We start from the raw sequence: 57,671 nt of genomic DNA, 5'->3' as shown, positions 1-57,671 counted from the left end.
ACGATGCTGAGTGGGCTGCCCGACAACGATGTGCGCGGGCTGCAGGGCGACTACGTCACCCCGATGACAACCACGCTGCTGACCACGATCCCGGTCGACTCCGGCCAGACCGCCAGGGGCCTGAGCGTCACCTCCCGCGACGGCGTACTCACCGTGCAGGCACGCGACGTGCCGATGCTGTCGGCGCCACTCGCGGAGATCGCCACCTGCGACCGCATCTCGATCCGATCCACCATCGCGGCCACCACCGTCGAGTTCGAGGGCGTGACACGCAAGGACGGCACCCCGTTCCGCAACACCGTCACCGTCGACAAGCGCCCGCAGATCGTAGGTATCTATACCGACCTCGACTCGGACGCCATCGCAGGCGCCCGGCTGCACGTCGATATCGACTCTCGCTTCACCTCCACGCCGACCACGCTGAAACTGGTGGCGATGATCGGTGCCGGGGTCTTCACCCTGCTCGCGCTGATCGCCCTGCACCTACTCGACACCACCGACGGCCGCCGCGCCCGCCGTTTCCTGCCCCGGCACTGGTGGCGGATCACCCCGACCGACGTGGTGGTGGTCGTGACGCTGCTCGGCTGGCACGTGATCGGCGCCAACACCTCCGACGACGGCTACATCCTCAATATGGCGCGCGCGTCGGGCCCGTCGGGCTACATGGCGAACTACTACCGCTGGTTCGGGGTGCCGGAGGCGCCGTTCGGCTGGTCCTACGAGCTGCTCGCCTGGATGACGAAGATCTCCGACGCCAGCCCGTGGATGCGCCTGCCCGCGCTCGCCGCCGGACTGGTCTGCTGGGCGGTGATCAGCCGAGAAGTGCTGCCCCGCTTGGGGGCTCGCGTGCGTCGCGACAAGGTGGCGCTGTGGACGGCCGGCCTGGTGTTCCTCGCCTTCTGGCTCCCCTACGACAACGGCCTTCGCCCCGAACCGCTGATCGCGGCCGGCGCCCTGCTCACCTGGTGCCTCATCGAACGCGCCATCGCCACCGCGCGCCTGCTGCCCGCCGCCCTGGCGATCCTCGTCGCCGCATTCTCGCTGGCAGCGGGCCCGACCGGTCTGATCTGTATCGCCGCCCTGATCGCAGGCACCCGCCCGGTCATGCAGGTCATCATCAAACGAGCCCAGGGTCTGCGCCCACGTCGAATCGCGGCGGACAGCGAGTTCGACGCCGCAGCTGACAAGCCTTCGGCGGATCGACTGTCGCTGGGCGCCAAGATCTTCCGTTACGCCGCGCTACTGGCTCCCGGCGTCGCGGCGAGCACGCTGGTGCTAATCATCGTCTTCGCCGATCAGACGCTGGCCACCGTCATGGAGGCCACCCGGGTCCGCACGCTCGTCGGCCCGAACGTCGCCTGGTTCGACGAACGCACCCGCTGGGACTCGCTGTTCATGCTCTCTCCCGACGGCTCACTGGCCCGCCGTTTCGGCGTCCTGGTGATGCTGCTGTGCCTGCTCGTCTGCGTCCTGCAGGTCCTGCGCAAGGGCCGCATCCCCGGCACCTCACGCGGCCCCTCGGTACGCATCCTCGGCATCGTCTTCGCCGCGCTCCTGCTGATGATGTGGACGCCGACCAAGTGGACCCATCACTTCGGTGTCTACGCGGGTCTGGCGGGTTCGCTGGCGGCACTGGCCGCGGTAGCGGTGGGTACCAACGGAATCAGAGCACCACGCAATCGAGCCCTGTTCGCGGCGGCCGTCCTGTTCCTGCTCGCGATGACCTTCACCGGCTCGAACGGCTGGTGGTACGTCTCCAGCTTCGGTGTCCCGTTCTGGGACAAGGCGCCGATGGTGGCGGGGAAGGGTGTTTCGACGCTCTTCCTCGCACTCAGCATCCTCGCACTGCTCGTCGCACTGTATTTCCACCTGCGCGACCCGTACCGAACACCGAAGGACACCGGGCGTTTCGATCGATTCGCGACCATGCCGCTCACCATCGCGGCGGCTCTGCTCGTGCTGTTCGAGGTGGCGTCGATGGCCAAGGGCGCCATCACCCAGTACCCCGCCTACTCCATCGCGAAGTCGAATCTCAATTCGCTGCAGGGCGATACGTGCGGTATGGCCAATGACGTGCTGGTGGAATCGAATACGGCCGACTCCCTGCTCACGCCCTATACCGGCAATCCCGCCGACGGACTGAACGCCGAATCCACCGGCTTCACCCCGGACGGCGTGGCCGACGACCTCACCGCCGACGCCGACGAAACCGTGGTCGGCGGTGCCAACTCGGTCGACTCCGATTCCGCCAACAAGACCACCAAGACCACCGGCGCGGGCACCGGCGGTGGCACAAGCGCCGAACCCGGTATCAACGGCAGCACCGTGGCCCTCCCGTTCGGCCTCGACCCCGCCCGCACCCCGGTCCTCGGTTCCTTCCAGGACGGTGTGCAGCAGCAGGCGAAGCTGACCTCACAGTGGTATCGCGTCGACCTCGACGAGAGCGTGCGCGGCGATTCCAGCTATCAGGCCCTCGTGATCACCGCGGCGGGCCGGATCCGCTACGTCGACACCGACGGCGTCGTGCACTACGGCCAGGATCTGCGGGTGGAATACGGCACCCGGGCCGCCGACGGTTCCGTCGAGGTGACCGGCTCGGTCGCACCGCTGGATATCGGGCCGTCACCGTCGTGGCGAAATCTGCGCGTGCCGATCGATCAACTGCCCGTCGGCGTGAACGCGGTGCGCCTGGTGGCCGCCGACAACGACATCACCGGCAAGCAGTGGCTCGCGGTCACGCCGCCGCGGCTGCCGAAACTGGCCACCCTCGACTCGGTCGTCGGGCACGAGGACCCGGTCCTGCTGGATTGGCACGTCGGCCTCGCGTTCCCCTGCCAGCGCCCGTTCGAGCACCACGACGGCGTGGCGGAGGCCCCGAAGTGGCGGATTCTGCCCGACCGGGTCGGCTCCGACGCGTCCAACGCCTGGCAGGACGACATCGGCGGCGGACCGCTCGGGTGGACAAATCTGCTGTTGAAGGCCGAGACTGTGCCCACCTACCTCGACCACGATCTCGGCCGCGACTGGGGCTCGCTGGAGCGGTTCACGCCGTATCAGCCCGCGCCGCCCGCTGAGATCGGGGTGACTGTGATCGATCAGTCCGGTCGAGCGAAGGAACCGGCAATTCGGGCGCAGTGATGCGACTGGCAGACACTGGCAGCGTAAGGGCAGTGACCAGGCACTGGTGCATGTCTCTTACGAAACACTCAGCGCCCGTTAGGGTTTCGATTAGATGAAACAGCTGTAAATGACAGGGCGAAGGTCCTGTGCCTGCACGTTTGAGCACGTACGCTGGTGGGTATGACAGGAGCCTTCGATGACATGGATCTACGAGATCTCGTCGAGTTGCTCAGCAACGACGAGAAGCAAGAACTACGACCGGCCGTAATGCGGGTACTGGAAAGACTGCCTTCACAAGAGGTTTTACGCCGCGACCTGAACCGTCGCATGCTCAACGTCTGACTCCTGTCCCTCATACGACCGAAAAGGCGCGGACCACTTTTGTGATCCGCGCCTTTAACTGTCAGGGCCGAGGTCAGAACACCCGTAGTGGCCCCGGGCTCCACAGCCCGTTACGTGGGGCGGTGTCGGTCTCGAGCTTGGCCGGTGTCGCGTCCATGTACTGGTCGTAGCGTTCCAGCGAGCCCCAGTCGCGGGCCCAGTCGTCCTTCAGATAGGTCGGGATGGTGACCCGGGCCGCCAGCATCTGCGTCATGCCGAGCGGGCCGCCGAACTCCTGCGCCTGCCAGGTGTCGGTCGACGAGATCGCCAGCGGACGGTCCGGCAGGATGCGGTAGTTCGCCACCTCGGCCACGCCGTTCTTGTGCGCGAACGGACGCTGGCAGGGGAACTGCAGACCGACGGCCCAGTCGAGCAGCACCGGCTGATCACGGCCGATGAAGGTGTCGAGAGTCTGCAGCTTGGGCACGCGCGGCGGGGTGAACGCCAACCACTGGTCGCCGATCAGGATCGGGTCGTTGACCATCACGCGCACCGCGTCGACCTCGGCGGGAAGGTCGGCCAGCGGCACGCGCAGGTTGCGCCACGACGGCGCGGGGCCGATATCGCGCGGTTGGTAGGCGCCGAGCGTGGTGACGCTGCCGTCGGCGTTGCGGGTGCCGTATTCGACGAACAGCGCCTGGCCGTACTTGTCGGAGCCGGAGTCGTCCTTGGAGGCGATGCGACCGGCCGCGCTGATCACGACCAGCGGCGCGTCGTCCGAGCGGGCGGGCAGCCCGTACCAGGCCGATTCCAGGCGGGCGGGCTGCTGCATGCCCTCCTGGTAGGAGCCCAGAATCGGGGTCTGCGCGGGGTCGAGGCCGAACGGCAGCGCCACGGTCGAACCGTTGATGCCGCGCGCTCCCTCACCACCGCCGGTGCCGGCGCTCTCGCCTTCGGCGAAGGCCGCGCCGACCGACTGGTTGCTGGTGTTACCGGTGCCCGGCTTCACCTCGACCGCGTCGGCCGACAGGTCGCCCGGCACGCCGTTGGGGGTGAATCCGACCGATCCGGTGCCGGCCAGTGGATCGTTGGGATCGGTGAACGGACGGGCCGGGTCGACGATCGGGTCGAGCCTGCCGCCGTTCGGGTCGGATTCGACCAGCACGTCGTTGGCCAGGCCACACGAGTTGTTGCTCAGCGCGTCGATGTTGGAGCGGCCGATCGAGTAGCCCGGGTACTGCTGGGTCGCGCCCTTGACCAGCGAGAGCACTTCGAACAGCACCATCAGGCCGACCACGATGGTCAGCGGGATGGCGGCGAACTTGCGAATCCTTCTGCCGCGCTCGGTCTTCGCAGACGGCACCGGCCGCACGTAATCCTCGCGCAGCGCGGACCAGCCCACCAGCGCCAAAGCCACGCCGAACAGGATCAGCATCACGGTGTTGGAGTTGATGCCGCTCACCGAGATGGTCCTGTCGAACCACGGCACGCCGTAGCTGGACACGTACCAGTAGCCGTTGATGCCCGAGAACGACAGCGCCAGCACGAACAGCAAGCCGGCCAGGAAGATCGCCCGGTTCTTGCGTGAACGCAGCGCGCTCTGCGACACCGCCACCGCCGTCACCGCCGCGAGCCCACCCGCGATGCCCGCGTAGGCGCCGAAGTGGTGGGTCCACTTGGTGGGGTTGAACATCATGAAGAAGATCGTGCCGAAGACGATCCCCATCAAACGCCAGGTCGGACCCGACGCGATCCCCGGCACCTGACGGCGGCGCAGCAGCACCAGCAGCGTGGTGAACAGGCACAGCAGCATCACCAGGAACGCGAAGCGCCGCGCCAGCGAGCCGTCGACGGTCTCGACGAACATGTAGTAGTAGCGCAGGTAGTCCTCGTACCAGGCCAGGTTCGGGCCGGTGGCCTGACGCACCCGGTTGGCCTCCTGGATGCCCGCGAAGGTCTGGTCGCCATAGACCACCGTGAGCACGAGTACGCCCGCAGAAGCGATCGGAGCCAGCAGCGCGACCGTGCCGAACTGGCGATGACGGCGCACGATGATCCGCACCAGCGGCCGGATACCGGCCAGCAGCGCGGCCACACACATCAGCCCGGTGGGCGCGGCGGCCAGGGTGAACGCCGCGATCAGCACCGCGATACCCGCGGGCAGCAGGCGGCCGGTGGCGATGGCGCGTTCGATGGAGACCCAGGTGAGCAGCGCGCCGAGGGCCACGATCGGCTCCGAGCGCAGGCCGTTGTCGAACGGCAGCCAGAAAGCCAGGAACACCAGGCCGCCGGTCCACAGCGCCACCTGGCTGCGCTTCACCGCGTTGCCCAGGCGCGGCACGACCTCACGGCTGATCACCATCCAGCACAGGATCGCGCAGATCAGCGCGGGCACGCGCACCCACGGGCTGGCCGTGGAGATCTCGGCGAACACCTGGATGACGTAGTAGTACCAGCCGAACGGCGCCTCGGGGACGCCGTACCAGCGGAAGTAGTTGGCCATATAGCCCGCGTCGGGGGCCACCCGCACCATCGACAGGATGTAGCCGTCGTCGGAGGTGTTGGCGCCGACGAAATGCCAGACCAGCAGCGTGCCGATCACCGCGCCATCAGCCCAGGTGGGCTTCAGCCAGTTGCGCGGCAGGAAGCGGCGATGCCCGCGACCGTCACTGCCGTCGAGGCGGCCCAGCGCGGCCAGCGCCAGCAGGGTGCACAGCACGGCCGCGACGATCGCGACCAGCTTGATCAGCGACGGGCTCGACGAGAAGCGGGTGTCGATCGTCGAGGTCAACGAAAGACCCTGCGGCACCTCACCTTTCAGATCGGTGAACACACCCACGATCTGCGGGCGAAGGTCACCGGCGAGCTGGCCCTGTACGGGCACCTGCACGGTTTCCATCACACCCGGCTGACCGGCGACCGGCCGCTCGACCTGCTTGGTCAGACCGACGAACTCCGCACTCGTGCGGTTCTGATCGGACTTGATCACGATCGCCGAGCAGCCGTCCATCGCCGATCGCTCGGCCGACGCGACCACCGCGTTGCGATCCACCACATCGACCGCGGTGTCGGACACGCGCACGAACAGCGCCTCCAACGCCGCGCGATCACCCTGCGCGGGCGCGGTCGCCAACAGCATCCCGCCCTGCTCGGGCAGCGTCGACACCGCGCTACACGGAATCGACACATTCAGATCGATCGGCACCTGCGACATCAGCGGCGCCTGGATATTGCCCAGCGTCCCGTTCTGCGGCCAGTTCACCTGCGCGGTCGTCTGGGTGACCGGCAGGAACGGCGTGGCCACCGCGAACAGGGCACCGAGAATCCCGGCGACGATCGCGATCCATCGCGCGGTCCGGAAGTCTTTCGCGGATGCCACCGGTTCGGCAGGAGGCTTGGAGAGAACAGCTGTTGCGGCGTCTGGCACGGTTCGACATGCTATCCGCACCCCGGCACTTGCGAGGGGTCGCACGCCTGCGCCGTGCACTTCCCTAGACTCGACACCATGACCAAGGTGAATCTCGAAACCAATTACGGACCGATCGTGCTCGAGTTGGACGACCAGGCCGCGCCGAACACGGTCGCCAACTTCGTGAACTACGTGAACTCGGGCCATTACGCCGGCACCGTGTTCCATCGCGTCATCCCCAATTTCATGGTGCAGGGCGGCGGCTTCGAGCCCGGCCTGAAGCAGAAGCCGACCCAGGCGCCGATCCAGAACGAGGCCACCAACGGCCTGAAGAACGACAAGTACACCGTCGCGATGGCCCGCACCAACGACCCCCACTCGGCCACCGCCCAGTTCTTCATCAACATCTCCGACAACGCCTTCCTCAACCACTCCGCCCCCCAGGGCCAGGGTTGGGGCTACGCCGTCTTCGGCAAGGTCACCGACGGCTTCGAGGTAGTCGACAAGATCGCCGCCGTCTCCACCGGCAGCGCGGGCCCCCACCAGGACGTCCCCGTCGACGACGTCATCATCGAATCCGCTTCTGTCGCTTAATTTCTTCGGCACAGCGTGCCGGGCCGCCACCGTATTCAGCGGTGGCGGCCCCATTTCACAGCTCCCAGAGTGCGGCAATCGGCATTGCCCGAAACTTCGGGCCGAAGGGTAGCGTCTGCGTCCCGGTGTAGAGGACGACGCCTGCGAGCAGGTCGTCACCGAGTCGGTCGTGGAGATAGCGCAACCCACGGAAGTCGTCGCCCGAGACTGTGTCGGCAGCCTTCACCTCGATCGCGACAACCTGGCCGCGTCGGTTCTCGAGGACTATGTCGACCTCGACCTGATCTCGTGTTCGGAGATGGAACATTTCGACATCTTCCTCAGACCAGCTGAGCTGGCGGGCGATCTCCGAAACGACGAAATTCTCGAGCAAACCACCCGCGTGAGGACCAGGCTTGCTCAGCGTTTGGGTGGACATTCCGCACTGATGTGCTGCGATCCCCGAGTCCACCATCATGACTTTCGGCGTCGCGACGGCACGAGTCGTCAGATTGCGCGACCACGGCGGAATCCGCTTGACGACAAAGACTTCCTCGAGCAGCCCTACATACCGTTGAACGGTCTGATGTGACAACCCGAGTTCGGTGCCGATCGTCCGCAGCTGCAGCAGCTGACCTGAGCGTGCCGCAAGCAGCTTGACCAGCGCTCGCATCTCCGGCGCACGCTGTATTTCGGCGAGCTGCATGACATCGCGGTTGATCAAGTCGGCGATATAGGAAGAGAAGAACCGCGCTCGCCGCTTCCCGGTCCGAGCTACCGCTTCTGGAAACCCGCCACGCGACAACCGCTCCATATAGCCGGCACGCGGCTCAGCCGATTGATGGTAAACGCCAAGAAGACCTTCTTCAGCGAAGGCGAGATCAACGAAAGAATCTGTGCCACCGTCTATCTCGCCTTGCGACAACGGCCACAGCTCGATTGTTTCCATGCGGCCGGGAAGTGCGTCGGGGACCGAACGCAGTCCCATGACCCGCGCGGATCCAGTCAGGAGGAAGTGCCCTGGTCGCCCATCCTCGTCGACAGCAGCCTTGATGGACAACATCAGATCAGGGACGCGCTGCACCTCGTCGATGATCAGCGGTCGAGCCTGCCGGACAAAGCCCGACAGATCGAACTCGGCCGCCTTACGCGTCTGTGAATCGTCGAGACTGAGCCACCTGGCGCTGACTGAGCGACCGATGTCGGCAACCAGCGTGGACTTGCCGCTCTGCCGCGCGCCGATGACCAGAACGACACGTGTGTCCGACAGTGCCTCCTCGATTGCCTGCGCGGCTCGACGGGTAATGATGCGACCTAGGGGCGAGTGCGGCACGCGCGATGTCATCTGGACATAAACCCATCTCATAGGCGATGTTTACCTGAGAAACCCAACTGGAGAACAGAGCGCAATGTACCATCCTGCGCCGAGATCATGGACCATTTGCCGCCATGTTCGTAGACCATCTGCCGTCCATATGATGGACCATCTGCCGCAACGTCAGTGGACCATCTGCCGTCCGGCTCGATACGGTTCACTACAGCCGGGTGTGCCGGGGCTGTCAGTCCTCGCTCTTGGCGAGATTCGCAGTGAACTCAGGGTCGGCTGACACGGTCAGGTGGTGTGTGTCGTCTGTCAGCCATACATCCGCGAAGTAGCCGGACTTCGCCCATGCGAGCATCCCGGCGACCGTGGCGATGGGGAAGCTGCCGGGCACGGCCAAGAAGCCCAGGGGTATGTACAGCCACTCGATGTGTGCGAGTATCGCGACCGCGAGGACGACAAGCGACAAGGTCACGATCAGTAGCGCCGACAAAGCGATTCGGCGGTAGCGCCTGACCTCGTACACGCAGAATTCGCATGCTGGGCAGTCGAACCGAAGCCGGGATTTCGACACCAAGTCCACCGGCTCCCGCAATGGCATCGGCACGTACCGGAAGAACTCCCGGAGCGTCGGCATCTCGGATCCGGGACCGCGGGAATTCACTGTGAAGGAACGTCTTTCGACGGCGGGGAGACCGTGTTCGCTGCACACATCGGGCATGGGCTCCACCAGAACCAATTCCAGCGGAGCAGTCGTGAGAGTGGGAACCCAATCGGGGTCGACCATCGTCTCGAACAGCACTTCGAGGCGCCCAGTCACGTGAGCCAGCCGTTCTCTCTGCGACCACGGAAGTAGTCGTCGTCTTCATCCGGCTCGTCGGGGGTGACGATGCGATCGCGGTTGGGCTTGCGAGTTCCCGGGTGCACCGTGGCCGCCGGGGGCGCGGTGTTGTCCGGGGTCGCCGCTGTGGCTGGTTGCGTCGGCGGGTGCTGCTCGGCCGGCTGGTTGCGGAGTTGCGCCAGTTGGGCTTCTCCCTGCGCGGCGAGCCTTTGCCGCTCCTCTTCTGACATATCGGCGAATTGTTGCATTGCCGCCGGAACAGTCTGATCGAGAATCAGGTTGAAGGCATCGCTGTGCATCAACTCTCGCGCACTGCCCCGCCCCTCCAGAATTGATTGGATCTGATTCTTGAGGACCGGATCCGCGGTGCCGTTCATGATCGTTCGAAGTGCGATGGACAGCTGCCGCGATACTGCGACATCGCCACGGGCAAGGTCATGGAGAGGTTCGGGCGTACTCATTATCAGGCTCCCAGGTGGTCGTAGGAACTCTGCGGCAGCGTCGGAAGATCGCCTGTCTGGAGGTTGGCGATTCCGGCGTAGATTATCGCCGCGCTGCTTTCCAGGACGACATAGATGCCGGACAACGCCTGGACCAAAAGATTGAATTCGGCAATGACTGCCAGCGTGGTGAGCGTGGCAGCTGCCACCAATGCGGCGGTGGCGACGATTCCGACGCCGGTCGCCGCGGCAAGTTTTGCCGCTGCCCATTCGATCACCGCCATAGCTCCGAGATCCAGCACACTCTGCACACCGTCGCCGATCGACTTGGCGCCATAGTAGGCGGAATTCGCGAAGTTCTTGATTTCGTCCGCGATACCGTTCAAAAATTCTGTCTGGGATGCGATCGCGGTAGAAAGTCCCGAAAAGTATGTTTGAGCGCTGGCCGCCGCGTTTCCGTCCCAGCTAGGGTCCACCGAGGCAGCGGCGTTCCTCACCTCCTCGGCGAAGCTGGAACTGTAGGCGGAAAGATTCTCAACCGCCTTTCCCGCCTTTTGTAGCGCCTCCCAGTCGCCGGCGATCTTCTGCGAGAGCCATTCGACCGGGTCTTCGCCGAGCACATTTTTACACCACGTACATACCCAATACGTCGGGGATATTTCGTTGGATGTCACGATGAATTCGAATTTGTCATTCATCGGGTCATCGAGTGCTGGTTCAGCGAGTTTCGCTATCGGGGTGCCCGCCATTATTTTGCTCCCGGGTAGACTCGATCGAGCTCTTCGGCATTCGCTTTGTCGGTTGTTCTATAGACTTGGGCGACTTTGATCAGCTCCGTTGCCGCGTCCGCGGACAGCTTGCCGATCGCCTCGTAGTTCGGCTTGAGTTTCTCGTGGGCTGCACTGATCGCGGCGATGCCGATTCGGATCAGGCCGCCGTCGCCCCACACCGTGTTGTCTGCCACCAACCACTTGTCGATGTAGGCCGTAGCGCTCGCATTTCCGTCAGCCAACGCCTGCAAGCGCTTCGAAAAATTGTCCACTTCGTCTGGATTGACCTGAAATTTGTCCGTCACCGCATATCTCCCCGTTCACGACGCGACCGTCAGCGTTTGACCCGGCAGAGACTGGCACTACCGAGCCCGCCTGTGCAACCAGGCCCGGTAGTGTGATGGCCGAGAAGGGGTTCGGGGACTGCGGCGAACTCGATGGAACCGATCGGGGTTGGGGTGCGTCCAAGGTTGTAGGGGCACCTTGGTGCCGTCGAGAGCAGGGAGTGTTGTGCGAAGCGCTGATGTGATGCGGGCGGCCGTCGGTGCTGTCGTGGTTTCCGCTGTTCTCGGGGGATGCGGGGATGGTGGGGAGAAGGGGTCTGCGCAACCGACTACGCGGGATCCGGACTCGATCGTTGTGTTCAACGTTTGTAGTCAGTTGGGGGATGGGGCGCTGATCAGTGCAGGGCTCGACCCGGCGACAAAGCGGGTGTTGACTGATCCGCCGACCGGGCCGTCCACTTGGCGGTCGTGCAACTGGAAGTCGATCGACAACCGCTACGGTGTCGGCGGCCAACGCGTCGATGTGTTCTCCACCAGCCACACTCTCGCCGAAGCGCGCGCCAAGGAAGGTGTCATCGGCGTTCGGGATACCACAGTCGGAGCTCGGCCAGGGCTTACCTTCCAGGAAGGAAACGACCCGGAGAGTTGCTACGTGGCCTTCGAAGCCTCGCAGGGGATGTTCGAGGTGGCTGCGGGAGCGTTGAGCGACCAGATCCCTAGCGTCGACAAGTTGTGCGAATTGGCGAAACTGTATGCGGCAAACCTTGAGCCGCATCTACCGAAATAGGGGGCGCGGACGTGGCGGATCAAGCGACGTACTGGCGAAACCTGAAGCAGCAGGCCGTTGCTGGGAACTTTCGTATGGAGGAAGGGCTCGGCGAGTCTCTGCGCGCTGCCTGCGAGCAGTACATGACCGAACTGAAGGATCTACAGCGGGATACGAAGAAGCTTGAGCACCTCTCCGGCTGGGGCGGACTCGACACCGCCGTCCTGCTGAAGCAGAAGTTCGAGGCCAAAGCTGTCGCAGGTAGCGCCGACGACCCGAACGACTCGGCCGACAAACGTCTCGCCTCACACATCGAGATCGCCCAGCTCATGCGCGACACCTTCGCTGCCGCGATCGGCAAGTTCCAGACCGTCGACCAGCAGAACGCCGCTGGTATCGCGGGCGCGGAAGGGGGAATCTGATGGTACTACCACTGATAGCTGCTGTCGCCGCCATCGGAGCGGTTGCCGAGGTGGGCCGCCAGGTCCATGACAGTTACAGCGAGTCCTACGACGCGGCGAAAGCTCGTGGTGAACTCGGTGTCGCCGCGAATGACGCGTGGGCAGGTGACCGTTCGACCATCCTGTCCGAACGCGGTCGGCTCGAGTCGGGATTCGACGGTAGCTGGGCCAAGCCCGTGCTGACCGACAAATTGGACGGGTTTTCCAGTCTCTCGCATCAGCAGATCTGGGATGCGTTGAACGGGAGTGGTTCTCAACCCGGCGTCGATGCCGGCGCGATCAATGCCGGCGCCGATGGTTGGCGGCGTCTCGTGACCGGCATGACGAATGCGGTGACCCAGTTCAATTCCCGAATCGACACCGCGATCGGGGACGGCTGGGACGGCACCACCGCCAACGCCGCGATCGACGGAGTCCGCACCTACGCCACTGAGGCGCAGAAGCTGCCGACAACCTTTCAGATGGTCGCCAATGGAATCGACCTGATGCAGGGCGCGCTGGCACAGGCGAAGATGGCCATCGACGAGCCCTACGAGGTTTCCTGGGACGAACAGCTGCTCGGCGCGATTCCCGGCAGCGATTTCCTAAAGTCGGATCAGTACCAGGCCGACGAGGCCGAACGTGCCGCGCAGGAAATCCTGGAACGCGTGTACAAACCGCAGGCTGTGGTCGCCGACGAGAAGACTCCGGTGCTCGCTGTGCCGAAGAACCCGCTGGGCGACGGGAATGTTCCCGGTGGGGACAACAACAACGGTGACGGGTCCGGCGGGGGCTCGACCAACGGTGGCTCGAACGGTGGCTCCAACGGCGCCAACGCCGATGGTGATCAGAGTTTGCCTGCGGCAACAACTCCGCAGACGACCGACCCGACGTCCGAAACCCCCGAAGATGATCCGGCCACAGACGATACGTCAGATGACGAAACTGATCCTGCGGCAACAACACCCACTGCCACGCCGAGTACCGAACCAGCCTCGACAGCACAGAATCCGACAGGCACCCCCAGCGCTGGCACCGGCGCGCCGGGCAGTGGTGGATCGCCCGGTGGCGGATCGCCCGGTAGCGGCTCACCGGGTACAGGCGGGGTGGCGCAGGCCCCGGTCGCTGGGCGTGGGGTGCCCGGTTCACCGGCGGCAGGGACTCCCGCGGCGGCTTCCGCGGGCAAGGCAGCGGGTGCCGTTGGGCGTGGCATGTCCGGCATGCCCGGGATGATGGGTGGCGGCGGACGTGGCGGCGGGAAGGACGACGAGAGCGAACACAAGATCCCCGATTATTTGATCCAGGATCGCGAGTCCGAACTCATCGGCCAACTCCCACCGACGCTGCCGCCCGGCGGTGTCATCGGCGCATGAGCCATGAAATGCGTTGGCAGCTCGATAGTCTCGCGTTCGATATCGCCGTCGAGGCGCACGGTCGCGACCGGCTCCCCTATCCCCTGCGCTACCGTGCCGAGTTCCCGGAAACCGCCAACGAATACGCGCGCAGGCGTGCGGACAGCGCGCAGCGGCTGCAGCAGGTCTACGACGATTCCCTGCATCGCACGCTGGAAATCCTGCTGGAACCGCAAGTGCGGGTAGAAGTCCTGGGATTTCACGGTCCAGGCCAGAAGCAGATGGTCGGTATCCACGCAGGCATTTCTGACGCGGAAGCGGTGATGGCAGTACAGCATTCCGATCGAGACAGCCGTGGTGGTGGCGATGTCGTGCTCAGTCGCCATCCGGCCGGTTCGGTAGCGGCCGAGATCGTCACCGCACTCCCCCGATGCGCCGGTGGTACCGAACCGCGCTTCGAAGGCAGGCGCGGCGACCTCGACACCGCGGTGCACGCCCGCCACCCGACCAGGCTCTCCCCCATCGAAAGGGTCCAGCGCTTCCTCAACCGCCCCCGCAGCGGCACCGGCGCGATCACCGTCTACCCCGGCTTCGAGATCGACGCCCGCCCCACCGACGACGGCGTCGCCTTCCAATGGTTGGACTACCCCGGCGACGGCCGCTACCTGATGCAACACCACGACGCCGAGAACTTCACCGTCATCCCCGGCCCCACCGACGAAATCACCCGCCGACTCCACACCCGGATCAACGCCATGGCACAACGAGTTCGACCCACCCGCTGAAAAGCTACGTCACCGTCGAGAACCGCGACCAGCGCGTCGCCCCATCGACGCTCGATGAGGCCGTCGCGCGATTAGACTTGCTCCAGCGGGTTCGCTGTCCGCTCGAAATGTCCGGAAGGAGCGCCATGACTGCCATCGCCCCAGCGTGGATGCACGAGCAGATCACGGCAGCGGAGTACGACACCTGGTCCGAAGAGCAGTGCGCGGGCATCGAGATCGTGGACGGGATGGTCGTTGTGAGCCCCAGTGCGTCCAAACGGCACAACCGGTTGGCCCGGATCCTGGCCAACGCGCTGGATGCCGCGGCTGGACCGGACTGGAATGCCGATACCGACTTCGACGTCCGACTCCAGGATGTTCCGTTGACCAATCGGCGCCCCGATGTCGTTGTCTATCGCGCCGACACGATCGACCTCACGCCCACGCGCCCCGAACACGTGCTGATGGTCGTCGAGGTCGTCTCGCCCGGATCGGAGACAACCGACCGGATCGTCAAGGTGGACCAATACGCGAAGGCAGGCATCGCCTTCTATTGGCGGATCGAGCAGGCCGCGAACGGCGTACCGCTGATCTACACCTACATTCTCGACCCAGCGACCAGGTCGTATCGGACCGGCGACATGTTCACGGGAGCGGTTGACGTGTCGGCGCCGTTCCCTGTAACGATCGACCTCGTCGGGATCTGACTCAGGAAACCCAGGGCGCGAAACGGGCCGCCGCGGAAGTGTTCCGTGGCGGCCCGTTCGGGGGTTCGATTTACAGCGGCAATACGTGGTGCTTGCGCGGGTTGCGTTGGATCTGCTTGTCCTGGAGCAACTTCAGGGCTCGGCGGAGTTCGAGGCGGGTGGTGGCCGGTTCGATGATGGCGTCGATGAAGCCTCGCTCGGCGGCGATCCAGGGGGTGGCGACGTTCTCGTTGTAGAAGTTGATCAGGTTCTGGCGGATGGCAGCACGCTGTTCTTCGGGGGCGGCGGCGATCTGGGCGGCGCCGAGGAGGCTCACCGCGCCCTCCGCGCCCATGACCGCGATGCGGGCGGTGGGCCAGGCCAGGTTGATGTCGGCGCCCAGTTGCTTGGAGCCCATCACCGCGTAGCCGCCGCCGTAGGACTTGCGGACCACCAGGGTGATCTTGGGGACCGAGGCTTCGACGTAGGAGAACAGGAAGCGGCCGCCGCGCTTGATGACGCCGACCTTCTCCTGCTCGACGCCGGGGAGAAAGCCGGGGGTGTCGACGACGAAGACCAGCGGAATCTCGAAGGCGTCACACAGGCGGACGAAGTGTGAGGCCTTGTCGGAGGCGCGGGCATCCAGGGCGCCCGCCGCCGCCATCGGCTGGTTGGCAACGACGCCGACGGTGCGGCCGTCGATGCGGGCGTAACCGGTGATGATGTTCTGGCCGGTGTCGGCGCTGATCTCCTTGAACTCACCGTCGTCGAAGATGCGCAGCAGGATGTCGTACATGTCGTAGCCGGCATTGTCGGAATCGGGCATGAACGTGTTCAGCTCGCGGTCGGAGTCGGTGATCTCCGGCTCGAGACCGGGGTTCACCACCGGCGGCAGTTCCTGGCAGCTGCTCGGCATGTAGCCCAGGTACTCGCGCACCCAGGTGAAGGCCGCTTCCTCGTCCTTGGCGACGTGGTGGATGTTGCCGTACTGGGCCTGCGTGCGCGCGCCGCCGAGTTCCTCGAGGCTCACGTCCTCGCCGGTGACCTCTTTGATGATCTTCGGGCCGGTGACGAACATGTGCGCGGACTCGGTCGCGACCACCACATCGGTGCAGATCGGCTCGTACACCGCGCCACCGGCGCAGTTACCGAGGATCACCGAGACCAGCGGAACCATGCCGGAGAGCGGCTCGAGGTTGGTCGCCATCCAGGCGTACCAGGCCAGCGAACTGATCGCTTCCTGCACACGCGCGCCACCGGAATCGTTGATGCCGACCAGCGGAATGCCGACCTTGGCGGCGTACTGCATCAAACCGCATAGCTTGCGACCGAACGCCTCACCGACCGAACCGCCGTAGACGGTCTGGTCATGGGAGAACACCGCCACCGGGCGACCCTCGACCTTGCCGTGGCCGACGACGACACCGTCACCGTAGAGGGCGGTCGGGTCGCCGGGTTTGCGCACCAGCGCGCCGATCTCGACGAAGGTGCCGGGATCGAGCAGCTGGTTGATCCGGTCGCGGGCGCTGGGAATGCCCTTGTGCGCCCGCTTGGCGATACCCTTCTCACCCGCGGGTTCTTTGGCGAGCTCGAGCCGCTCGTGTAGGTCGGCAAGCTTTTCGGCGGTCGTGCTCACTTACTTATTCTCCCTTTGCGGAAATCGCGGCCAGTTTGGCGGCGAGGTCGGCACCGATCTGGCCGATCCGCGGTTCGTCGACAATCTGCAGGTGGTCGCCGGCGATGCGGACCACCTCGAGGTTCGGAATGTACTCGTCCCAACCACCGTTGGGCTTGCGGTCCGCGAAACGCGGCTCCAGCTGGATCATGCCGTCGTGGTAGCGATCGGCCAGGTAGAGCACCGCTTCGCCGTCGTACTGGGTCGGCTTCGCCTTCGCGAGATGGCGGCTCTCGATCCATGAGGTGCGCTGGTGTTCGAGCACGCCGCCGGGGATCTTCGCACCGGTCAGCTTCACCAGGCTGGCGACGATGTCGTACTGCTCCTCGTCGCCTGCCTGGGCGAGTTCTTGCAGCTGCTCGTCGGGCAGTTCGCCCTCGACACCGTAGGTGGTCTTGGCGAACTGCTGGTAACGCTGAATGCGGCGCACCCGCTCCTCAGGGCTGTTGTCCTCGTCCTGCACCGGAAGCGCCAGGTCGATCAGACCGACAACCCGCACGTCAGCGCCTTCTGCGCGAAGGAGCTGCGCGACTTGCAGCGACAGCACCGCACCGAGCGACCAGCCGTACAGCACGTACGGGCCGTTGCCCTGGAGCTTGCGCAGTTCGGGCAGGTACTGGCGAGCGCGTTCCTCGATATCGCCCTCGACCCGCTCGAATCCGTACATCGGAGTGTCCGCGCCGAGACGCTTCAGCAGCGGCTCGTACACGAGGGTGTTGCCACCCGAGGGATGGAACACGAAGACCGGCACGGCATCCGAGCCCTCGGCACGTGCCCGCAGCGGACGCACGAAGCCGTCGACATCGGCGCCACTGTCCTGCAGATTGCGCACGATCTCGGCGAGCTGTTCGATCGACTCGCAATCGAGCACGTCGTCTACGGTGACCTCCGCCTTGACCCGCTCGGTGAGGCGCGCCGCCATTTTCTCGGCGACCTCTTCTTCGAGGATGGGCAGGGTGTTGTAGACGCCACCGGGCGAGGTGCCGGTGACCACAGCCCAGGTGGCGTAGGTCAGGCGCTCGGCCGCGTCACGTGGCGGAACGTTGTCCTCGTCGCCGGCGGCATCGGCGAAGTAATCGATGTCGGCGATGGCGGGCTCAGCAGCGGCCTGTTCCGAAACCGGTTCGGCGACAGGAGCTTCCGAGGGCAGCTCGGCACCCGCCTCCTTGGCGGCAGCCAACGGATCCGTACCCGCGGCGATCGCGGCCCGCGCAGCCTCGACGAAGTTGGCGTCGACACCGATCTCGACATCTTCACCCGCGGCCTTGGCGGCAGCCTGCTTCTCCGCCATCGCCGCGACCTCGTCGCGATGCTCGATCGCGTAGCGCAGCACCTTCGACACCTCGTTGAGGCTGGCGTCGCGCACCGCGGAGATCTGCAGTTGCGGGATGTCGAATTCGTATTCGACGCGGTTCTTGATGCGCATGGCCATCAGCGAATCGAGGCCGAGTTCCATCAGCGGGATCTCCATCGGGAGGTCCTCGACGGCGTAGCCCATGGATTCGGCGACGATGACGCACAGCCGCTGCTCGATGGTCTCGCCACTGTCGGGGCTCCAGCGGTCGCCGGTGGCGATGGCGATCTCGGCGGCGGTCGGCGCGGCTTCCGCTGCCGGAACTGCAACGGCGACAACCGGTTCGGGCAGTGCCGCACCGGAGGTGACCACCGCGTCGAACAGCAGGGTGAACCCGGCGCCGGATCTGGCGTGCACCTGCACGGACGCACCGCCGAGGTGCGGCGTCAACGTGGTGGTCAGCGTGCCCGTGGTCGGCAGTGCGGCGTGCGGATGCGAAACCGAGACCGCGACATCGGAAAGTACCTGTGCGGCAGCGGCTTTCACCAGCACCGCGAGGTCGCTGACCGAGGAGGCCTGTACCTCCCAGGCGTGCCTGCCGTCCGGCATGGCGACGTGCGCGCCGGGCACACGAGTGTTCCCACCACCCGACGACATCGAAACCTTGGGCCAGTACTCCTTGCGCACGAACGCGGTGCGCGGCACATCGGCGAAATCACCTTCGGGCAGCAGCGAACTCAGGTTCACGGCATGGCCGTGCACGTAGAGCTGGGCGAGGGCGCCGATCACACCGGCGGACTCGTCTTCCTTGCGCTTGAGCGTCGGGATGAGCTGCGCGTCGTGCACGCCGGCCGCGAAGGTGGTGCCGAGAACCTGCATCAGCGCAACGGAATTGGGCGCCAATTCCAGGAACGTGGTGTGCCCGGAGTCGACGGCGGCCTTGACCGCGTTGGTGAACCACACGCTGTGGCGCATGTTCTTCACCCAGTAGGGCTCGTCGTGGATCGGGTCGGAACCGGGCTTGAAGAACAGGCCCTCGTGCACCGTGGAGTACAGGCCGGTCGTCAGCGAGGTCGGCTCGATGCCCGCCAGTTCGGCCGCGAGTTCGCCGAGCAGCGGGTCCATCTGGGAGGTGTGGCCCGCGCCGCGGGTGGGCAGGATGCGGGCGAACTTGCCCATCGCCTCGACCTCGGCGACGATCTGCTCCACCTGCTCGCGGGGCCCACCGATGACGGTGTTGGTCGGCGCCGCGTAGACAGCGCACTCCACGTCGGGGTACTTCGGCAGCAGCTGCGCCACATCGTGGGCGCTGAGCTCGACCAGTGCCATATTGCGCACTTCGTCGTCGGTGAGCATCTGCTCGCCCTCGCCCATCAGGCGCGAGCGGGCGCAGATCACGCGCACCGCGTCTTCGATCGAGAGACCACCGGCGATGTAAGCGCCTGCCACCTCACCCATCGAATGACCGACCACCGCGGCGGGTTGCGCGCCGTGGGCACGCAGCACGGCGGCGAGGCCGAGCTGGATGGTGAAGATGCCGACCTGGCAGGTACCGACGTCGTAGTCCTGCTCGTCGTCGAGGATCATCTCGCGAATCGAGTAACCGGCCTCGTCCTGCACCAGCTCATCGACCTCGTCGACAGTCTTGCGGAAGATCGAGTTCTCGCCGTAGAGCTGCTTGGCCATCTTGCGGTGCTGCGAACCGAAACCGGCGAACACCCAGACCGGACCGTTGGACGCGGGCGAATCGGCGGTGAACACACCGGCGCCGGGCTTGCCCTCGGCGATGGCGCGCAGACCGGTGACGGCCTCCTCGCGCGTCTTGGCCACCACCACACCGCGCGAACGCTGATGGCTGCGCTTAGCGAGCGAGCGGGCGACATCGGCCAACGGCACATCCTTGCCCGCGCCTTCCAGCCAGTCGGCCAGGTCGGCGGCGGCGCGCTTGCGACGCGAGGGCAGATAGGCCGAAACGGCCAGGATCACGGGCAGCGGTTCGTCGCGCTCGCCGTCCCATTCGACGACCGGCTGCACCGGCGCGACGGCGGCCTCGGTGATCGCGACAGCCTCGGCGACCACATCGGTGGTCTCCTCGTTCTCGCTCCGCTCGGCGGCGACCTGCTCGGAGGTCACGTCCTCGACGACCGGGGTCGTCGGCACGTACTCCTGCAGCACCACGTGCGCGTTGGTGCCACCGAAACCGAAGCCGGAGATGCCGACGGTCGCGACGCCGCTGTAGCGCGGGTACTCGGTGGCCTCGTCGACAACCTTGAGGTTGGCCTGCTCGAACGGGATGTACGGGCTCGGGCCCGCGTAGTTGATGTTCGGCGGAATCACGTTGTGCTGGAACGACATCAGCACCTTGGCGAGACTCGCCGCGCCCGCGCCGGATTCGAGATGACCGAAGTTGGTCTTGGCCGAACCGAGCAGGGCGGGCTTGTCGGCATCACGGCCACGGCCGATCACGCGGGCCAGCGCCTCGGCTTCGATCGGGTCGCCGATCGGGGTGCCGGTGCCGTGGGCCTCGATGTAGTCGACGGTGCTGGGAACGATGCCCGCGTCGCGGTAGGCGGCGCGCAGCACGTCGGCCTGAGCCTCGGGGTTGGGTGCGAACAGGCCGTTGGAGCGGCCGTCGGAGTTCACCGCGGAGCCCTTGATGACGCCCATGATGTTGTCGCCGTCACGCTCGGCATCGGTCAGGCGCTTGAGGACGATCATGCCCGCGCCTTCGGAGCGAACCATGCCGTCGGCGTCGGACGAGAACGCCTTGATGTGCCCGTCCTTGGCGACCGCGCCGTTCTGGTCGAAACCGAGGGTGATGACCGGGGCCAGGATCATGTTCACGCCACCGGCGAGTGCCACGTCGGCCTCACCGGTACGCAGCGCGCGCACGGCCTGGTGCACGGCCACGATGGTCGACGAGCAGGCGGTATCGACAGTGACCGACGGGCCACGGAAATCGTAGAAGTAGGAGACGCGGTTGGCGATGACGCCGGTCGAGCCGCCGAGCAGCGCGTATCCGCGCGACGAGGCAGGGGCATCGGGATCGGTGTCGCCCAGACCCAGTGAGGCGATCATCTGGAAGTCATTGGTGGACGAGCCGACGAAGACGCCGACCTGCTCGCCCTTGAGGTCACTGGCCGGGATGCGCGCGTGCTCGAGCGCCTCCCAGGTGAGCTCCATCATGATCCGCTGCTGCGGGTCGACCTGCTCGACCTCGATCGGCGACATCGCGAAGAACTCGGCGTCGAAGCCCTTGACCACGTCCTGGTCCAGGTAGCCGCCGAGGGTGTTGGCCTGGTCGATGGTCTTGGCCACGGACGGGTCGGTCAGGAACTCGCCCCAACGACCTTCGGGCAGCTCACGGATCGCGTCACCGCGCCCGATGATGAAATCCCAGGTCGACTCGGGCGTGGTACCCGCACCCGGCAGACGCGTGGACAGGCCGACCACCGCGATGTCGTGCGCCTCGGACGGCGCGAACGCGGCGGTGTACTCCGAAGAGTCCTCTGGCTCGGGCTCCGGCTCACCGTGCACGATGACCTCGGCCAGCGAGGCGATCGTCGGGTGCTGGTAGACCACCGTCGGCGTCAGCACCACACCGGTCAGATCCTCGATGTCACCACCGAGGGCGAGGGCATCGCGCGAGGCGAGCCCGAACTCCTCCATCGGCCGGTCGACGGTGATCGCGTCGACAGACTGTCCGGTCGCATCAGCGACCCAGCGGCGCAGCCATTCACGCAGCTCGGCGACCGAGAGTTCCGCCGGGGCGGTCGACTCGGCAGGGACATCAGGGTTCGGGGTGGGCGTGCCCTCGTTGTTAGCCATCAATTCCTCAAGCTACCTGTCTGCGTACAGGGCGCGCCGTGGAATGACGCCCGGCCTGCGTGGCACACCGGGCGTCACCTCCTTCTCGGACGTGCCGAATCACTCTTCCGGTGCATCGGGGAAAGCTTGCTGGGTGTAACCACCGCGCAGCGTTCCCTCGAGGTAGGCGGCCTTGCAGGCGCGCCGGGCGATCTTGCCGCTGGAGGTACGCGGAATGGAACCCGCGGGGACCAGCAGGATGTCACGTGCGGTCACGCCGTGGCGCATCGAGACCGCCGCACGCACCGCGTCGGCGATCGGGCCGGGGTCGGCCTTACCGGCGCCGGGACCACGTTCGGCCACGACCACCAGCTGCTCGGACGCGTCGTCGACGTCGAACTTCAGGCCGGAATGGCTGTCGGCGGCGAAGACCTCGGCGGGCAGCTGGTTGGCGGGCACCGCGAAGGCCGCGACGAAACCGGGACGCAGCGACTTGGACGCCTCCTGGGCGGAGAACTCCAGATCCTGCGGGTAGTGGTTGCGTCCGTCGACGATCACCAGGTCCTTGACGCGACCGGTGATGTAGAGCTCACCTTCGAAGTACACACCGAAGTCGCCGGTGCGCATCCAGTCGGCATCGGGATCGGTGCCGTCGGCGTGCCCACCCTCGACAGGCTCGGTGACCTTGTTGCGGAACGCCTTGGTCGACTCGGCGGGGCGACCCCAGTAACCGATGCCCATGTTGTTGCCGTGCAGCCAGATCTCGCCGACGTGACCGTCGGGCAGCTCGCGGCCCTGCGCGGTGTCGGCTGTCTCGGGGTCGACGATCACGGCCCACTGCGAGAGCCCGACGTAACCACACGACACCTGCGCGATGGCCGACTCGTCGGACTGGTCGACGCGCACCATGCGGCCCGCGTTGAGCTCGTGGCGATCGACGTAGACGTACTTGGCCTCGTCCTCGGCCCGGGTGGCCGAGACGAACAGCGTCGCCTCCGCCATGCCGTAGCACGGCTTGATCGCGGTCTTGGGCAGCCCGTACGGCGCGAACGCCTCGTTGAACTTCTTCATCGAGGAGACCGTCACCGGCTCGGACCCGTTGATCAGGCCGATCACATTCGACAGGTCGAGCGACTCGCCCGGCTTCGGCACACCACGCGCGGCGGCGTGCTCGAACGCGAAGTTCGGCGCGGCCGCGAACGTGCCTGCGCCGTCGGAAACGGCGGCCAGTTCGTTGATCCAGCGCGACGGCCGACGCACGAACGCACTCGGCGACATGATGGTGATGAACTTGCCGCCGACCGCGGGCAGGATCACCGTGAGCAGGCCCATGTCGTGGAACAGCGGGAGCCAGGTGACACCGCGCGAGTTCTCGTTCATGTTCAGCGAGTTGATCATCTGCAGCAGGTTGGTGCCGACCGCGCGGTGGGTGATCTCCACGCCCGCGGGCACCCGGGTGGAACCCGAGGTGTACTGCAGGTAGGCGATGTCGTCGATCGCGGTGTCGGGGCGCACCCAGGAATCACCGAGGGTGTCCGGGATGGCGTCGACGGCGATGATGCGCGGACGCTGCGCTGCGGGCAGCGAGCGGAAGAACTGGCGGACGCCGGCGGCCGAGGAGGTCGCGGTGAGGATCGCCGACGGCTCGCAGTCACCGAGAACGGCGTGCAGGCGGTCGGTGTGGCCCGGCTCGTCGGGATCGAACAGCGGCACCGAGATGGTGCCTGCGTAGATCGCCGCGAAGAAGGAGATCACGTAATCCAGGCCCTGCGGCGCGAGGATCGCGACCCGGTCGCCCGGGTTGGTCACCTGCTGCAGTCGAGCGGCCACCGCGCGCAGCCGGGTGCCGAACTCCTGCCAGGTCAGCTCGTGCACCTCGCCGTCGCGTTCCCGCGAATAGTCGATGTAGCGGTACGCGAGCGTATTCGCATCGTTACGGGTGTGCTTCTCGACGTGATCGACCAGGGTCCGGCCCTCGGGAATGATGATATTCCCGGTCGCGTCCAGGTAGTCGTCGAAAGTCTCTTCCATTCCTTCTTCTCCTTGCGAGGACGCGATGACAAGCTCTGCGGCCTCGACTCGCTATATCGCCACCGGCCGTCGAACTCACACGAATGTGCGTCGACAACCTGCGGATTTTCGAGCGGTCTGCGCGGTGACCGCTATCGGCTAGATAGTTCTCAAACCAGAGTCATGTTACAGAGAGCCCCCGCTCAGTCCTCCCGCAGCAGCGGAATGACGGGCGCGAACGCGTCCATCTGGGTGGGGAAGATGCCCACATACGACATCGAAGTGAGTTGCCGCACACGCGTGACGTGTTCGGCGATTTCCTCGAACGTGCCGATCGCGATGTAGGGCGAGCTCAGAATCTCCTCGACGGTCAGTTCGACGTCGACTTCGAGATCGGGATGCAGGCCGCGTTTGATCGCGTTCAGCGCCATCTCCGCGGTCTTCTCACGGTCGTCGGTGATGAGGATCGCGGTGATGGCCCAGTTCATCTCGATGTCGGCGAACCGGTCACCGGCAGCGGCCTTGACGATGTTGACCTTCTCGATCGTCTTCTCGAGCGTAATACCCGAGAGCAGGCCCTTGCCGTTCTTGGTGGTCTGCGGCACGACCGAGACGATGTCGGCGTGCTTGGCCGCCAGTGCCAGCATCTTCGGACCGCCACCGCCGGTACACAGCGGCGGGCGCGGGCCCTGCCGTGGGCGCGGGGTGCCCTTGATGCCACGCACCTGGTAGTGCTTGCCCTCGAAATTGCACTCCTGGCCGCGCAGCAGCGTGTCCAGGATGGTCAGCGACTCGTCGAGCTGCTCCAGCCGGATGCCGGGACGCTCGAACGGGATGCCCGCGTTGTCGAACTCTTCCTTGATCCAGCCCGCGCCGACGCCGACCTCGAGCCGTCCCTTCGACAGGACATCGAGGGTGGCCAGCTCCTTGGCGAGCACGACGGGATGGCGTAAACCGTTCGCCAGCACCGAGGTGCCGAGGCGGATCTTGGAGGTGGCTTGGGTGAGTGCGCCCAGCGCGGCGATCGGGCCGACCTGATCGCCCAGGTGATCAGGAACGAAGAAGGTGTCGTACCCCATCTCTTCGGCTTCCTGCGCCGTCTGAACGAACTTGCGCGCGCCACCCTCCTGCTTGTTGCCCTCTCCGGCCGCTCCGAAGCGGAACGGACGCAGCGGCGTACCCAGCGCGGTCAATTCACCGACGGGTGCGGCAGCTTCGGTCATGAACTCTTCGCTCCTGGCTGGTGTGGACTCGGGCGCAATTCCCAGCGCACTTTACAGCGTTCGAGCGATCCGGCGTACGGATGTCACAGCGAGGCATGATCGGCGCCAATCACGCCCCCACTGTGACTGTGACAACTCCGTCAGGAATGGGGCGGATGCGGTGCGTTCTCGATGAGCCCCGCGGCCCAGTCGACCGTCCACTGGGTGGCCGTCGTGCCGTTGCTGTCCACCGGGTTCGAGGCGTACAGCGCGTGCACGGGATTGCCCGCGGAGCGGATCAGCGCTGCGAGACTGCCCAGCGCGTTGACCGGATTGAGGGCCTGGCGTGGTGCGTCACAGATCATGTCGCCGGGCGCGCAGATGGAGTTCACCTTCGGTGCCAGCGTGCCGAAACCGCCGGGACGCGGACCGGTCATGCTGATGCCAGGCACATTGACACCCTTGAGCGCCACTTCGGCACCCTCACCTGTCGGCGGCGGATCACCGATCTCGGTGGGTTGACCTGGACCGGTGGCGGTGCGGCGGCCGTCGGCGATCACCGTCACGCCGAGCACATTGGCCTCCGGGATCGGGCCGTTGCCCGCGCCGATCTGGGCGGCGACGTCACCGGCGATCACCGCGCCCTGGGAGAAGCCCGCGATGACGAAGTTCGTCAACGGGCATTCCTGGTGACGCTGGGCCAGCACGTCCGTCGCTCGCGCGGTGCCCTCGGTGCGGCTGTTGTTGTAGGAAGCCTGGCCGTCCGGCGGGATCGCGATCGGGTTCGAGAACTGGGCCACGTACGGGACCGTGTACACCTCGAGCCGGTTGTCCGGGAACTGCGCACGCAACGGCCCGGAAACGCTGAGCATCAACGAGATCGGGTTCGCCTGGGGGTTGTACGGATCGTCGGTGCTCGACGATTCCCAGGTGCCAGGGATCGAGAGCAGCATCACATCGGGACACTCCGCCGACTGCGACGTCGGCGGCGGCGGGCCGGGCGGTGTCGGCCCCGGCTCCTTCAACCTGCCCGCGAGCAGGTACCACAGCAGCACGATGACGATGATCGCCAGCACGAGCAGCGCGAGCACGGTGAAACACCCCGCGGGCCAGAACCCGCGGGAACGTCGCGTCGGTCGGGGCGTCACTAGCAGTAGGTCGAGTTCGCGGCGGCGATGTAGATCTGCGCTGCCTTGTTGACATCCATCTTCGACGAGTCGAAGGCCGGGTCGGTGCCCGCCATCGCGCCGACGAAGGTGGCGATATCGGCGTCACTGGCGCCGGTGCCCTTGGTGGAGCAGACGTAGCTCGCCGCGGTGATCGCGCTCGTCGGGTCGGCCGGGGTGATCCCGTTCTTGGCCAGCTCGTCGAGGAACGCCTTGTCCTTGCCGGTCGCGGGGGCGGCCGCGCTGGTCTCCGGGATCGGCGTCGGCGCCTCGGCCGACGCGCTGGTCTCGGTGCTCGTCGGGGCCTCGGCGGACGGCTCGATGACCACCGGCGGCGTCGTCGTGGTCGACTGCGCGGCGGCGCTGCTCGACAACGTGGGCGTCTGCGACGCGGTCGAGTCGTTGCCACCACAGGCGGACAACAGTGCGACGGCAGCGAGCGCCGCGACCGATCCGGCTACCTTGCCATGGATCCGATGCATGAAGATGTTCCTCGATCGTTCGTCAGGGAAGCGGTCGCAGACCAGGCTAGCTGGACAATCGGCGCTTCCGGGTACCGCACGGCGATGCTCAGAGACTTCTCAGCCCGAGCTCACACCCCGTGAACTTCGGATTTGCCGTCTCGCACGACGATGAACCCGGTCTGGAAGTTCTGCTGGATTCCGCCGGGAACGGTGAACTCGTCGCTCACCGGATACCCGAGTCTGCCGTTCTCGAACCCCTGCGCACCCCAGGCGTCGGCGAGGGCGCCGTTGCGCACCGACCAGGCGCCCGAGAGCGGACTCCAATAGATGTTGCCACCCTCGAACCGGCTGTAGCGCCCGAGATCCTTCAGCGGCGCCTCCGCGGCCACCGGGAATCCGAGCGGGCTGTTCTCGAAGCCGAGCTGGCTGTATTTGTCCAACACGAAGCCCTGCACCCGATGTGCTCCGGTGGCCGGGCTGTAGAACATCGGACCGTGTTCGAAGGCCTGGACCGAGCCGTGACGGCTGGGCGTCGGGGCTTCGGCGGCCACCGGGTAGCCGGCCGGACCACCCTCGAAACCCTGCTTGCCCCACTCCTCGAGGAACGCGCCGCGCACCACCTGTGCGCCGGTCTGCGGGGTCCAGTAGATCGAGCCGCCTTCGAAGGTCTGCATGCGCCCGCGCCCGTCGGGCAGGCCGCGCTCGTCACCGTTGGGCATGCCGAGCGGCGACGAGGCCCCACCGATACCGGCGTAGGTGCCACCGATGCGCCCGGCCACCGCGTGCGTGCCCGTCGCGGCCGAATGGAACACCCGGCCGTTCGGGAAGTCTTGCACCATTCCGGTGCCCGCGGGGTACTCCGCGGTCAGGCAGTTGCCCAGCCAGTTCGCCGCCTGTGCCACGCCGGCGATCGCACCGCCGAGGGTGCAGGTGGCGCCGCCTTGGTCGGTGCCGAGCGCCGCGGCGGCCTGCGTCCACGACTGCCGCATCTCGAAATCCCAGTACGGCCAGGTATGGGTGCCCGCGGGACGGTAGTTCGCCTGCACCGGGATCGCCAGCTTCTCCAGCTTGGCGACGAAATTCTGGGTCGACAGCCGCGAGAGGATCTCCAGGCCGGTGCCCGCCCAGTTCTCGCTCATCAACGGCACTTCACCGAGCTGATCGTGCGAACCGGCCAGACCGCTGCCGCTGGAGACGTACATGCTCACGCCTTTGAGCTTGTCGGCCAGCAGGTAGGGATCGTGGGCCTCCCACTCGGGGCTGCCGGGGGGACCCCACATCGCGCCGGCGTCGAAACCGCCCGCGTCCTTGTTGGCGAAGGTGATCGCCTGCGGCATCCCGAGCGTCGTGGTGGTGAGCAGACCCGAGTACGAAGCCACATATTTCATCAGGCCCGGATTGCGGCCCGCGAGGTTCATCGCCGCGGTGCCACCCATCGAAAGTCCTTGTACGCCACGCACATCCGTTGTTCGCCAATCACGTTCGAGGATCGGCGGAAGCTCCTTGGTCAGGAACGTCTCCCACTTGTAGGTGAGACCGTTGTCGGGCGCGAGCCAGTCCGAGTACCAGCTCGACTGGCCGCCGACCGGCAGCACCACGTTGACGTTCTTGTCGGCGTAGAAGCCCTCGGCATCGGCGTCTTTGGTCCAGCCGTTCTCGTCGTCCTGCGCGCGCAGACCGTCGAGCATGAGCATCATCGGGAACTTCGCGTCGGGGCGCACGTTCCAGTCCCGCGCCAGCAGCATCTGCACCTGGATGGGGGTTTTCATAGCGGCCGAGTACACCCACAGCGCCACCCGACGATCCGAGAGCCAGTCCACCCGCTGCACGGCCGACACCGCTGGCTGCGCCTGCGCGGGAGCGGTGAGGGTCGGCGCGAGCAAGGCCGCGGCCATGACCGCGATGCCGAGGATCCGCCGCATCGACGCTGAAACGCTATGAACCGAGACACGATGTTTCATCACGCGCGGCCCTACCCTTCTCATCCCGGAATTGGGACACAGCATCACCGTCGGTTGTACCGCAGTGATGCGCGATAGCTGGGGAGGACACGCGAAGGACGAACGCAGCAAAAAGACCGGCTCACCCTGGGGGTGAGCCGGTCTCTAAGTTGTTGCTGAGCGGAAACTACTAGGCGCCCAACGCATTCAGGATGTGCGGACGGGCCTTCCAGAGCTCGTCTTCCCAGTACTTCCACGAGTGGGTACCGGAGGCACCGACGTCGTAGACCGCGTTGATGCCGAGGGTGTTGAGGCGGCGCTGGAACGCCAGGGTGCTCACGAACGAGATGGCCTCGATGCCCATCGCGTTGGCGGTGTTGTACGCGCCGCCGATACCGGCCGGCTTGTCGTGCTGGGCGGGCAGGCCGTTGGCCGAGGAGATGAACATCGGCAGGCCGCGCAGCTCGGGCGCGAACACCATCGGGTCCATCCGCAGCCACGCCGAGCTCCACGGAGCGGCCATGGCGTCGACGTTGAAGCGGCCCGCGTCGAGCATCATCACGCGGATGGCCTCACGCATGCCGGGGGCGCTCCAGTTCAGCGGACCCGACAGCGAGGACGCGTGCTTGAACTGATCGCGGTTCAACGCGGCCAGGCGCAGCGCGGCCGGACCCGACATCGACAGGCCGAGCACCGCGTTGTTCTTGCGGGACACGCCGTAACCCTCGAGGAAGGTGGGGAGCTCTTCGGTCAGGAAGGTCTCCCACTTGTAGGTGGTCTTCTGGCCGTTGGTGTTGCTGGCGGCGGTCCAGTCGGCGTACCAGCTGGACTGGCCACCGACGGGCATCACCAGGGTGACGTTGTCGTTGCTGAACTGCTGCATCGCGTTGGTCTCGAACGACCAGGCGTTGCGATCGTCACGGGCCCGAAGGCCGTCGAGCAGGTAGAGCGCGGCGTTGCCACCGTTGCGCGCCCACTGCACCTGGACCTTCACCGGGCCCATCTTCGAGGGCACCATGAGTTCTTCGTAGCCACCGGCCGGCGCACGCAACGCGGGTGCCGACACCGACGGTGCGGCGAGCGCGGTCGGGGCCGCTCCCGCGGCGATCGGCAGCACGAGGGCTGCAGCGCCGACAGCTAGAATTCGATTACGCCAACTACGAGATGCCGGCGCGACGGCCTTGCCGAAACGCATGAGAATTCCGCTCTCTTTCTGCTGTTATGGCATGCCAGACGCGTCTGCCGCCCACTCGACACAACCCCGACAGCTCGGTCGATCGGACGGATGAAACAACGATCTGGTCACACTTACGCTCGCTGGAGGATATTCCACGGCTGAATTAACTGCAAGGGCAGCGACATTCGCGGCCGAGCGGACACACAAAACCGGCACCGCAAACTCGCGAAGCCGGTGTGTGATGTTCACCCGATGTTGGCGGACAAATCCGGGATCATGCGCAGAGCTTCGTCATTCCAGTTGTTCCAGGCGTGGATGCCGAAGGCCGGGAAAGAGTAGTGGACGTTACGGGCACCGAGGGTGGCCATGCGAACTTCGAAAGAGCGGGTGTTGGCCAGTGCCAGCGCTTCCAGCCCCATCCCGTTGACGGTGCCCATGTTCGGGCCGTCGGTACTGGTCGGCAGGCCTGAGCCCGCCGCTATCCACAGCCGGGTGTTGTTGCCTACCAGGTTGGGGGCGAACACGAACGGGTCCATCCGCAGCCACTGTGGGCCCCACGGCGGTGCCATGGCGTCCACGTTGTAGCCGCCCGCGTCGAGCATCGCGATACGGATCGCCTCGCGCATGCCGGGCGCCGAGATGTTCAAGTAGCCGGAATACGCACCGGCGAAAGAGAACTGGTCGGGATGGTAGGCGGCCAGGGTCAGCGCGGCCGAGCCGCCCATCGACAGGCCGAACACGCCGTTGCGGAAACGATTGAAGCCGAGGCGGTCGGCGAGGGCGTTGCGCAGGTCGCCGGTGAGGAACGACTCCCATTGATAGCGGTAGCTCTTGCCCGGCCCGCCCGACAGCGCGTTGCCCGCACCGGAACCCGAGGACGGCGCACCGTTGCCGGGGATGCCGAAGAAATCACTCGGCGCGTTCCAGTCGGCGTAGAAGCTGGACATCCCACCGACGGGCATCACCACATTGATATTGGCCGCGGCGAGCGCATTGGGAATATCGGTTTCGATCTCCCAGCCGTTGAGATGTTCCGGCGCGCGCATGCCGTCGAGGACGTAGACGACGCGGTTGGTGTTGCCGTCGGCGGCGCGCAGCACGCGCGATTTGATCGGGCCCATCCCGGAGTCGACCCAGAAGTCGAAGGCATTGCCGTTGAATCCGGCCGAGGCGGGAGCGACACCGCCGGAGACTGCCGTCGCGATCGGAACGAGTAGAGCCATGGATACGCCCGCGGCCCAGCGCCGAGCCCACGAACCGGGGGCTGCGGTCTTCACGGGCACACGCTTGCGGCGCAGTGTTCGCATTCGACTAGACCTTTCTCGCAGACCGAACGCGCAAATTCCGAGCTACGCAGTCGGATCCCTCATCGGACGTCGCGCGGAACCAATCCAGGGCAAAACGGACGATTCAACCTCGACGCATGCTCACTGTGTATAAATCGGTGACGAATGGTCTACATGTTGCTGGAAAGTGACCCGAAGCACAACTCCGGCCGATCCGTCGCCCATGATTCGTCACCGAGGATCCGTCGGATCGTGATGAGAACGAGAAAAAAACCGCCCGGTGCCGACGAGGCACCGAGCGGTTTTCCGAGACGAGCGGGTGTGACTAACCGATGTTCGCGGACAGGTCCGGGATCATGCGGTTGACTTCGGTTTCCCAGTTGCGCCAGTTGTGCACGCCGGTGATCGGGAAGTCGAAGTGGGCGTTGCCGCCACCGAGGGTGGCCATGCGGACCTGGAACGCGCGGCTGTTCACCATCGCGAGCAGCTCGAGCGGGACGCCCTGGACGATCTCCATCGGGTTGGACACATCGCCCCCGCCGGGGATACCGCTGGCCGCGGACACCCAGACACGGGTGCCGTTGGCGACCAGGCGCGGGGCGAACACGAACGGGTCCATGTGGAACCACTGCTGGCCCCACGGCGGCGCCATCGCGTCGATGTTGAACGCGCCTGCCGAGATCATCGCGACACGCATGGCCTCACGCATACCGGGCGCGGAGATGTTCAGGTACCCGGAGAACGAGCCCGCGAAGCTGAACTGATCGGGGTGGTAGGCGGCCAGCGTCAGCGCGGCGGAGCCGCCCATCGACAGACCGAACACGCCGTTGTTGTTGGGGTTGAAACCCAGCCGAGCCGACAGCGCCTTGCGCAGGTGGCTCGTGAGGAAGGTCTCCCACTTGTAAGTGTTCTTCTTGCCTGCGACCTGGGCGGGCGCGACCGACGAACCGGTCATCGACGAACCGGTCGCGGCGGAACCGGTGGAGCTACCACCCGAACCGGCGTCGAGACCGAAGTAGCTGCTCGGCGCATTCCAGTCGGCGTAGAAGCTGGACTGGCCGCCAACCGGCATCACGACGTTGATGTTGGCGTTCATCAGCGCGCGGGCGACATTGGTGTCTTTCTCCCAGCCGCTGAGGTCGTCGCCTGCGCGCATACCGTCGAGCGCGTACACGACACGATTGGTGTTGCCGTCGGCCGCGCGGAAGATCCGCGACTTGATCGGGCCCATCTCCGAGTCGACCCAGAAGTCGAAACCTGTGGGATCGAAGGCCGCCGACGCGGTACCGGTGGGACCAGCCACCGCCGCACCGATAGGCAGCACTACAGCCAGGGAGAGAAGCACCGTTCGTTTGAGCCATCCGGCTCCCCGGGCTCTGAGACGTCCGCCACGCATTCTGTTATGGGCCTTTCCTCGTGCGGTTCGCGCGGAACCGCGGTTGCAATGACCGCCGACTGATTACCGGCACACCAGTGCGCCGACGGGCCGTTCCTCCAGTGACCATATCGCTACATCGATAGCCAGACGTTACCGAAAAGTGATTTAGCGGCGTACGCCACTAAATAAACCCTGGCCAGCCGGTGTAACTCATAGGTCGATGGGTATCGACACCGTTCAGCGAGGGGGCTCCGGGAACGGGTCGACGAGACCGCAGCGCTGGATCTCGTACTTGGGAATCCGGTCGATCCGGTATTTCGAGAACGCCAGTGCGTTGCGGAAGTTGTGCTTGAACCGGTCGAAGGTCAGCGGGTCGCGGACCGAGACCATCAGCGCCTGGGTCTGCGGGCACGACATCGCCGTGCGCGCCTGGGTGACCCATTGCTCGTCCATGTACCAGGGCATCCACGGGTGGATGTCGACCATGCCCGAGTCGGCGACGACCCAGTCGGGCAGCAGGCTCTTGTCGTGGCCGATGCGGCCGTCGGCGAGCCGGTCCGAGTGCGCGGCGAGCGGGTAGGCCAGGCCCATCGGGTCGATCACACGGACGTCGAGCGGCACGTTCATGCTCGTCATGCCCAGGTTCAGGAAGTAGACCGTGTGCCCCGAACCCTCGGCGGGGATCGGCTCCGGCGGCGGGTCGAGGTACCAGAACGTGAACGCGGGCGAGTTCAGCAGCAGGCCACCCTTGGGGTTGGCGGCGATGTCGTTGACCATCGCCCGCATGCGCGGGTAGTCGAGATAGTCCTCGGCCAGGATCGGGTGGTCCTTGCCGGTGTTGAGCACGTAGTAGATGCGCTCGTCGACGATGCCGGAGGAGCGGATCTTGGTGCCGGTCGTGATCGCGGTCGTGTTCGACGCGTACACCGACCAGCCCGCCGCGCCGAGCAGCGCGACCAACAGCACCGCCACCGACCAGTCCGACTTCCGGAAACGGGTCGGGATCGGAACGACGGCCACCGGCAACAGCAGCAGGAACAGCTGGGTGAGCAGCATGCGTCCGTGCATGAAGTCACCACCGACGCGCACCGCGTACACGGTGAGCAGCAGCCCGCTGCCGAGCACCATCACCACGACCGCGCTCGGCGAACGCAACCACGCCCGGATTCCGGCCACCGACAGCGTCGGCAGCGCGAAGCCGCGCGCGATCCCCGCGACCACACCGGCGATCAGCAGCACGAGCAGCGGAATCCACAGGTAGTACGGACCGACCAGGTCCCACAGGTAGGTGGCGCCCTGACCCCACTTGGCACCGCCCGCGTCCTTGGCGACCGCGGTGTTCGGGTAGGGCAGGCCGTAATAGCCCATGCGCCAGATCTGGTATCCCACCGGCACGATCCCGGCGACGAACACGATCAGCGCACGCAGCACGATCGGCCCGAACCGGAACCGCGGCATCGGCGCCAGGAAGATCATCCCCAGCGCGAGCACCCCGATCAACGTGGCCTCGGGACGAACCAGCGGCGCGAGCCCGGCCAGGAAAACGAGCCCCAACAGCGAGGGCACGCGCACGACGGCGGCCTGGCTCCAGCGGATCATCAGCCACCACAGCAGCCCGACCCAGCAGATCACCAGACCGCTCTCCAGCCCGGAGGTGGCGTAGTCACGCGCGGGCGGCAGTGCGATGTAGACCAGCACGCCGGCCGGAATCAGCAGCTGTCCGCTGGTGCCACCCCACAGCCGCGCGGTGCCGAGCATCGCGAACACCACCGCGAGCACCGAAACCACCAGCGCCACCCCGAGCACCACGTACTCGAGGCGGGCCTGGGTTAGCCAGGAGAAGAACCAGACCAGGTAGGTCCACGCGGTGCTGGTGTTGGCCTCGACCCGTTCGTCGACATTGAAGACCGGGCCGTTGCCCGCGAGCAGGTTGCGGATCGTGCGCAGCACGATAAGGCCGTCATCGGCGATCCAGCGCCGATTCCACGCACCGACCGTGAACAGCACGGCGGTGAGCGTCACCCCACCGACGAAGATGGCGCGGGACAGAACCGACCTACGCAGGTCTCTACGCGCGGACTCGTCGTCCCGTAGAGGTTCGTATTCGGTTGAATCCTGCTCCGCTACCAGCATCTCGTCAGGTGAGATAGACAGCGACACCTACCGCTCCGATCCAGGCAATAGCGAGGAACTGCAGGATGCGGTCCCCCAGCGCGATCTCTTCGGGTTCACCGGCCCCGCCACCATCGACGTCGACCGCGTAACGCAGGATTGCGATGGTAAACGGGACCATCGAGATCGAGTACCACTGGGTGTCTCGAGCCGAGTCCTGCTGGAATGCCCAGAGGCCGTAGAAGACCACGACTGCGGTGGCCGCGAGCGTCCAGATGAAGCGCAGGTAGGTCGGGGTGTAGTACTCCAGCGACTTGCGGATCTTGGCGCCGGTGTCCAGCGCGATCGCCAGTTCGGCGTAGCGCTTGCCCGCGGCCATGAACAGCGAACCGAACGCCATGACCAGCAGGAACCACTGCGACAGCGCGATTCCGGCGGCCGCGCCACCGGCGACAGCGCGCAGCAGGAAGCCCGAGGACACGATGCAGATATCGAGCACGGCCTGGTGCTTGAGACCGAGGCAGTAGGCGAGCTGGATGCCGATGTAGATCGCCATCACCACAGCCAGGTGCCAGGACGCCAGGAACGACGCGGCGATCGACCCGACCAGCAGCACGACCGACAGCGCGTAAGCCAGGTTGACAGGAACGACACCGGCCGCGATCGGCCGGAACCGCTTGGTCGGGTGCGCCCGGTCGGCATCGACATCGAGTGAGTCGTTGACCAGGTAGATGCCCGAGGCCGCCATGCAGAACACCACGAAGGCGATCGCGACATTCACGAGAACGCCCGCGTCACCGACCGCTTCCGGTCCGGCTGCCAGCGGCGCGGCGAGCACCAGGACGTTCTTGACCCACTGACGTGGGCGCATGGCCTTGACGACACCACCGAAAAGCGTCTTCGGCGGGCCCTTCACAGCACCCTCGTCGAGGACGGCGGCGGACGGTTCTTCGCTCATCTGGGCCAAAGTTCTTTCAGTTGCGGTCACTGTCGGAGTCTCTTCTCAGCGGCTAGCACGGCAGCAGCCGACGCGGCCCCCAAAGCGGAACCGGCGATCACGTCAGAAGGGTAATGCACACCGAGGACAACCCGGGAAAGGAGCATCGGTGGGACGATCACCGCTGGCAAGGGTAGCCCGGTGAGGCGTCCGAGCAACACCGCCGCCGCCGTGGTGGACGTGGCGTGCGAGGACGGGAAGCTCAACTTGCTCGGTGTCGACACGTTGACCTGCACCGACGGATCATTGGGGCGCGGACGCCGGACGATGCGCTTGATCACGATCGACGCGGCGTGCGCGCCGACAGCGCCGACTGCGACACCGGCCCACTGGCGGCGGCGCGGCTTGTCGACCAGCCAGCCCGCGGCGGCGATACCGACCCAGCCGAGCGCGTGCTCGCCGAAGTGCGACATGCCGCGCGCGGCGGAGATGACGGCCGGGTTGGTGCCGATGGTGCCCTGCACGGCGTTGAGGATCGCGACCTCGACCGGGACCTCCACATAGTCGGAGCTGCAATCGCAGCCGCCGCAACAGCCCTCTTCGGCCAGTTCGAGCTCGGGCAGTTCGGTGTCAGTCACTTCGCGGTTCCGTTCAGGCCGAAGGTCTTCTCCCACGCCGCCGTGCTGGTGAGCTCGGCGTGCGCGGCCCGGTAGCGCTGCTGCATCTCCGGGAAGCGGGCGGTGAGTTCCTTGCGCAGGCGCATCGCTTCCTTGAGCAGCTCGCGCGCCTGGCGCGGGTCACGCTTGCGGTAGACGACGCCGCGGCCGTCGGCGGTGGTCACGGTGACACCGTCGACCTGCGAGAGCAGGTACCAGCGCGCGTCCAGGGTCGGCACGTTGAGCTGCGGTGTCTCGTAGGCGGCCGGGTCGGCCTTGCGGAAGTTGTGCACCACACCCTTGGCCAGGCGGGCGACCTTGGCGATGGGGTTGCCAGGTTCGCCGACCGCGCCGACACCGTGGCGATTGGCCAGGGGCAGTTCGGTGGACGAGGGCACCACGACAGCGTCCGGGAACTGCTTGCGCATGCCGTGGATCTTGCCCAGCGCGGTGGGGAGCAGGTCGAACAGGCCTTCCGGGCCCGCCAGGAAGTCGCGGATCGCCTCGTTCTGGATGGCGACCGTCGAGTATTCAAGGCAGAGAAGGTGTTTCAACGTGGCCTTGATCGTGTTCACGATCATCGGCTTGCCGTCACCGGGCAGGTACATCGAGGCGACGACGAGGCGGTTGCGCAGGTGGAAGTAGGCCTGCCAGTCGATGGCGTCGTCCTTGTCGGACCAGGCCATGTGCCAGACCGCCGCACCGGGCAGGGTCACCGTCGGGTAGCCGGCGTCGCGGGCGCGCAGGCCGTATTCGGCGTCGTCCCACTTCAGGAACAGCGGCAGCGGCTGGCCGATTTCCTCGGCGACCTGACGCGGGATCAGGCACGTCCACCAGCCGTTGAAGTCGACGTCGATGCGCCGGTGCAGCAGCTTGGAGTTGTCGCGATCCTTGAGCGGGTACTTCGAGAAATCGTGGTCGTACTCGACGTTGGGCGCGGCACCCCACATGAAGATGCCGCGGTCGATGACCTCGCCCATCACGTGCAGGTGTGAACGTTCCTGCAGGTTGAGCATCTGCCCACCGGTCAGCAGCGGCGACTTCGCGAACCGTGAGAAGGCCAGTGCGCGCAGGATCGAGTCGGGCTCGATCTCGATGTCGTCGTCCATGTAGGCGATGAATTCGGCATCGGTCGACTTCAGCGCCTCGTACATGACCCGGCTGTAGCCGCCGGAACCACCGAGGTTGGGCTGATCGTGGATGGCGAGGCGATCACCGAGAACACTTGCGGCTTCGGTGAATCCGGGCTCGTCGACCACCTTGCGGGTGCCCTGGTCGGGGATGATCACCGCGGCGATCTTCTCCAGCACGAGGGGGTCGGAGCCAAGGGCGCCAAGGGTTTTCACCGCGTCGGTGGGGCGGTTGAACGTCGGCATGCCCACCGCGATGGTGCCTGCACCCGGCGCTTCCTGCGGGGCGTACCAACCGCCTGCCAGCAGCGTGACCGCCGTGTCGGTGGTGATGTCGAACCAGATCCAGCCACCGTCCTCGAACGGGCCGAGATCGGTTTCGAACTCCACGACCACCGAGTCCGCGCCTTGCGCGACGGCGAACTCCTTGCCCTGCACGTGAATTCGCGAACCGTCAGCCTTGGAGCGGTAGACATCAGCCCGCCCGTGCCCGGCCAATTCCAGGCGGAGCACGACCGACTTCAGCACGCTCCACCGACGCCAGTAACTGGCGGGCAGCGCGTTGAAGTAGGTGCAGAACGACACCTCCGACTCCGCGCCGATCGACAGCGCGGTGCGGCTGGTGGCGTGCGCGCGACGGGCGTTGGTGGTGGACTCCTCCAGGTAGAGGGTCCGCACGTCGAGGGGCTCACCCGGCCGCGGCAGGATGACCCGCTGCAGCAGCGAGATGGCGCGAGTTTCGGTGGTCACATCCTCGAGCATGGCCTTGGTCATGCCTCGTCCACCAGCGCCGCACCGGATTCCAGGTGCGGGCGCAGCACGTTCTCGAACATGCTGAGCGCCGAACCGATCGCCATGTGCATGTCCAGGTACTGGTAGGTGCCGAGACGGCCGCCGAACAGCACCTTCTTCTCGGCGGTCTCCTGCTTGGCCCGCTCGCGATAGGCCAGCAGCTTGGCGCGATCGTCGGGGGTGTTGATCGGGTAGTACGGCTCGTCGCCGGTCTTCGCGGAGCGGGAGAACTCGCGCATGATGACCGTTTTGTCGGTCGGGTAGTCGCGCTCCGGGTGGAAGTGGCGCGGCTCGATGATGCGGGTGAAGGGGACGTCGGCGTCGTTGTAGTTCATGACGCTGGTGCCCTGGTAGTCACCCTGTTCGAGGACCTCGGTTTCGAAATCAATGGTGCGCCAGCCCAACTCGCCTTCGGCGTAGTCGAAGTAGTGGTCCAGCGGGCCGGTGTAGACGATCGGAGCGTCGGGGTTGGCGGCGACGATCTCGTCACGTACGTCGAACCAGTCGGTGTTCACCCGCACTTCGATGAGGTCGGATGCGGCCATGTTCTCCAGCCACTTCGTGTAACCCTGCTTGGGCAGGCCCTCGTAGGTGTCGTTGAAGTAGCGGTTGTCGAAGGTGTAGCGCACGGGCAGGCGGGTGATGTTGCCCGCGGGCAGCTCTCGGGGGTCGGTCTGCCACTGCTTGGCGGTGTAGTCGCGCACGAACGCCTCATAGAGGGGACGGCCGATCAGCGAGATCGCCTTCTCCTCGAGGTTCTGCGCGTCACCGGTCTCGACCTCGGCGGCCTGCTCGGCGATCAGCGCCTTGGCCTCTTCCGGGGTGAAGTAGCGGCCGAAGAACTGTGAGATCAGGCCAAGTCCCATCGGGAACTGGTACGCCTGCCCCTTGTGCATGGCGAACACCCGGTGCTGGTACCCGGTGAACTCGGTGAACTGGGTGACGTAATCCCAGACCTTCTTGTTCGACGTGTGGAACAGGTGCGCGCCGTACTTGTGGATCTCGATACCGGTTTCCGGTTCGGGCTCCGAGTAGGCGTTGCCACCCAGGTGGTAGCGGCGGTCGAGCACCAACACCCGCTTGCCCAGCACGTTCGCTGCACGCTCGGCGACGGTCAGCCCGAAGAAACCGGAGCCGACCACGATCAGGTCGTACTGGTTTGCCGGGGCCATGGAATCTGCGTTGACGGAGTTACCCGAGGACGATGCGGCGGTCACGGGTGCCCAGCGTATCGGAAGACCGCAAATTGTCCCGGCGGAGTCGTCGACCACGCCTTGACCAGGGGATATATCCCCGTTTGGCAATGAGGGTATCCAGGCAAGCTCGCGACGCCACAGAATCGGCGCGACGATCGACGTGCGTCACCTGCCTGCCGACCTCAGTACCGCGGGTAGGGCTGATGGCTGCTCGGCCGCCCGGCGCGGATCCAGCGGCCCGTGGACGGGGCGGCTGCCAGAATGGCAAGACCGCCTCGCAGCTTCATTCGCGGCGATGCCGACCTGCTGAATCTATACGTTCGGTCCGACAGCATCTTCCGGGCGCGCGATCGTGTAGGCGGCGGTCCACGGCAGTGCGGCGGCCGACAGCACGAGCCCACCGAGCAGGAAGGCCGAAAGTGCGGCTGCCCAACTGTGATTCACGATCGCCGTCACCGTGCCAGGTACCCCGCCGAGGCCGATCACCATCGAACGGGCAACAGCTTCGTCGGCGAACCAGTGGATGCCGTACCCGGAGTCGTAGTTCACGAGCGTGGCGAGCAGGCCGAGCACCCCGAGGGCGAGCTGGACGGCCGCGGCGACCACGATCACCCATCTCCCGGTTTCGTCCCGGCGCGCCAGGAGCACGCCACCGTAGGTGAACGCGCACACCGACACCAGCGCGCCGAGCGTGGCGAACAGCGTGAGCGAGTCGTCCAGCTCGCCCGGATCGTTCAGAAACGACCGCACGAGAACCACGGCCCCCACCAGGTTCGCCAGCGCGGCGACCCCCGCGAGGCACACCGCGACGATCGCCGCCACCTCACCGCTCTTCGACTTCGTCTCCAGCACGACCATCCCCCGACCGTATCCCGTAGCGCGTCAGCGCGTTGTGGTCCAGCGCCGCGTCGGCTCACTCAGGCTGAGCGCGAGGATCACCACATTGACGATCAACCAGAAATCCAGCGGCCCGAACCGCCATCCGTGACTGTCCCCGTTGAGCACGATGACCAGCAAAGTTGCCCCCGCCATCACCGCCGCCATGGTGAGCAGCACGCGCCTGCCGAGCATCCACCGCCGCAACAACAGCACCGCCCCGAGCAGATACACCACCCCGAGCCCGCCGACGATCCCCGCGCCCACATAATCGAGGTCGAGCTCACGCCCGACCGCCCGCAACCCCGCGGTCGCCGTACCGACCACAATCCCCGCCCCGCCGACCAGCACCCCGAGCCAGCCGGCGATCAGCGCGGTCACCGCGCGCGAAGGCCGCTCCGGCCGCACCTGTTCCACCACTGTCCCCGCTATGTGTCGATGTCGCCGTCAGTTATACGGCGGAACCGGCGGGAGTGGGGCGTTCGCCAGTGGAAGCTGGGCGTTCTTCCCGGAATCGATCCAGCGCTTCTCGGCAGCGCGACTACTGTCACCAACGAAAACCGCGCTCGGACAGTGACTGTCCGAGGGCGGTTGTCACGTCATTGCCCGGCCGCGTGCCGGTCAACCCTTCAGGCGGGATGAGCTGCGACGTAGGCCCGAAAGGCTTCGAGGATGTACTCGGCGGCGCCTTCACCGTGCACGTCGTAGTTCTTCCGGAAGCGGGGGTCGGCGACGTACATTTCGCCGAGTCCGAGCAGGTATTCGTTCGAAACCGGCTTGCCTTGCGTGCCGATGCCGAGCCAGGCGCGGTGCCTGGCGACGATCGCCTGGACGACGTCGCCTTCCACGGGAAGTCCCGCGTTGTAGGCCTTTCCGAAGTCGGCGGCGATGTCGAGCTGGGTCTGCTGGAAATCCTTCTTCTCGGCGTCGGACAGTGCACGCCACCAGCGATCGCCGCTCTCGTAGGCGTCCTTGCCCCAGCGCTCGGTGACTTCGTCCTTGTACTGCGTGTGGTCGAATCCGTCGAAAACCTCTGCGGCCATGAGCGGTTCACCTCTTTCTGTTTTGCGCAACGTGGTCGACACCGATTCGATCTGCCGTGCCACCCGATCCTGTTGTTGCCGAAGCAGTTCCAGGTGAGTGCGCAGCGCACCGGCGGTGTCCTGTTCACCGGCGAGGACCTCGGCGATCACGGGGAGGCCGAGGCCGAGTTCGCGCAGCAGCAGGATTCGCTGCAGTCGAACAAGAGAGGTCTGGTCGTAATAGCGATAGCCGTTGGCCCCGATCCGGCTCGGCTCCAACAGCCCGAGCTGCCCGTAATGGCGCAACGTACGACTGGTGGTTCCCGCGGCTTTCGCGAGGTCCTGAATGGCCCATTCACCCACCACGACCTGCTCCCATTCTCGTCGGTACCTCCACTCTGCAAGTTGACGCTACGTCAAGGTCAAGCGTTCACGGGAAGTCGTGCCGGAGCGGCGGGCACGGCCGACGGTCCGTCGACCGTCGCGGGCACGGCCCGCGATGGGATCTGGCCGAGCACGGTGCCGACGAGAGCGGTACCGAGGCCGATGATCTGCAGCGTGGTCAGCGCCTGACCCAGCGCGATCCAGCCGATCACCGCGGCGGAAACCGGACTCAGCAGGCCGAGGAATGACACCGAAGTCGCTGGTACGCGCGAGATTCCGCGAACCCACAGCCAGTAGGCCAGCGCGGTGCCGATGATGCCGAGGTAGAGGTAGCCGCCGATGGCCTCGCCGTCGAGCGCGGGCGGTGCGCCTTCGAGCACCAGGGCCAGCGGTGCGATGAACAGCCCGCCCGCGGTGAGCTGCCAACCGGTCATCGCCAGCGGGCCGACACCCTCGGGGCGACCCCATCTCTTCGTGAGCACGGTTCCCGCCGCCATCGACGCCGCACCGGCGAGCCCGGCGATCACCCCGATCAGGTCGAGTTCGACGGTGCCGCGGAGCACGACCAGCGAGACACCGCCTATGCCGACGACGCCCGCGATCACCTTCCGCCTGGTCGGCGCCTCGGCCAGCAGCACCGCGGCGAATCCGAGCGCGAACATCGGCGCGACCGCACCGAGCACCCCGGCGACACCGCCCGGCAGCCGATACGCGGCCAGGAACAACAGCGGGAAGAACACGCCGATATTGAGCACGCCGAGCACCGCGACCCGGCCGAGCCACTTGCCGTGCGGCAACACCCTGGTCAGCGCGAGCAGCACCAGTCCGGCGGGGAGCGCGCGCATGAGCGCGGTGAACAGCGGACGGTCAGGAGGCAGGAACTCGGTGGTGACGGCGTAGGTGGAGCCCCACACGATCGGGGTGAGTGCGGTGAGCGCGAGGGTGCCCGCGTAGCCGGTCGGGCGGGTTGCGGTCGTCATGTTCACTCCTGATTGATAATCTCAACATTGAAATATCTACTCGCCGAGTTATCTCTGCGTCAAGTAGATGAACGTTAAGAGTTTCAATCGAGAGGGAAAAGAGATGCGCGACGCGGTCGACCTGATCACCGAGCACTGGAACATCGAGCGCCCGGATGTCGACGTGTCACCGATGGCGATCGTCGGCCGGATCACCCGGCTCTCCCGCGTTCTCGAACAGGACCTGAAACGCTTCTTCGCAGGTCACGGCATGGAATTCTGGGAGTTCGACGTCCTGGCGACGCTGCGTCGCTCCGGCGGCGCGACCGGCCTCACCGCGGGTTCGCTCAACCGCGCGGCGATGGTCACCTCGGGGGCCATCACCAACCGCATCGACCGCCTGGCCGCGAAGGACCTGGTCCGGCGTGTGCCATCCCCCGACGACCGCCGGTCGGTCTTCGTGCAGCTCACCGACGAGGGCCGCGAACTCGTCGATCGACTCCTGCCGCTGCACGTGGCCAACGAGCAGCGGCTGCTCGCCGCGCTCGGTGCCACGGACCGCGAACAACTCGCCGACCTGTTGCGCACGCTGGCCATTGCCTTGGACGACACGAAGCTCGATTGAGGGCGGCTACTCCCCGTCGTATATGCCGGGTGCGGTGCCGAGGTCTGCCGGGCTGTACTCGGGGTGCGCGCCGGGGGCAGTGGCCGGATTCACCGGTCCGTGGACCGGTTCGCCGCTGACCTCAGCCTCCGTGGGAATCTGCACGGCCTGCGGGTCGGTGGGCGAAAGAACCTGGGGAACACTGCCTTCCGGCGTCGTCAACTTCGGTCGACCCGATGCCGTCGAAGGCAATTGATCAGCCGCGTCCGGAACGAGCTGCAGCAGAGTCGAGAAGTCGACGACCTGGGCGCCGAGCGTCTGCGTCGCGACGATGACACCGTTGGTGTACATCCGATAGGTGCCTGCCCGTTGCGGCAGCAGCATTTCCGGGCCGATCGGCTCACCCACCGCACTGTTCGGGCCGCCGATGCGCCGGTACGCGGTGTCGATCACCGACTCTCCCGCCAGCGCCTCGATGGTCAGATCCGGCTCGGTCGGTGTGGCGGGAACCGCTGGGGCAGGGGCGGATTCGACGAGTTCACTCGGCGCGGGTCCGACCTCGAAGGTCTCGATATCGGCGGGCCGACCGCCATCCGGAGCTGCCGAGTATTCCGAGCGCAGGATCTGCCCGTCACGCAACAACACCGTGCCGGTGGTGGCGGCGACCGCTTCGGTGGAGCGCGAATCCTCCTTCACCGTACCGGGATACGCCTGGCAGTCGGTGGTGTCGCAGGTCTGCGCGTAGGTATAGCGGTTCTCGGCCAGCGCGTAGGAGCGGGCCGCGATCGCTTGTGCGCGTAAGGCTTCGAAGGCACCCTGATCGGCCCAGTTGGCCTGCATTTCCGCGGGCAGCACACCGGCGAGGTAGTCGTCGACATCCACCTCGTTGACGGTGCGATAGGCCTCGCCCTCGAGTGCCACACCGAGCGCGCCGCGATAGGCGGTGCCACCGCAGAGGGTCAGGTGTTCGTCGGCCGGCCTACCCGCTCCGGCGCCGACCGGGTAGACGAACGGATCGTCAGTGGCGGCCTGCCACAACACTTCTCCGTCGCAGCCGGCGGTCACCACCACGTTCGCTCCGCCGTCGGGCAGGGGCGTGAGATGGGCCGCGTCGCCGGGGCCGATCGTGCGCCCGGCGACCTGCGCACCGGCGGCGGCGAAGGTGTCGAGGGTGGCGTCGTCTTGCGCCTGGAGCCGGACACCGATCGTGGTCGGCCCGATTTGCCCGAGGTCTGCGCCAGGGTAGTAGTGGCCGAGAATCTCCTCGGCCGACCAGCCCGCTCGCGCGTTGTCGAAGGCGCCGACCTGACTCATGCCGCGCCCGTGTCCCGCGCCGACGGTCGGCGCGATCTGACCCGGCAGGATCTGCCACAGCCCGATCGCCCCGGCCAATGCCAGCGCGCTTGCGCTGATCAGCACCGGCAGCGGCACGGTCCGGAGCACGGGCACGGCCCTGCGACGGGTCCCACGGCCGGTCCTGCGGTTGATCAAGGTGTCGGCTCTCATACTGCGCTCCCACGGTTTCGCGGTTCTACCGGCGGAGCTCGCATCGGCATGTCGTCGGCGCCGAGCGGGATCCGAGGGCTACATTCGAGCAATCACATAACTCTCGAGTTGAGGTTGAGATGTGTGACGTATGTTAACTAGTGTGATGCGTGAGGTTAGAGGAAGCAAGCATCACATGCGCGGAAAAACACGAGCTCGACCCTGATAGGAGCCGCACGTGCGATACCGAAAGCCGAAACGTTCCTACGTGCTCCCGGTGGTCACGACCCTCGTTGTCGCCGCACCGATCGGCGCGTTCGCCCTCAGCGACTCGACCGACTACCGCAGCGCGAACGATTCCCAGATCGCGGCCGTGCCGACCCAGCTGGCCGAGGTCGCGCTGACCGCGGCTCCCGACATCACGGTCCCGCTGCGCGACCTGACCGGCCTGGATCTGCCCGACCTGCACCTCTCGGACCTGCGGATGCTGCAGCTGCCGAGCTCGATCCCGATCCCGCCTGGATTACCGGTCCCCCCGGGCGTGGCGCTGCCCACCGAGATCCCGCTGCCGCAGATACCGACGAAACCGCAGCCGACCCCCACCCAGCAGGCCACCCCGGGCGCCGCGACTCCGCCCGCCCCCGGCGCCGCCGCACCTCCTGCGCGCCCCCCGGTCCCGAGCACAGCGGTTCCCACCGCACCCCCCGCTCCCCCGGCCGCCGCACCCCCAGCCCAAGCCCCTGTTCCGGGCGCACCCGCCCCGGCAGCGCCGACTCCCGATGGAGCGGCCGCCCCAGCCCCAGCAGCTCCGGCACCGGCAGCTCCGGCACCGGCAGCCCCCGCGGCTCCAGCGCAAGCAGCGCCCGCGCCGACGTCGGCCGCCCAGCCTCCTGCCGGGGGCGCTCCGATCTCCCAAAGTCGTTCCACCGGAGTGAAATTCATCGCTGACCCCGAGAACCTCGAACCCGGCACCACTCCCGACACTCCGGCCCTGTCCCCGGGTGCGGTCGGCGCCGATGTCATCGACCAGGTGGGCGCGCAGGTCAAGGAACTCACCCAGGACACCCCGTTCAGCATGGTCGCCCTCACCGCGCGCGACCTGACGAACACCACCACCAAGCTCCGGGCCCGCCAGCAGGACGGCAATTGGGGCCCCTGGTACGACGCCGATCCGCTCGACACCAGGGCCACCGATCACACCCCCGCCGACACGCCCACCGGCACCGAACCGATCTACGTCGGCGAGACCACCGCGGTGCAGATGCTGGTCACGCGCAAGCCGACCGCGGGCCCCGACCACGACCACGACCCGGCCCATCTCACCGAGGCCGCGCTCAGGGCCGTGCTGATCAATCCGGGCCGGGCCGCGATCGATGCCGCGCTCAATGACGTGGCCGCGGCGCTGCCCGGTGGCGGACCGAAGGTCATCACCCGCGCGCAGTGGGGTGCCGACGAGTCGATCCGCTGCCAGGAACCCACCTACGACGACGGCGTCGGCGGCATCACCGTGCACCACACCGCCGGTCGCAACGACTACAGCCGCTCCGAGTCGGCGGGCATCGTCCGGGCGATCTACGCCTATCACGCCGAGACGCTCGGCTGGTGCGACATAGGCTACAACGCCATGGTCGACCAGTACGGCCAGATCTTCGAAGGCCGCTACGGTGGCCTCGATCGGGCGGTCCAGGGCGCGCACGCGGGCGGTTTCAACGAGAACACCGCGGGTGTGGCGCTGATGGGCAACTACCAGACCGAACAGCCGAGCAACGAGTCGATCACCGCGATCGGCAAGTTCATCGGTTGGCGCGCCAAGCTCGCCGGGCTCGATCCCCAGGGCGAGACCACGATGTACTCCGAGGGCACCGAGTTCACCCCGTACGCCCAGGACGAGGCGGTCGAGCTGCCCGTGGTGTTCGCGCACCGCGATGTCGGCAACACCGACTGCCCCGGTGACGCCGCCTACGATCTGATGGACCGCATCCGAGGGATCGCGGCGGGTAATTCCAACACCTACACCTCCCCGCCGACGGTGAATCGTCCGCCGAGTCAGCAGGCCCGTGCGCCGCAGGGCAATATGGCCGAGCTCGGCGCGATGGTCGACAAGTTCCTCGGCCTGTCCGGTGACAACGCGATCGCCAAGCACTGGGTGGCCAAGGGTGGAGTCGACGGGCCGCTCGGCGCGCCGCAGTCGGATCTGATCTCGGATGCGCAGGGGCGTCAGTACGCGAAGTTCGCCAACGGTTTCGTATATTCGGGCGAGGGCGGTGAGGTGTTCGAGGTGGTCGGCGCGATTCTGGACCGGTATCTGAGCTTGGGCGCCGACTCGGGTGTACTCGGGTTGCCGACCGGCAGTTCCTACCTGGTGCCGAATGGTCTTCGCACGGATTTCCAGCATGGATCGCTGGTGCTCAATGAGCTCACGGGCATCGTCACGACGTTCTGGAAGACCTATGACGAGACCTACAAGCAGGAAATGAACCAGCCGAAGCCTGGTCAGGCGCCCACCGCCCCGAAGCCGGGTCAGGCACCGACCGCCCCGACGCTGGGGCTCGCGGTTCCGGCCCCGGCACCTGCCCCGGCCGAGCAAGCACCCGCCGAACAAGCGCCCGTCGAACAGGTTCCGGCAGATCCGCCGGTCCCCGAGCCCGCCCCGATCGGCTAACCCCCGGTCACGGCGAAGAACGGCCGGTGCACCCTCCGAGCGAGGGGCACCGGCCGTTTTATGTGTTCGGGAGCTACCGCCACCAGCGCTCGAGGACCATCGCGACGCCGTCGTCGATATTGCTGCCCGTCACCTCGTCGGCCGCCGCCCGAGCCTCCGGGTGGGCGTTGCCCATGGCGACGCCGTGGCCTGCCATGGCCAGCATCGGGACATCGTTGGGCATGTCGCCGAAGGCCACGATCGAGGAGTTCTCGGCGCCGATGCGGCGGGCGACCTCGGCCAGGCCGGAGGCCTTCGTCACCTGGGGGACCGCCAATTCGATCAGGCCGCTCTCGGTTGAGTAGGTGATCTCGGCGCGGTCGCCGATGAGGGGGGCAAGGACGGCGCGCATCTCGGAGCTGCGGGCCGAGCTGAGGCGGATGAGCATCTTGATCGCGGGGGAGTCGATGACTTCGGCGTGCGAGACGACGGTGTCGTCGGGGTTGAGCCAGGCGTGTTCGTAGGTGGGCGAGCTGACGAACTGCTGGGTCACGGCGTCGTGTGCGCTGGCGCCGACTCGCTCGGTGGCCAGCCCACAACCCGGTAACGCGTGTTCGGCGACTTCGGCGAGCCAGCTCAGGGTGTCGACGTCGAGGGTGTGGCTCGACAGCACCCGATCGGTGGCGCTGTCGTAGATGACCGCGCCGTTTCCGCAGATCGCGAGGGGTGCGTACCCGAGTTCGCTGACGACCGGTTCGATCCAGCGCGGCGGGCGGCCGGTGGCGAGCACGAAGGTGGCGCCGTCGGCGACGAGTGCCCCGACGGCGGCTTTGGTGCGCGCCGAGATCTTCTCGGAATCGTCGATCAGCGTGCCGTCGACGTCGCTGGCCACCAGCTGCGGTTTCGGGTGCAGGTTCGTCATCCCATCTATCCTGCCGCACGTCGCCACGCCGGGATGCCGGAGTGTCCCTATGATCAGGACCTGATCACCCGATCCAGAGGGGACTGATGACCGGCTTCCTGTTGCGGCGCACGCTCAACTACGTTGTGCTCCTGCTGCTGGCATCGTTTCTGACGTTCAGTCTGGCCTCCCTCACGTTCAATCCGCTCGAGAGTCTCGAGCAGCGCAACCCGCGCCCGCCGCAGTCGGTGATCGACGCGAAGGCCGAGCAGTTGCATCTCGACGAGCCGATCCCCCAGCGCTATCTCACCTGGCTCGGCGGCGTGGTGCGCGGGGATTTCGGAACCACCCTGGCCGGGCAGCCGGTGAGCGAGGAGCTGGGCAGGCGGGTCGCGGTGAGTCTGCGGCTGCTGATTCTCGGTTCGATCATCGGCACCGTGCTCGGCGTGCTGATCGGCGCGGCAGGTGCGATCAGGCAGTACAGGTTCAGTGACTATTTCTCGACGGTGCTGTCGCTGCTGATCATCTCGACACCGATCTTCTTGTTGGCGACGCTGCTCAAATACGGTGCGCTGCAAATCAATACGATGACCGGTTCGCAGATCTTCCTATACACCGGCGAAACCTCCGCTACCCAGATCACCGGGTTCTGGAACCAAATGGTCGATCGTGCACAGCATTTGGTGCTGCCGACCTTGGCGCTGGCACTGGGCGCGATGGCAGGCTACAGCCGCTACCAGCGCAACGCCATGCTCGACGTGCTGGAGAGCGATTTCATCCGAACCGCGAGAGCCAAGGGCCTGACCCGCAATCGAGCCCTCTACAAGCACGGCCTACGCACCGCACTCATCCCGATGGCCACCCTGTTCGCCTACAGCCTCGGCGCCCTGATCACCGGCGCCACCTTCGTCGAGAAGATCTTCGGGTGGCACGGCGTGGGTGAATGGCTCATCGATGCGATCAATGCCCAGGACCTCTACGTGGTGGTGACGGTGACGGCGTTCGCCGGGCTGGTGGTGCTGGTGTCGGGGCTGCTCTCCGATGTCGTTCTCGCCCTGCTCGACCCGAGGGTGCGTGTGTCATGACCGAAACCGAACTCATCGTCGTCGGCGCTCCCGAGGTGGCCGCCGCCGGGCGACGCAAACTGGTGTGGCGCCGCTTTCTGCGCAACAAGCCCGCCGTGGTCGGCGCGGTGATCCTGTTGCTGCTGCTCGTGGCCAGTTTCGCGCTGCCGCCGCTGCTGCCGTGGGACTACCAGCAGATGGACTACAAGGCGCTGCTGAAACCGCCGAGTCTCGAGCACCCGTTCGGGACCACCCAGATCGGCCAGGACGTGCTCGCCCAGACCATGCGCGGACTACAGAAATCGCTGATCATCGGTTTCTGCGTGGCGTTCTTCTCCAGCATCATCGCCGCGACCGCGGGCGCGGTGGCCGGACTGCTCGGCGGCTGGACCGACCGCGCCATCATGTGGGTGGTCGACCTGCTGCTGGTGGTCCCCGCCTTCATGATCATCGCGCTGTTCGCTCCGCGTACCAAAGGTTCCGGCTCGATCGTGATCCTGATCGTGCTGCTGAGTGTGTTCGGCTGGATGATCGCCGCCCGGATCATCCGCGGGCTCACCCTGAGCCTGCGTGATCGCGAATTCGTCCGTGCCGCACGGTATATGGGCGCACCGACCCACACGGTGATCATCAGCCACATCATCCCGAACATCGCGTCGATCCTGATCATCGACACCACCCTCGCCGTCGGCGCGGCGATCAGTGCCGAAACCGGTTTGAGCTTCCTCGGTTTCGGCGTGCAGCCGCCGGATGTGTCGCTGGGTTCGCTGATCGCGGCGGGCACCAAATCGGCGCTCACCTACCCGTGGTTGTTCCTGTTCGCCGGTGGCCTGCTGATCACGATCGTGTTGTGCGCCAACCTGGTCGGTGACGGCCTGCGTGACGCGTTTGACCCCGGTGCTCGCGGTGCGCGCAAGTCCCGCAGGGAGGTCGCCGAGCACAAAGACCAGGCGCAGGTGCAGTTGAAGAAAGCCGAGAAGCGATGACCGCGTCGACCGCACCCCTGCTCGAGGTCACCGATCTGCGGGTCTCGTTCCCCGGCGAGGAAGGCCGCGTCGAGGCCGTGCGCGGGGTGAACTACACCGTCGCCGACGGCGAAGTACTGGCGATCGTCGGCGAATCCGGTTCGGGCAAGTCGGTGTCCTCGCTCGCGGTGATCGGTCTGCTGCCCGAACAGGCGCGGGTGCAGGGATCGGTGCGCCTGCGCGGCCGTGAGCTGCTCGGCCTCGGCGACAAGCAGATGTCGAAGCTGCGCGGTTCCTCGATCAGCATGGTCTTCCAGGATCCGCTCTCCGCGCTGACGCCGGTGTATCGCGTCGGTGATCAGATCGCGGAAGCGCTTCTCGCACACGGCAAGATGGGCCGCAAGGAGGCGGGCGAGCGGGCAATCGAGCTGCTCGAGCTCGTCGGTATCGCCGATGCGCGGGCCCGTTCCAGGGCGTTCCCGCACGAATTCTCCGGCGGTATGCGCCAACGCGTGGTGATCGCCATGGCCATCGCCAACGATCCCGCCCTGATCATCTGCGACGAACCGACCACCGCGCTGGACGTGACGGTGCAGGCGCAGATCCTCGATCTGCTGCGTAAGGCGCGCGATATCACCGGCGCGGGCGTCATCATGATCACCCACGACATGGGCATCGCGGCGACTGTCGCCGACCGGGTCGCGGTGATGTACGCGGGCAAGGTCGTCGAAACAGCGCCTGTCGCAGAGCTTTTCGCAGCACCGCGAATGCCGTACACGGTGGGCCTGCTCGGCTCGATTCCGCGCATGGACGGCCCGCCACGCACCCCGCTGATCCCGATCCTCGGCGCCCCACCGGCCATGCATGCCCTGCCACCCGGTTGCTCGTTCGCGCCGCGCTGCCCGGTCTCGATCGGCGACTGCACCGCCGCCGAGCCCCCGCTGGAGAAGGTGAGCCCCGGGCACTCGGTCGCCTGCATTCGCACCGCCGAGGTCGGCACCCACCAGCTCTTCGAGGCCTACCGCGAGAAGATCCCGACCCCGGCGCACCCCGACCGCACCGATGACGAGGTGGTCCTGCGGGTCACCGACCTGGTGAAGACCTTCCCGCTCACCTCCGGTGTGCTGCTGCGCCGCCGCACCGGCGAGGTCCGCGCGGTCGACGGCATCAGCTTCTCGGTGCGCGCGGGCCGCACGCTGGCGCTGGTCGGCGAATCCGGTTCGGGCAAGTCGACGACCCTGTCACAGATCATGGACCTGGCCCGGCCGCAGTCGGGCAGCATCGAGGTGCTCGGCAACGATGTCGCCACCCTCACCAAGGCGCGCACGCGCGAGATCCGCCGCAAGATGCAGATCGTCTTCCAGGACCCCAGCTCCTCGCTCGACCCGCGCCTGCCGATCTTCGACGTCCTCGCCGAGCCGCTGCGCATCGACGGCCGTTCGCGCGACGAGGTCAACCGGCGGGTACCAGAGTTGTTGCGGCAGGTCGGATTACGTTCTGAGCACGCGGATCGCTACCCGTCGGACTTCTCCGGCGGACAGAAGCAGCGGATCAGCATCGCCCGCGCGCTGGCCCTCGATCCTGCGCTCCTGGTGCTCGATGAGCCCGTCTCCTCGCTGGACGTGTCGATCCAGGCCGGCGTGCTCAACCTGCTGCGTGATCTACAGGCCGAGCACGGACTGTCCTACCTGTTCGTGTCCCACGACCTGTCGGTGGTGCGCAATCTCGCCCACGATATCGCGGTGATGCTGCAGGGCAAGATCGTCGAATCCGGCCCGGCGGAGCGGATTTTCGCCGATCCTCAGCACGAATACACGCGCTCGCTCATCGCGGCCGTACCGGAACCTGTCGTCTGATCGGAGATCCCATGCGAACCCGTCGAATGCGAGCAGGCCGTGGTGCCCGGTTGCGCTGTGCCGCCGTGGTGGTGGCGGCCGGGATGATCGTGGCGGGCTGTGGGGGTGGCGACGAGTCGGCGGCCGGGTTGAGCGACGCGATCGGGTCGACCAGCGACGTCAACCCCAAGGGCGTCGACGAGTTGCGCGAGGGCGGCAACCTGCGCCTGGCCACCACCGACTACCCCGCCAACTGGAACATCCTGTCCAATGACGGCAACAACGGTGAAATCGGCGAGATCGTGTGGACGATGATGCCGCGTTCCTTCGAGATCGACGCCGCGGGCCAGCTCAGCGTCAACACCGATTTCTTCACCGATATCCAGCTGACCGGCTCCGATCCGATGCAGGTGACGTATTCGATCAATCCGAAGGCTGTCTGGTCGGACGGTTCGCCGATCACCTGGGAAGACATCGCCGCCCAGGCGCACGCGCTGAGCGGCCGCGACAAGAGCTACCTGATCGCGATCACCAACGGCTTCGAATTCGTCGACAAGGTGGAGCGTGGCGTCGACGACCGACAGGCCGTCCTCACCTTCAGCAAGCCCTACGCCGACTGGCGCGGCCAGTTCTCCGGCAACTCCGCCCTCTACCCGAAATCGGTGACCGGCACGCCGGAGGCCTTCAACAACAGCCTCGCCGATGCGATCACGCTCACTGCCGGGCCGTTCGTCGTCAGCGCAACCGACCGCGGTCAGGGCCGAATTACGCTGGGGCGCAACCCGAAATGGTGGGGCGACAAGCCCGTTCTCGACACCATCACCTACAGCGTGCTCGACCACGCGTCGTGGGTCCAGGCGTTGCAGAACAACGAGATCGACCTGGTTCGCCTGACCACCCTCGACGACGTGAAGACTGTGCGCGGCACCGAAGGGCTCGTCGTACGGCGCGCTCCCGGTAATCGCTGGCGCCACATCACGTTCAACGGCGCGCCCGGCTCGATTCTTGCCGAAGAAGGCGTGCGCGTCGCTGTTTCCAAAGCGATCGACCGCGTCGGGATCGTCAACGCCTTGCAGAACGGGCTGGTCGAGAACCCGAAACCGCTGAACAACCACGTCTTCCTCCAGGGCCAAACGGGCTACCAGGACAACAGTCTCGGCTTCGACCCCACCGCCGCCGCGGCGCAACTCGACGCTCTCGGCTGGAAACTCAACGGCGACGTCCGCGAGAAGGACGGCCGCAAGCTGGTCATCCGCGACGTCATGTACAACGACCCCACCTGGGTCCAGGTAGCCCAGATCATCCAACAGAACCTGGCCGCCATCGGCGTGGCACTGACGATCGACACCAAGCCCGCCGCAGGCCTTTTCACCGATGTCATCCAGCCAGGCGACTTCGACGCCGCCCAGTACATCTACCAGGGCGACCCCTTCCCCCTGAGCAGCCTGCGCCAGATCTACTACTACGACCCCACCGACCTCCAAGCCAACTACGGCCGCATCGGCTCCCCCGAACTCAACGCCCTCATCGAACAAACCCTCACCGAACTCGACCCGGCGAAGTCCATCGACCTCGCCAACCAGGTCGACCGCAAGGTATTCGAAGAGGGCCACTCCCTGCCCCTGATGCAGTCCGACGGCAGCGTCGGGGCCCGCACCACCCTCGCCAACATCGGCTCCCCTGGATTGGCATCGTACGACTACACGAAGATCGGATTCACGAAATGACCACTACTACGCATGCCCGGCGCCTTCGCCAGGCCGGTTTCCGCATCGCGGCACCAGTTTTCGCAGTGACGTTGGTGCTGAGTGGATGTGGATCCGATACCGAGGTGCAGTCGGGATCCAGCGCGATCGGCGCCGTCAACGACATCAATCCGCAGGACCGTGATGCCCTGCGCGACGGGGGCAATCTCCGGCTGACGCTCACCAGTTTCCCCGCGACGTTCAACAACCTCCACGTCGACTCGGACGGCGAGATCAGCGACCTCACCGCTTGGGCACTGCCTGGCTCGATCAATTCCGACGCGGCCGGCAATCTCACGATCGACCACAACTACTACACCGACGTCGAACTCATCGGCACCGACCCACAGCAGATCAAGTACACGATCAACCCCAAGGCGGTCTGGTCGGACGGATCTCCGATCACCTGGGAGGATCTGGCGGCCCAGGTCAATGTCCTGAACGGTCGCGACCCCGCCTACAAGATCGCGGCGGACCAGGGCTACAGCAGTGTCGAGAAGGTCGAACGCGGCGTCGACGACCGGCAGGCGATCGTCACCTTCGCCGAGCACTACGCGGAGTGGAAGGGCCTGTTCAACCCGCTGTACCCACGTCAGCTCTTCGCTTCCCCCCAGGCATTCGACGACCTGTACCGCAATGACATGCCGCTGTCGTCGGGGCCGTTCATCATCACCTCGATCGACCGTGCGCAGCAGCGGGTCGTGCTGAGCCGTAATCCGAAGTGGTGGGGCAATGCGCCCAAGCTCGACACCGTCACCTACAGCGTGCTCGACAATTCGGCGCGGCTGAACGCGCTGCAGAACAACGAACTCGACGTCAGCACCTTGTCCGGCATCGAAGAGATCAAAACCGCGACGAATACGTCCGGCATCACGGTTCGCCGCGCACCGGCGAACAGGTTCTCGCACTTCACTTTCAATGGTGCGCCGGGTGCGTTGCTGTCCGATCCGAAGCTGCGGGTGGCGATTTCGAAAGGCATCAACCGGCAGGCGATCGCCACGGCTACCCAGAACGGCGTGGTCACCGACCCGAAGCCGCTGAACAATCACCTTTTCCTGGTCGGCCAGAAGGGCTACCAGGACAACGCCGAGTCGGTGTCCTATGACCCGGCCGCCGCCGCCCGCATGCTCGACGAACTCGGCTGGAAGCTCAACGGCGACGTGCGCGAGAAGGACGGTCGTAAGCTCGAGATCCGCGATGTCATGTACCAGGCCGATACCTGGGTCCAGATCGCGCAGATCGCCCAGCAGAACCTGGCCGAGATCGGCGTGAAGCTGATCATCGAGACCTACCCCGGCAACGGTTTGTTCACCGAGGTCATCGACCCCGGCAATTTCGATATCGCCCAATTCGTCTGGTCGAAGAGCATTTTCCCGCTCGGCGCCCTGCCCCAGATCTACGCCTACGATCCCGCGAACCCGTTGAGCAACAAGGGCCGCATCGGTTCGCCCGAACTCAACGCGCTGATCGAAGAGGTAATCGGCGAACTGGATCCGGAGAAGGCGATCGAGCTGGCGAACAAGGCCGACCGGATGATCTTCGAAGAGGGATTCTCGCTCCCCATCGTGCAATCCGCCGGTGCTGTCGCCACCCGGAACGGCCTGGCGAACTTCGGTGCCGAGGGGCTGGCCTCCTACGACTACACCAAGATCGGCTTCATGAAGTGAGTGCCGGCCCGGCGCGCGCACTGGCTTATCCGCTGCTCGTCACGGGCGGCACTCTCGCGGTCGTCGCCGCGTGGGTGCCGTTCGCGGATATCGATCAGCTGAGTGCGCTCGCCGTGGTCGCTCTTGCTGTACTCGTCTACACCGCTTATCAATTGGGCCTCGCCTTCGGTGTTTTCCCGACCGGGCTTGTTGCGGCAGGGACGGTGGGCGGTAGGCGGGTTCGGCAGCAGTATCGGCTGGTCAGCCGGTCGTGGTTGGAGATCAGCAGTGGGGGCCGGGCGGTGTGGCAGCCGGTCTTCTATGACCCGGCGCTGTCGGTGCTCACCCCGACCGACTTAACAGTGACCGGACGATCCATCGCCGAGGGGACCACACGTTTCTATCCCTCGGGGCGGGTCCGCACTGGCGAGCCAGCGGGCAAGCTGGTCGACAATCCCTCCCGGGCGAGCGAACCGCCCGCCTACGGCATCCCCCGCCGCCTGATCCTCGACATTCAACCCGCGATCGGCGCGCCCCTCGTCGGCCTGCTCTGGGTCTATGTCATGAACGGCGGCGTCGGCGCGTTCGTCGCCGCCACAACGGTCGCCGCCGCCACCTTCACCTGGCTTTCCGCCATTCGCGGCTCCGACCCCAGCTGATCAGCCTGAACGTTTGATCACCAGGCCTCAGTGGATTTTCCTTCTCGGGCGATGTCTACCTGAAGGCCTGGTGATCAATCGCCCAGGTCGACAGCACTGGTCTGACCACTTGACCTCTTACCAACATGGGTGCACTATCGACGTATGGCATGGACTCCTGTGGTGAAGCGCTCGGTATCCGGTGATGTGTTCGAGCAGATCGCCGCCGAGGTGCTGGGTGGGGAGTTGATCGCGGGGAGCACGTTGCCGAGTGAGCGGCAGTTGGCCGAGGCTTTGGGGGTTTCGCGGCCCGCGGTGCGGGAGGCTTTGCAGCGGTTGGCCGCCGCCGGACTGGTGTCGGTGCGGCAGGGCGAGGCCACCACCGTGCTCGACTATCGGCGCAGCGCGGGTTTGGAAGTGCTGCCGCGGCTGCTGTTGCGAGGCAGCACTATTGATCCCGCTGTGGCGCGGAGCATTCTCGAAGCGCGGCTGCACAACGGGCCGAAGATCGCCGAGCTCGCCGCGGCACGGGTTCGCGGTTCGGCTGGTGCGCCGGTCGATATCGAGCTGACACAGCTGCACGAATCCGTGGATTCCCTTGTCGCCGAATCGGATCCACTCACCCAGCAACGGATCGCCCTCGAATTCTGGGATCACATTCTCGATCTCGCCGATTCGATCGCCTTCCGGCTGATGTATTCCATGCTGCGCGCCGCCTACGAACCCGCCTTGGCCGCGCTGGCGCCGATCATGTCCGCCGAGGTGGGCAATGCCGACGCCTACCGAGACCTGGCCGCCGCGATCGCCGCGGGCGAGCCGAAACGGGCCGCCGACACCGCCCGAGCACTGCTCGAGCCGGCGACCACCGCTCTCATCCATGCCCTCGACGGGGCATGATTCACCCGAGGAAGCGCCCATGATGAATGACCGTCCGACAACGACGTCGCACGACACCGCCGCCCGTTCCCCCCGCGCGATCCGCCGCAGCTTGACCTTGCGCGCGGCAGCGCACGAGTTCCTTCGGCACCCGTCCCCGTGGATGATCGCCACAGTTTTCGTTGCCACGCTGGCGACCCGCGTGGTGATCGGCGACTGGCAGCTCACCGACGGTCTGGTCCCCCTGGTGATTCTCGCCGCGTTCCCGGTCATCGAATGGATGATTCATGTCACCGTGTTGCACTGGCGCCCAAGGCATCTCGGCCCGGTGACACTTGACAGCGAGCTGGCCCGCAAACACCGCGAACACCACGTCGACCCGCGCGACATTCCGCTGATCTTCATCCCACCGAAGTCGCTGCTGCTCACCATCATCGCCCTGATCGCGATCGCCCTACTCGCCTTCCCCCGCACAGCCCTCGGCCTCACTTTCCTGCTGACCATCACCACACTGGGAATGCTCTACGAGTGGACCCACTACCTCATCCACACCGACTACAAGCCGAAACATGCCCTGTACAGGGCGATCTGGCGCAATCACCGCCACCACCACTACAAGAACGAGCACTACTGGTTCACCGTGACCACCTCCGGCACCGCCGACCGCCTACTCCGCACCGCCCCCGACCCGGCCACAACCCCGACCTCCCCCACGGCCCGC

Annotated in this window: 45 protein-coding genes (2 of these 45 cut by a window edge); 18 read left to right on the top strand and 27 right to left on the bottom strand. The window is 66.2% G+C overall.

Annotated elements, in window-relative coordinates:
- Together ACLJPD_RS10610 and ACLJPD_RS10605 are read left to right on the top strand one after the other, a co-directional pair.
- A protein-coding gene (locus ACLJPD_RS10610; RefSeq protein WP_410872001.1) for an arabinosyltransferase domain-containing protein crosses the window boundary here: on the top strand, window positions 1–3,138 show its 3' portion. Its footprint begins 168 nt before the window's first position; 3,138 of the gene's 3,306 nt are visible here — the last part of the coding sequence; the start codon falls outside the window, past its left edge; its stop codon occupies window positions 3,136–3,138.
- Between the two features lie 162 nt (window positions 3,139–3,300).
- A complete protein-coding gene (locus ACLJPD_RS10605) occupies window positions 3,301–3,462 on the top strand; it encodes a hypothetical protein (RefSeq protein WP_156677619.1) in 162 nt (53 codons plus the stop codon).
- Window positions 3,463–3,535: 73 nt separating this feature from the next.
- On the opposite strand, the gene ACLJPD_RS10600 is transcribed toward ACLJPD_RS10605, so the two are convergent.
- Complete coding sequence (locus ACLJPD_RS10600; protein WP_410871715.1) at window positions 3,536–6,868, bottom strand: arabinosyltransferase domain-containing protein; 3,333 nt, start codon at window positions 6,866–6,868, stop codon at window positions 3,536–3,538.
- Window positions 6,869–6,946: 78 nt separating this feature from the next.
- Here ACLJPD_RS10600 and ACLJPD_RS10595 point away from each other — a divergent pair, with 78 nt between their 5' ends.
- Window positions 6,947–7,444 carry a peptidylprolyl isomerase gene (locus ACLJPD_RS10595; RefSeq protein ID WP_410871714.1) on the top strand — a complete coding sequence of 166 codons (498 nt, stop codon included), beginning with the start codon at window positions 6,947–6,949 and terminating at the stop codon, window positions 7,442–7,444.
- Between the two features lie 55 nt (window positions 7,445–7,499).
- Here ACLJPD_RS10595 and ACLJPD_RS10590 read toward each other — a convergent pair whose 3' ends face one another.
- The 5 genes from ACLJPD_RS10590 to ACLJPD_RS10570 all read right to left on the bottom strand — a co-directional run bounded on the left by ACLJPD_RS10590 (window position 7,500) and on the right by ACLJPD_RS10570 (window position 11,100).
- Window positions 7,500–8,789, bottom strand: a complete 1,290-nt coding sequence (locus tag ACLJPD_RS10590) for an ATP-binding protein (protein WP_410871713.1) — start codon at window positions 8,787–8,789, stop codon at window positions 7,500–7,502.
- A gap of 193 nt (window positions 8,790–8,982) precedes the next feature.
- Window positions 8,983–9,381 (bottom strand): hypothetical protein, encoded by a 399-nt coding sequence (locus ACLJPD_RS10585; RefSeq protein WP_410871712.1) that lies wholly within the window; start codon window positions 9,379–9,381, stop codon window positions 8,983–8,985.
- A 179-nt stretch (window positions 9,382–9,560) separates the two neighbouring features.
- Entirely contained in the window at window positions 9,561–10,046 is a 486-nt protein-coding gene (locus ACLJPD_RS10580) for a hypothetical protein (protein ID WP_410871711.1), read from the bottom strand.
- A 2-nt stretch (window positions 10,047–10,048) separates the two neighbouring features.
- Window positions 10,049–10,774 carry a hypothetical protein gene (locus ACLJPD_RS10575; RefSeq protein ID WP_410871710.1) on the bottom strand — a complete coding sequence of 242 codons (726 nt, stop codon included), beginning with the start codon at window positions 10,772–10,774 and terminating at the stop codon, window positions 10,049–10,051.
- Entirely contained in the window at window positions 10,774–11,100 is a 327-nt protein-coding gene (locus tag ACLJPD_RS10570) for a type VII secretion target (protein ID WP_410871709.1), read from the bottom strand. Before ACLJPD_RS10570 ends, ACLJPD_RS10575 begins: the two co-directional genes overlap by 1 nt.
- A 205-nt stretch (window positions 11,101–11,305) precedes the next feature.
- Here ACLJPD_RS10570 and ACLJPD_RS10565 point away from each other — a divergent pair, with 205 nt between their 5' ends.
- The 5 genes from ACLJPD_RS10565 (at window position 11,306) to ACLJPD_RS10545 (ending at window position 15,108) form a co-directional block, all read left to right on the top strand.
- Window positions 11,306–11,866, top strand: a complete 561-nt coding sequence (locus ACLJPD_RS10565; RefSeq protein ID WP_410871708.1) for a DUF3558 domain-containing protein — start codon at window positions 11,306–11,308, stop codon at window positions 11,864–11,866.
- An 11-nt stretch (window positions 11,867–11,877) separates the two neighbouring features.
- The gene (locus ACLJPD_RS10560; protein ID WP_410871707.1) at window positions 11,878–12,267 is read left to right on the top strand and encodes a hypothetical protein; all 390 of its coding nucleotides are present in this window, start codon (window positions 11,878–11,880) and stop codon (window positions 12,265–12,267) included.
- On the top strand, window positions 12,267–13,658 hold the full coding sequence (locus ACLJPD_RS10555) for a hypothetical protein (RefSeq protein ID WP_410871706.1): 1,392 nt from the start codon (window positions 12,267–12,269) through the stop codon (window positions 13,656–13,658). The genes ACLJPD_RS10560 and ACLJPD_RS10555 overlap by 1 nt, the downstream gene beginning before the upstream one ends.
- Complete coding sequence (locus ACLJPD_RS10550) at window positions 13,655–14,422, top strand: ESX secretion-associated protein EspG (protein WP_410871705.1); 768 nt, start codon at window positions 13,655–13,657, stop codon at window positions 14,420–14,422. Before ACLJPD_RS10555 ends, ACLJPD_RS10550 begins: the two co-directional genes overlap by 4 nt.
- 125 nt (window positions 14,423–14,547) lie before the next feature.
- Entirely contained in the window at window positions 14,548–15,108 is a 561-nt protein-coding gene (locus tag ACLJPD_RS10545; protein ID WP_410871704.1) for a Uma2 family endonuclease, read from the top strand.
- 70 nt (window positions 15,109–15,178) lie between these two features.
- On the opposite strand, the gene ACLJPD_RS10540 is transcribed toward ACLJPD_RS10545, so the two are convergent.
- The 19 genes from ACLJPD_RS10540 to ACLJPD_RS10450 all read right to left on the bottom strand — a co-directional run bounded on the left by ACLJPD_RS10540 (window position 15,179) and on the right by ACLJPD_RS10450 (window position 42,571).
- Window positions 15,179–16,723, bottom strand: coding sequence for an acyl-CoA carboxylase subunit beta (locus ACLJPD_RS10540; protein ID WP_410871703.1), 1,545 nt, complete (start codon window positions 16,721–16,723; stop codon window positions 15,179–15,181).
- Window positions 16,724–16,727: 4 nt separating this feature from the next.
- On the bottom strand, window positions 16,728–21,884 hold the full coding sequence (gene pks13 / locus ACLJPD_RS10535; RefSeq protein ID WP_410871702.1) for a polyketide synthase Pks13: 5,157 nt from the start codon (window positions 21,882–21,884) through the stop codon (window positions 16,728–16,730).
- Between the two features lie 99 nt (window positions 21,885–21,983).
- Window positions 21,984–23,894, bottom strand: coding sequence for a long-chain-fatty-acid--AMP ligase FadD32 (gene fadD32, locus ACLJPD_RS10530; RefSeq protein ID WP_410871701.1), 1,911 nt, complete (start codon window positions 23,892–23,894; stop codon window positions 21,984–21,986).
- Between the two features lie 182 nt (window positions 23,895–24,076).
- A complete protein-coding gene (locus tag ACLJPD_RS10525) occupies window positions 24,077–25,096 on the bottom strand; it encodes an LLM class F420-dependent oxidoreductase (RefSeq protein WP_410871700.1) in 1,020 nt (339 codons plus the stop codon).
- A 140-nt stretch (window positions 25,097–25,236) separates the two neighbouring features.
- Window positions 25,237–26,229, bottom strand: coding sequence for a cutinase family protein (locus tag ACLJPD_RS10520; RefSeq protein ID WP_410872000.1), 993 nt, complete (start codon window positions 26,227–26,229; stop codon window positions 25,237–25,239).
- The gene (locus tag ACLJPD_RS10515) at window positions 26,223–26,723 is read right to left on the bottom strand and encodes a DUF732 domain-containing protein (RefSeq protein WP_410871699.1); all 501 of its coding nucleotides are present in this window, start codon (window positions 26,721–26,723) and stop codon (window positions 26,223–26,225) included. Before ACLJPD_RS10515 ends, ACLJPD_RS10520 begins: the two co-directional genes overlap by 7 nt.
- 110 nt (window positions 26,724–26,833) lie before the next feature.
- A complete protein-coding gene (locus tag ACLJPD_RS10510; RefSeq protein ID WP_410871698.1) occupies window positions 26,834–28,627 on the bottom strand; it encodes an alpha/beta hydrolase-fold protein in 1,794 nt (597 codons plus the stop codon).
- A 208-nt stretch (window positions 28,628–28,835) separates the two neighbouring features.
- Window positions 28,836–29,840 (bottom strand): alpha/beta hydrolase, encoded by a 1,005-nt coding sequence (locus tag ACLJPD_RS10505; protein WP_410871697.1) that lies wholly within the window; start codon window positions 29,838–29,840, stop codon window positions 28,836–28,838.
- A 227-nt stretch (window positions 29,841–30,067) separates the two neighbouring features.
- A complete protein-coding gene (locus tag ACLJPD_RS10500) occupies window positions 30,068–31,129 on the bottom strand; it encodes an alpha/beta hydrolase (protein WP_410871696.1) in 1,062 nt (353 codons plus the stop codon).
- Between the two features lie 304 nt (window positions 31,130–31,433).
- The gene (locus tag ACLJPD_RS10495; protein WP_410871695.1) at window positions 31,434–32,504 is read right to left on the bottom strand and encodes an alpha/beta hydrolase; all 1,071 of its coding nucleotides are present in this window, start codon (window positions 32,502–32,504) and stop codon (window positions 31,434–31,436) included.
- A gap of 219 nt (window positions 32,505–32,723) precedes the next feature.
- A complete protein-coding gene (gene zomB, locus ACLJPD_RS10490; RefSeq protein ID WP_410871999.1) occupies window positions 32,724–34,619 on the bottom strand; it encodes a flagellar motor control protein ZomB in 1,896 nt (631 codons plus the stop codon).
- A 4-nt stretch (window positions 34,620–34,623) separates the two neighbouring features.
- Complete coding sequence (locus tag ACLJPD_RS10485) at window positions 34,624–35,556, bottom strand: decaprenyl-phosphate phosphoribosyltransferase (protein ID WP_410871694.1); 933 nt, start codon at window positions 35,554–35,556, stop codon at window positions 34,624–34,626.
- A 26-nt stretch (window positions 35,557–35,582) separates the two neighbouring features.
- Window positions 35,583–36,095, bottom strand: a complete 513-nt coding sequence (locus ACLJPD_RS10480) for a phosphatase PAP2 family protein (protein ID WP_410871998.1) — start codon at window positions 36,093–36,095, stop codon at window positions 35,583–35,585.
- Between the two features lie 74 nt (window positions 36,096–36,169).
- Window positions 36,170–38,095 carry a glycosyltransferase gene (locus ACLJPD_RS10475; RefSeq protein WP_410871693.1) on the bottom strand — a complete coding sequence of 642 codons (1,926 nt, stop codon included), beginning with the start codon at window positions 38,093–38,095 and terminating at the stop codon, window positions 36,170–36,172.
- Entirely contained in the window at window positions 38,092–39,285 is a 1,194-nt protein-coding gene (gene glf, locus ACLJPD_RS10470; RefSeq protein ID WP_410871997.1) for a UDP-galactopyranose mutase, read from the bottom strand. Before glf ends, ACLJPD_RS10475 begins: the two co-directional genes overlap by 4 nt.
- 336 nt (window positions 39,286–39,621) lie before the next feature.
- Window positions 39,622–40,167, bottom strand: a complete 546-nt coding sequence (locus ACLJPD_RS10465; protein ID WP_410871692.1) for a hypothetical protein — start codon at window positions 40,165–40,167, stop codon at window positions 39,622–39,624.
- A 24-nt stretch (window positions 40,168–40,191) separates the two neighbouring features.
- Window positions 40,192–40,602, bottom strand: a complete 411-nt coding sequence (locus tag ACLJPD_RS10460) for a hypothetical protein (RefSeq protein ID WP_410871691.1) — start codon at window positions 40,600–40,602, stop codon at window positions 40,192–40,194.
- 212 nt (window positions 40,603–40,814) lie between these two features.
- Window positions 40,815–41,570 carry a MerR family transcriptional regulator gene (locus ACLJPD_RS10455; RefSeq protein WP_410871996.1) on the bottom strand — a complete coding sequence of 252 codons (756 nt, stop codon included), beginning with the start codon at window positions 41,568–41,570 and terminating at the stop codon, window positions 40,815–40,817.
- Between the two features lie 59 nt (window positions 41,571–41,629).
- Entirely contained in the window at window positions 41,630–42,571 is a 942-nt protein-coding gene (locus ACLJPD_RS10450; protein WP_410871690.1) for an EamA family transporter, read from the bottom strand.
- A 103-nt stretch (window positions 42,572–42,674) separates the two neighbouring features.
- Between ACLJPD_RS10450 and ACLJPD_RS10445 the strand changes: the two genes are divergently transcribed.
- The gene (locus tag ACLJPD_RS10445; RefSeq protein ID WP_410871689.1) at window positions 42,675–43,175 is read left to right on the top strand and encodes a MarR family winged helix-turn-helix transcriptional regulator; all 501 of its coding nucleotides are present in this window, start codon (window positions 42,675–42,677) and stop codon (window positions 43,173–43,175) included.
- Window positions 43,176–43,181: 6 nt separating this feature from the next.
- Here the strand turns inward: ACLJPD_RS10445 and ACLJPD_RS10440 are convergent, their stop codons facing one another.
- Window positions 43,182–44,660 (bottom strand): SpoIID/LytB domain-containing protein, encoded by a 1,479-nt coding sequence (locus tag ACLJPD_RS10440; RefSeq protein ID WP_410871688.1) that lies wholly within the window; start codon window positions 44,658–44,660, stop codon window positions 43,182–43,184.
- A gap of 217 nt (window positions 44,661–44,877) precedes the next feature.
- Here ACLJPD_RS10440 and ACLJPD_RS10435 point away from each other — a divergent pair, with 217 nt between their 5' ends.
- Window positions 44,878–47,301: an N-acetylmuramoyl-L-alanine amidase gene (locus tag ACLJPD_RS10435; protein ID WP_410871687.1), complete on the top strand. Its 2,424-nt coding sequence runs from the start codon at window positions 44,878–44,880 to the stop codon at window positions 47,299–47,301.
- A 73-nt stretch (window positions 47,302–47,374) separates the two neighbouring features.
- On the opposite strand, the gene ACLJPD_RS10430 is transcribed toward ACLJPD_RS10435, so the two are convergent.
- A complete protein-coding gene (locus ACLJPD_RS10430) occupies window positions 47,375–48,202 on the bottom strand; it encodes an HAD family hydrolase (RefSeq protein WP_410871686.1) in 828 nt (275 codons plus the stop codon).
- 86 nt (window positions 48,203–48,288) lie between these two features.
- On the opposite strand from ACLJPD_RS10430, the gene ACLJPD_RS10425 reads away from it, so the two are divergent.
- The 8 genes from ACLJPD_RS10425 to ACLJPD_RS10390 all read left to right on the top strand — a co-directional run.
- Entirely contained in the window at window positions 48,289–49,266 is a 978-nt protein-coding gene (locus ACLJPD_RS10425) for an ABC transporter permease (RefSeq protein ID WP_410871685.1), read from the top strand.
- On the top strand, window positions 49,263–50,231 hold the full coding sequence (locus ACLJPD_RS10420) for an ABC transporter permease (protein ID WP_410871684.1): 969 nt from the start codon (window positions 49,263–49,265) through the stop codon (window positions 50,229–50,231). The genes ACLJPD_RS10425 and ACLJPD_RS10420 overlap by 4 nt, the downstream gene beginning before the upstream one ends.
- Entirely contained in the window at window positions 50,228–52,066 is a 1,839-nt protein-coding gene (locus tag ACLJPD_RS10415) for a dipeptide ABC transporter ATP-binding protein (protein ID WP_410871683.1), read from the top strand. Before ACLJPD_RS10420 ends, ACLJPD_RS10415 begins: the two co-directional genes overlap by 4 nt.
- Window positions 52,067–52,077: 11 nt before the next feature.
- Window positions 52,078–53,772: an ABC transporter family substrate-binding protein gene (locus tag ACLJPD_RS10410; protein WP_410871682.1), complete on the top strand. Its 1,695-nt coding sequence runs from the start codon at window positions 52,078–52,080 to the stop codon at window positions 53,770–53,772.
- Window positions 53,769–55,457: an ABC transporter family substrate-binding protein gene (locus ACLJPD_RS10405; RefSeq protein WP_410871681.1), complete on the top strand. Its 1,689-nt coding sequence runs from the start codon at window positions 53,769–53,771 to the stop codon at window positions 55,455–55,457. Before ACLJPD_RS10410 ends, ACLJPD_RS10405 begins: the two co-directional genes overlap by 4 nt.
- Window positions 55,454–56,095 (top strand): hypothetical protein, encoded by a 642-nt coding sequence (locus ACLJPD_RS10400; RefSeq protein WP_410871680.1) that lies wholly within the window; start codon window positions 55,454–55,456, stop codon window positions 56,093–56,095. The genes ACLJPD_RS10405 and ACLJPD_RS10400 overlap by 4 nt, the downstream gene beginning before the upstream one ends.
- A gap of 144 nt (window positions 56,096–56,239) precedes the next feature.
- Window positions 56,240–56,971: a FadR/GntR family transcriptional regulator gene (locus ACLJPD_RS10395; protein WP_410871679.1), complete on the top strand. Its 732-nt coding sequence runs from the start codon at window positions 56,240–56,242 to the stop codon at window positions 56,969–56,971.
- A gap of 22 nt (window positions 56,972–56,993) precedes the next feature.
- Window positions 56,994–57,671, top strand: partial view of a sterol desaturase family protein gene (locus tag ACLJPD_RS10390; RefSeq protein WP_410871995.1) — the 5' portion only. The gene runs 18 nt beyond the window's last position; only the first 678 of its 696 coding nucleotides appear in the window; the start codon lies at window positions 56,994–56,996; its stop codon lies off the right edge, out of view.

The sequence above is a fragment of the Nocardia sp. A7 genome, assembly GCF_046549215.1.
GTDB lineage: Bacteria > Actinomycetota > Actinomycetes > Mycobacteriales > Mycobacteriaceae > Nocardia.
Note: the sequence above shows the minus strand (reverse complement) of the source record. Positions and strands in the feature narration are given on the sequence as shown.

Coding starts and splice junctions, on each gene's coding strand:
- ACLJPD_RS10465 (WP_410871692.1), bottom strand. CDS start 40,167: ATGGTCGTGCTGGAGACGAAGTCGAAGAGCGGTGAGGTGGCGGCGATC.
- ACLJPD_RS10485 (WP_410871694.1), bottom strand. CDS start 35,556: ATGAGCGAAGAACCGTCCGCCGCCGTCCTCGACGAGGGTGCTGTGAAG.
- ACLJPD_RS10550 (WP_410871705.1), top strand. CDS start 13,655: ATGAGCCATGAAATGCGTTGGCAGCTCGATAGTCTCGCGTTCGATATC.
- ACLJPD_RS10440 (WP_410871688.1), bottom strand. CDS start 44,660: ATGAGAGCCGACACCTTGATCAACCGCAGGACCGGCCGTGGGACCCGT.
- ACLJPD_RS10415 (WP_410871683.1), top strand. CDS start 50,228: ATGACCGCGTCGACCGCACCCCTGCTCGAGGTCACCGATCTGCGGGTC.
- ACLJPD_RS10525 (WP_410871700.1), bottom strand. CDS start 25,096: ATGACCGAAGCTGCCGCACCCGTCGGTGAATTGACCGCGCTGGGTACG.
- ACLJPD_RS10430 (WP_410871686.1), bottom strand. CDS start 48,202: ATGACGAACCTGCACCCGAAACCGCAGCTGGTGGCCAGCGACGTCGAC.
- ACLJPD_RS10395 (WP_410871679.1), top strand. CDS start 56,240: ATGGCATGGACTCCTGTGGTGAAGCGCTCGGTATCCGGTGATGTGTTC.
- ACLJPD_RS10445 (WP_410871689.1), top strand. CDS start 42,675: ATGCGCGACGCGGTCGACCTGATCACCGAGCACTGGAACATCGAGCGC.
- ACLJPD_RS10510 (WP_410871698.1), bottom strand. CDS start 28,627: ATGCGGCGGATCCTCGGCATCGCGGTCATGGCCGCGGCCTTGCTCGCG.
- glf (WP_410871997.1), bottom strand. CDS start 39,285: ATGGCCCCGGCAAACCAGTACGACCTGATCGTGGTCGGCTCCGGTTTC.
- ACLJPD_RS10450 (WP_410871690.1), bottom strand. CDS start 42,571: ATGACGACCGCAACCCGCCCGACCGGCTACGCGGGCACCCTCGCGCTC.
- ACLJPD_RS10580 (WP_410871711.1), bottom strand. CDS start 10,046: ATGAGTACGCCCGAACCTCTCCATGACCTTGCCCGTGGCGATGTCGCA.
- ACLJPD_RS10410 (WP_410871682.1), top strand. CDS start 52,078: ATGCGAACCCGTCGAATGCGAGCAGGCCGTGGTGCCCGGTTGCGCTGT.
- ACLJPD_RS10500 (WP_410871696.1), bottom strand. CDS start 31,129: ATGCGAACACTGCGCCGCAAGCGTGTGCCCGTGAAGACCGCAGCCCCC.
- ACLJPD_RS10405 (WP_410871681.1), top strand. CDS start 53,769: ATGACCACTACTACGCATGCCCGGCGCCTTCGCCAGGCCGGTTTCCGC.
- ACLJPD_RS10545 (WP_410871704.1), top strand. CDS start 14,548: ATGACTGCCATCGCCCCAGCGTGGATGCACGAGCAGATCACGGCAGCG.
- ACLJPD_RS10595 (WP_410871714.1), top strand. CDS start 6,947: ATGACCAAGGTGAATCTCGAAACCAATTACGGACCGATCGTGCTCGAG.
- ACLJPD_RS10555 (WP_410871706.1), top strand. CDS start 12,267: ATGGTACTACCACTGATAGCTGCTGTCGCCGCCATCGGAGCGGTTGCC.
- ACLJPD_RS10425 (WP_410871685.1), top strand. CDS start 48,289: ATGACCGGCTTCCTGTTGCGGCGCACGCTCAACTACGTTGTGCTCCTG.
- fadD32 (WP_410871701.1), bottom strand. CDS start 23,894: ATGGAAGAGACTTTCGACGACTACCTGGACGCGACCGGGAATATCATC.
- ACLJPD_RS10475 (WP_410871693.1), bottom strand. CDS start 38,095: ATGACCAAGGCCATGCTCGAGGATGTGACCACCGAAACTCGCGCCATC.
- ACLJPD_RS10575 (WP_410871710.1), bottom strand. CDS start 10,774: ATGGCGGGCACCCCGATAGCGAAACTCGCTGAACCAGCACTCGATGAC.
- ACLJPD_RS10585 (WP_410871712.1), bottom strand. CDS start 9,381: ATGCCGACGCTCCGGGAGTTCTTCCGGTACGTGCCGATGCCATTGCGG.
- ACLJPD_RS10495 (WP_410871695.1), bottom strand. CDS start 32,504: ATGCGTGGCGGACGTCTCAGAGCCCGGGGAGCCGGATGGCTCAAACGA.
- ACLJPD_RS10515 (WP_410871699.1), bottom strand. CDS start 26,723: ATGCATCGGATCCATGGCAAGGTAGCCGGATCGGTCGCGGCGCTCGCT.
- ACLJPD_RS10420 (WP_410871684.1), top strand. CDS start 49,263: ATGACCGAAACCGAACTCATCGTCGTCGGCGCTCCCGAGGTGGCCGCC.
- ACLJPD_RS10505 (WP_410871697.1), bottom strand. CDS start 29,840: ATGCGTTTCGGCAAGGCCGTCGCGCCGGCATCTCGTAGTTGGCGTAAT.
- ACLJPD_RS10590 (WP_410871713.1), bottom strand. CDS start 8,789: ATGAGATGGGTTTATGTCCAGATGACATCGCGCGTGCCGCACTCGCCC.
- zomB (WP_410871999.1), bottom strand. CDS start 34,619: ATGCTGGTAGCGGAGCAGGATTCAACCGAATACGAACCTCTACGGGAC.
- ACLJPD_RS10605 (WP_156677619.1), top strand. CDS start 3,301: ATGACAGGAGCCTTCGATGACATGGATCTACGAGATCTCGTCGAGTTG.
- pks13 (WP_410871702.1), bottom strand. CDS start 21,884: ATGGCTAACAACGAGGGCACGCCCACCCCGAACCCTGATGTCCCTGCC.